The organism is Bradyrhizobium sp. Rc3b (assembly GCF_900114915.1).
GTDB lineage: Bacteria > Pseudomonadota > Alphaproteobacteria > Rhizobiales > Xanthobacteraceae > Bradyrhizobium.
In genome coordinates this window covers 1-57,671 of the sequence record NZ_FOUS01000003.1, presented here as the reverse complement: position 1 = coordinate 57,671, position 57,671 = coordinate 1, and the positions used below count along the sequence as shown (strand labels likewise).

Below are 57,671 nucleotides of genomic sequence, written 5' to 3'. Positions count from 1 at the left end.
AACTGCGACACCTTGCTCTTTGACGACGTCCTATGGGTCGACAACGCCAAGCGCGATCATTTCGATTTCGTGCAGAAGATGCGCGACCGCGGAATCGAAGTCGTCGAGATGCACAATCTCCTCGCCGACACGGTCGCGATTCCGGAGGCGAGGACGTGGATCCTCGACAACCAGGTGATCCCCAATCAGGTTGGCCTCGGCCTGATCGACGAGCTGCGCGGCTATCTGGAAAGCCTCAAGCCGCGCGAGTTGGCGGAGACGCTGATCGGCGGATTGTCGACCCAGGACTTTCCAGAAGCCCGCGGCGGCGAGACGCTCAGGCTCATCCGGGAAGCGGCCGGCATGACCGAGTATCTTCTGCCGCCCCTTCCCAACACCCTGTACACGCGCGATACGACCTGCTGGATCTACGGGGGCGTTACGCTGAATTCGCTGTTCTGGCCGGCGCGCCACGAAGAGCCTATCCTCGCCGCCGCGATCTATAAGTTCCATCCGGATTTCGCCGGCAAGGTCAATGTCTGGTGGGGTGATCCGACACAGGATCACGGCCTTGCGACGCTTGAGGGCGGCGACGTGATGCCGATCGGAAAAGGCAACGTGCTGATCGGATTGAGCGAGCGTACTTCGCGGCAGGCCATCAGCCAGCTCGCTGCCGCCCTGTTCAGGAAGAAGGCGGCCGAGCGCGTGATCGTGGCTGCCATGCCCAAGCTTCGAGCGGCGATGCATCTGGATACGGTCTTCACATTCGCCGATCGCGATTGCGTGCTGCTTTATCCGGACATCGTCAACAATATCGCGGCATTTTCCTACCGTCCGGCCGACAACTCCGCAGGCATCGAGCTGCGCAAGGACGAAAAGCCCTTCGTCGAGGTCGTCGCAGAGGCGCTTGGGCTGAAGAAGCTGCGCGTGGTGGAGACGGGTGGAAATGCCTATATGCGCGAGCGGACCCAGTGGGATAGCGGCGCCAATCTCGTCTGCGCATCCCCTGGCGTCGTGTTCGCCTATGACCGCAACACCTACACCAACACGCTGCTGCGCAAGGAAGGCATCGAGGTCGTCACCATCGTTGGTGCGGAACTCGGACGTGGTCGCGGCGGTGGTCATTGCATGAGTTGTCCGATCACCAGGGACGCGGTCGACTATTAGGCCCGCATCAGCGGTCACTGCGGCCTGTTACGAAACGATGATCGATTTTATCAACCCGTGATTTAGTCAGAGAACATTAACACGCCACAATCGTGTCACAGCCTGACGCGAATCCCGATGCACGCGACAGCCATCGAGGGACACCATGCGAAGATCCAGAATTCTTCTGCCGATCTTTGGTCTGCTCGGCGCGAGCACGGCAGGTGCAGCCGACCTTGATGTCACCGAGCTCAAGACGATCGCGGCTCCTGTGCCGTACACCTCAGTACCATCCTGGAGCGTCGTCGGTTCCATCGCGCCCACCTTCACCGACAACGCCCTGTTTACCCGCGACAACCGCAAGTCGGACGTTTACTACGTGCCCGACGTGAGCGTCCGGCTGGACGGGAACCTCAGCAATGACCTGTCGTACCGCCTCTATGCACGCGCGCAATATGAAGCGTTTTCGCGGGAGAAGGACGGCAACTTTGCCGTCGCGCGGATGGGCGGGCGCCTGACCCAGAATTGGGACGGCTGGCGCTTCTCCGCCATTTACGAGCATCGCTACGATTTTGACGGAATCTACCGCGACCTCGCCTTCACCTCGAACGATGTGATGGGCTCGGTTGCGCGCGACTTCCGCTTCAACAACGCGACGTTTTCGCCGTTGCTGCTCCTGACCTATCGATTTTCCGACCTGGCGGAGGCGCGCCGCTGGCGCTTTGACGCCGTGCTCGGTATCGAGGTCAAGCTCGATTCCAAATGGTCGATTGTGAGCACGCCGTTGTTCGAAGCTTACTGGTTCACCGATGGACTCAATAGCGGGCGGCGCGATCAGCTCTATTCGGCGGACGTCGGTCTGAAGTATAATTTTGCCAGCAATCTGTCGCTCACGACGACCGTGCTGTACGAGGCGCGAACGTCGAACGTGCCGCTACGGCGATATAGGGACGTTCGCATCGGCCCTCGTCTGGACTTCGCATTCTGAGAGGTATCCGATCGATGCACGCAAGAGGCTTGTCGCTGTTGATCGGCATTGTTGTGGGCATCGCGGCGGCATCCGTTGCCGCCGCCGATCCGCGTGACGCCGTCGATCGAAGCCAGCGTCTTGATACCGATGCGCTTCGGGACGATGCCGCGACAAACCGTCTGACGCCGCCATCGCATCCCCTGCAGATTGCACCGCCTCCAGCGGCTCCGAAAGCAAGGACGGAACGCAGGAGGAAGTCCGGCGCAAATGGTGGCGGCAGCCGCTAGCGTCATCGGTACGCTGGTAGGCATGGCCGCCTATCGGCGCGGGAGTTCGTTGTCTCGGAACTCCGCTGTCTCCGAACTCCGCTGCCTCGGAACTCCGCATTTTTAATCTCTGTTGCGGCAAATTCGAACGCGCAGAACCGCTTTCGTCGCGCAGCGCAGACGGCGTGTCGCGGATTCAAGATTTTAATCCCATGGAAATGCTACCTCTTGTTGTAGGACGATTCCGGGGTGTATAGTCGGATCGGCTCCAAGGCGCGTCCGCGAGCCGGCGAGGGGAGATGTCCCCGAACAGGCGAACGGACACAAGCGATGCTGTTGTCAGCGTCGCGATGTCGCCGGAGAAGAGTGAGTGCGTATCGTGAAGGTACATGTCTCCCCCGCCAGCGAGTCGCATCGAACCGGCCTCGGAAACTGGCTGCGGACAGGTTCGGAACAATCGATCGAAGCGCTCTATTGGACGTTTTCGGCTGATCTCCTCTTCGTCGTGCGTCCGTCTCCTGAAGGGCGCTTCGTCTATGAGGCGATCAATCCGGAGTTTGGGTCCCGGCTCGGTCTCTCGCCGGAAGACGTCTACGACATGGATGTGTTCGATTGCATGAACGCGGACGACGCTAGAATCGTCTGCCAGGCGCTGGGGGCGTGCGTTGCGGAAGGAGCGGAAATCAGGATCCGGCAGCGTCTCGCGTTCGGTGGCTCGCCCCGGAACGTCGAAACGGTAGTAACTCCGGTCGTTCAATCTTCGTGTGGTGGTGCGGTTCGCTTGATCGGCAGCCACCGCGCCCTGCGCAGCCGCGCGTTCGAGAGCGGGGTCGGACAGGGCAACGGGCTCGACGTGAATCTCGGCCTGGTATCGATCCAGGAAGGCATCCAGCAGCGGATAGCCTCCGATCTCCATGATTCGACCTGCCAGCACCTGATTGCCGCGAGTCTCGGTCTCATGCGGATCCGGAGCAGCATCGGCGAACCGGACTTGGCCGAGCGGCTCTGCGACGAAATCGATGCATCGATCGATGAAGCCCTCCGGGAAATCCGCGCCTTTGCCTATCTGCTGCATCCCCGGAACCTCGCCGGTGAGGGCCTGAAGGCTGCGATCGAGCGGTACGCGGAGGGATTTGCGGCGCGCACGTCGTTGCGCGCGAGTGTCGACATCGTGCCGGATGTGGATCGGTTGCCTTACGAGACGAAACGAACGTTGCTGCGGGTCGTCCAGGAAGCGCTGACGAACGTCTTCCGTCATGCGAACGCGACCGAGGTGGCCATCGTCATCGATACCGCGGACGGCCGGTTTCACCTGACGCTCAGCGACAATGGAATTGGGCTCCCGCCGGGTTTCGGCAGGAGCGCGGTCTCTGTTGGTGTCGGAATTCCGGCGATGCAAGCGCGGCTGCACGAGATCGGAGGTACGCTCGACATCCAATCCAGTCGCGCGCCGCGGCATGCCGGCACGGTGCTGTGTGCAGTATTTCCCTATGCTCCCCCGGCGAACAGGGCCAATCGCCGCGGGGCCACGACAAATGCAAGGGCCCGCGCAGGCGCACAATCAGCGAAAAAACACTAACCGCGGGGCGGCGGGCCGGAGTCACGGCCCATCGCCGATGCGGATTCGGAGTGCTCTGCCATGAAGCGAATTCTCATCGCGGATGATCATGAGGCGGTACGGTCGGGCTTGCGTGCGGTGCTCGAGCAACGGGTGGATTGGGAGGTGGTCGCCGAGGTGAATGACGGCGGCATGGCGGTAGCAGCCGCGATCGAAAGCCGGCCCCATGTCGCCATCGTCGACTTCTCGATGCCGCGCATGACCGGTGTCGAGGTGGCGCGGCGGATCAGAGAGTATCCGCTGCAGACGGAGGTGCTGATCTTCACGGTGCACAATTCGGGCTTGCTTGCCCAGCAAGCATTCGAGGCGGGGGCGCGTGCATTCCTGGTGAAGTCCGACGCCAACAAGCTGCTTGTCGCAGCTGTCGAAGCCTTATTGCTGCACCGGCCATTCTGGCCCCGGAAGACCGAACTCGACCATGCGCCGCGGACCAACGGCGAGCGGCATCACGAACTCACGGCCCGCGAGCAACTGGTCGTCAAGCTGGTCGCGGAAGGATACAGCAACAAGGGCATCAGTGCGATCCTCGACCTCAGCGTCAAGACCACCGAGGCCCATCGGGCAGCAGCGATGCGCAAGCTGGAAGTGAACTCGACGGCGGGGCTGGTCCGGTACGCCGTTCGGACCGGGCTGGTCGAGGCTTGAAACGGCGATATCGGCGAGCAATACGGGCGTCGGTACCTTCGCCCGGAGATATCAGGGTTTTGTGGGATAACGATTCCAGCCACGCTCCCTATGATCGTTCGACTGTGCTGCCGGTTTGCTGCCGGTATCGGCCCGGAAGCGCAAGGGTCGGCCAACGGGAACGACACGGTGAAACGCATCTTGATTGCGGATGATCATGAAGTTGTGCGTTCCGGGCTGCGTGCAATCATCGAAGCGCATTCCAGCTGGATCGTGAGCGGCGTGGCGACCGATGGCGAGCAGGCGGTCGCGCTGGCGCTCGAGACCAGGCCGGACATCGTGATCGTCGATTATTCCATGCCGGTCATGAACGGGTTGGAGGTCAGTCGCCGCCTCAAGGCACTCCACCTTGGCGCGCAGGTTCTGATCCTGACGATGCACGAGAGCGAAGAGCTTCTGACTGAAGCCATTCTGGCCGGGGTACGCGGGTTTCTGTTCAAGTCAGACGCACGCAAGCACCTCATTTCCGCCATCGAGGCCCTGCTGGACGGCAGGCCTTACTTCACCAGCATCCTGCTGGAGAGGCTGCTGCACGACTACCAGGGCAACAAGGAGAATCGGACCGACATGCTGCTGACTTCGCGCGAGCAGAGCGTGGTCCAGCTGATCGCGGAGGGGCATACCAACAGGTCGATCAGCTCCATCCTGAAATTGAGTGTGAAGACCGTCGAGACCCATCGCGCCTCGGCCATGCGCAAGCTCAGGATGTCGTCCACCGCTGAGCTCGTCCGCTATGCGATCCGCAAGAAGTTGGTCTTGCCCTGAACAGATGCTGATGTCGGCAGTCGCCAAAGGCGCCGGAGTTTGCGCCTCGACAAAGTGGTCGTGACTGCAACTGCTTACCTTTTCGGGTGCCGACACGGGTTTCGTGTCGCACGCGGGAAGCAAGCCGTGATTGGAACCAGCCTCTGTAGATGGGCCATCAGTTACTTCGCGGTCGCAATCGTATGGCTGCTGCTTGCGGAAGTGCTTGTTGTCGCCGGGTTCGGTTTTCCGAACCACGACATCGGCGGCCCGGACACGCTCGTCATCGTGCACATGGTCAGCATCGGCTGGTTGAGCACGGTCTTGTGTGGCGCGCTGTTCCAGTTCGTGCCGGTGCTGGTCGCAAGGCCGCTCTATGCGGAGCGCTGGATACTGCCGGCTCTGGCGCTGCTGACGCTTGGGCTAACCATCCTGCTCGCGGGCTTCCTGACGCTTGGCGGGCACTTCACCGGGCCGCCCTGGCTGCTTCCGGTCGGCGCGAGCCTGCTGATTGCCGGTTTCGCGTTGGTCGTTGCCAATCTCGGCATGACACTCTGGTCGGCCCGCCCGCTGCCGGGGCCTGCGCGGTTCGTCGCAGCCGGGCTTGCCTGCATCTGTGTCACGGCGGCATTCGGCGGCATGTTCTCTCTGGTGCTGTCCGGAACGGCTATCGGCGCGCAATGGCCGGACCTTCTGGTGTCCGGCGTTCCGATCCATGCGATTGCCGGGCTTGGCGGATGGCTGACATTCACGGCCATGGGCGTCAGTTATCGCCTGCTGGCGATGTTCATGCTCGCGCCCGACGGCGATGCGCGGCTGGGCCGGCTGGCCTGGCTTGCCGGCGTTGCCGCGCTGGCCGTCGGAGCTGTCGGCGGCGTGCTCGCACTCAGGCGCGCGACCGGGGTGAATTTGGCGCTTCTGCTGGCAGGAGTTGCGGCGCTGCTGTCGCTAATCGCCTACGGCCGCGACATGCTCGGCCTGTACAGAGCCCGCAAGCGCCGCGCGCTCGAGCTCAATACACGCATGAGCCTCGTTGCGCTGGCGAGCCTGGTTGCGGTCGCAATCCTCGGCGCCGCGTTTGTTGCGACCGGTTCTCTCCCGTCGCATGTCGGGGCGCTCGCCTTTCTCGGCGCGTTCGGCTGGCTCACTGGCCTCGTGCTCGCCAATCTCTACAAGATCGTCCCGTTCCTGACCTGGCTCGAGACCTACGGTCCGGTGATGGGCAGAGTGCCGACGCCCCGCGTGCAAGATCTCGTTGACGAGCGCCGCGCGTTGAAATGGTTCGTGCTGTTCTTTGCCGGAAGCTGGGCGGCAACCCTGATGCTCCTGGTCGACGCGGCACTCGGCTTCCGCATCGCCGTCGCCGCCGTGACGCTCGCGACGCTCGGCCTGGGCGAGGAGTTTATCAGGGCAAGGCGGCTTGCGGACGTGGCGGAGCCGCTGCGTCTGCCGACCGGAGCAGTCGTGCCCCAACTGTTGGTCTCGCGAAATTGAAAGGAGACTGCAATGACCGAGTTCATCGACGTCGATGTCCGGCCGATCCTGCGTGCAGGCGGCGAGCCGTTCTCGATTATCATGGCCGCGCTCGCGCGGCTCGCGCCCGGGGAGGGGCTGCGGCTCTATGCCCCCTTCAAGCCGGTGCCCCTGTTCGACGTCATGGCGAGCAAGGGCTTTGCGCATCGGGAGGCCGAGCTCGAAGGCGGCGAATGGGAGATCCGGTTTCTGCCGGGCGACGGCTCGCCCGATGCGGCCGAACCGGCGCGCGCGGCGTTGAGCGATGGCGATTGGCCGGAGCCTGTGGTTCATCTCGACAACCGCGACCTCGATCCGCCGGAGCCGATGGTCCGGATTCTGGCTGCAGTGGAGCGGCTTGCACCCGGGCAGACGCTCGGAGCCTTGCTCAGTCGTGAGCCGGTCTTCCTGTTTCGGGAGCTGACCAAGCGCGGCCATCAGTGGCGCGGCGGCTTCACGCCGCAGAAGGATTCCTATCAACTGACCGTGAGGGTGCGCGCATGAATTTCAACGATGATGATCTCGTGGAGCAGATCAGGCAGGCGCTGAAGGTTGTGATCGACCCCGAGCTCGGCCACAACATCGTCGATCTCGGCTTCATCTATGATGTGTCGGTCGAGGACGGTGCCGCGCACATCACCATGACGGCGACGACACGCGGCTGCCCCGCCGCGTCCTTTCTCAAGGAGGGCGTCGCCAACAGCGCGTGCCTGGTTCCTGGCGTGGAATCGGTCGACGTCACCATGACGTTCGAGCCGCCTTGGCAACCCTGGATGATCGCGCCGGGCGTCAAGGCGTCGCTCGGATTTGCCGAGGTGAACTGATCCGCCGAGGCGGCCGGCTAGACGCCTTCGGCGCCCGGGCCGGACCAGATCCTTGCCGGTATTCGAAGCTTTGCAAGGTCGAGCAGGTTGATCGCCCGGGCGGCGATCTGGTCGATCACCTCATCCAGCGATTGTGGTTTCAGATAGAAGGCCGGCATCGGCGGGGCGATGATCGCGCCGATCTCGGTCGCCTGCAGCATCGCTCTGAGATGGCCGAGATGCAGCGGGCTCTCGCGGACCAGCAACACCAGCCGGCGCCGTTCCTTGAGCTGCACGTCGGCCGCGCGCGTCAGGAGGTTGTCGAGCTGCCCCCAGGCGATGGCCGAGAGCGTACGGATCGAGCACGGCGCCACGATCATGCCCGCGACCGGATACGAGCCGCTGGCGATCGCGGCGCCGATATCGGAATGAAGATGATGGCGGAAGGCGAGGGCGCGCAGCCGCGCGAGCGCATCGCGTCCCACTTCCTCGCTCAGCGTACGCTCTGCCGCGGGCGAAACCACGAGATGGACTGCGTAGTGCGGATTGTCCGCCAGCAGCTCGACGATGCGCATGCCGATCGCAGCACCCGAGGCGCCGCTGATGCCGACGATGATGCCTTGCCGCCCGCTCATGCGAGGACCGGAGCGCGCGCCGGCATGCCCGATAGGCCGAGGCTCGACCACATCGCATCGACACGCGCGACCACGGCGGGATCCATGGCCAGCGGAACGCCCCATTCGCGATCCGTCTCCGGCAGAATCTTCGTGGTGGCGTCGATGCCGAGCTTGCCGCCGAGACCGGATTTCGGCGAGGCGAAGTCGAGATAGTCGATCGGCGTGTCGGTAAGCGTCACGAGATCGCGCGAGGAATCGCTGCGCGTCGAGACGGCCCACATCACCGCGCGCCAGTCGCGGATGTCGATGTCGTCGTCGACCACGATCAGCAGCTTCGTGTAGCTGAACTGCGGCAGCATCGACCACAGGCCAAGCATCAGTCGCCGCGCCTGGCCGGGATAGCGTTTTTTGATCGCCGCGATCGCGACGCGGTAGGAGCAGGCCTCCGGCGGCAGCCAGCAGTCGGTCACCTCGGGGAACTGCTGCCGGATCAGCGGCACGAACAGCTGGTTGAGCGCCTCGCCGATCCGCGACGGCTCGTCCGGCGGCCGGCCCGTGAAGGTCGATAGGTACACAGGCTGACGCCGGCTGGTGATCGCCGTCACGCGCATCACCGGGAATTCCTCGACGGAATTATAGTACCCGGTGTGATCGCCATACGGCCCCTCGGGCGCGGTTTCGGTCGCGGAGACGAAGCCCTCGATGACGATTTCGGCCTCGGCCGGGATCGCGAGCGGGACGGTGAGGCATGGTGCGAGGTCAGGCCGCTCGCCGCGCAGGATGCCGGAGAAGCGCAGCTCGGAGAGCGTCTCGGGCAGCGGCAGCACGGCGGCAAGGATCGTGGCGGGATCGGCGCCGATGACGATCGCGACCGGCATGTCGCGCCCGAGCGCCTTCCATTGCTGGTGATGCCTTGCGCCGCCGCGATGCGCCAGCCAGCGGATGATGGCGCGGTCGCGGCCGAGCACCTGCATGCGGTAGACGCCGACATTCTCCTCCTGGTCCGCCGTCGCGGAGTCCGGAGGCACGGTGATCACGAGTGGCCAGGTGATCAGCGGCGCCGGCTCGCCGGGCCAGCAGATCTGGACCGGCAATCTCGCAAGATCAATGTCGGGCTCCATCGCGACGCAGTCCTGGACCGGCGCCGCCGCGCGCGTGCGCGGGCGCGTCGCCAGCGCGGCGCGCGCGAGCGGGAGCTTATCGAGGACATCCCTGATGCCGTGCGGTGGTCGCGGTGCGCGGAGCTCGGCCATCAACTCGCCGAGCTCTCCAAGACGGTCGGGCGCGATGCCCATGCCCCATGCGATCCGCTCGACCGTTCCAAACAGATTGGTGAGGAGCGGCATCTCCGAGGGGCGGCCGTCGGCCTTGACGGGCTGCTCGAACAATAGTGCCGGTCCGTGTGCCTCGAGCACACGCCGGTGAATTTCCGTGATCTCGTGGACGACGGAGACCTTCTCGCGAATGCGTCGCAACTGTCCCCGGCTTTCGATGAAGCGCAGGAAGTCGGACAAGTCGCGAAAGCGCGGCACATCACGTTGCAACTGGACAAGCTCCCAAAAAATGAGAGCTAGCCGGGTTGTTTTCGGTCTTCATTGTTCCCGGTCAAATACATCGGCGTGCAATCCGTCCAGATGTGTGGCCATGAATGATCCGTCCGCCGCATCGCCCGGCCCGTTGCCGACGATTCCGCCGCTTGTCGCATTGGCCATGCGTCCCCTGCCTCTGCTGCCGTTGCAACTCGCTCTCGGCGGTGTCCTGCAGCGGATCTACCGGCGCAACCCCGCAATATTCGACCGGCTCGGCGATCACGCGCGCGCGCGGTTCGGTATCAAGCCGATTGATCTGCCCTTCGCCTTCGTGGTCGAGGCCAGGCCGCGCCTGTCGGTGGTGCGTGACTTGCCGCGTGGTCTGGATGCGCGGATCTCGGCTTCGCTCGCCAATCTGCTGGCTCTGCTCGAAGGCAGGGTCGATGGCGATGCCCTGATGTTCTCGCGTGAGCTCGTGGTCGAGGGCGATGTGGAGGCGGTGCTGGCGCTGCGCAATGCGATCGACGACGCCCAGCTCGATCTGGCCGAAGAGCTGTCCTCGCTGTTCGGTCCGCTGGGCGCGCCGGCGAGGCGGGCCTTCGAGGCTACCCGTGGCCGCGTGATCGCCTCATCCGGCCATGGCGAGCAATCGAGATGATGGAGCTGATCTGTCCTGCCGGCACCCCGGCGGCGCTGAAGAGTGCCATCGATGCCGGCGCCGATGCGATCTATTGCGGCTTCAACGACGAGACCAACGCGCGCAATTTTCCGGGGCTGAATTTCAGCCGCGACGAGCTGCGCAAGGGGATCGCGCTGGCGCATGGCCGCGGCGCGAAGATCCTGGTGGCCATCAACACCTTCCCGCGCGCCTCCGCGGTCGACATCTGGCATCGCGCGGTGGACGATGCGGCGAGTGCGGGGGCCGATGCGCTGATCCTCGCCGATATCGGATTGATGGACTACGCCGCGCGGCGCCATCCTAACCAGCGCTTGCACGTCTCGGTTCAGGCCGCGGCCGCAAATCCCGATGCTATCGCCTTCTACGCCGAGAATTTCGGGGCGCGGCGCGTAGTGCTGCCCCGCGTCCTGAGTGTGCCGGAGATCGCCGAGATCACCCGGGAATCGGCCTGCGAGACCGAAGTCTTCGTGTTCGGCGGCCTCTGCGTGATGGCCGAGGGGCGCTGTTCGCTGTCGTCCTATGCAACCGGCAAGTCACCGAACATGCAGGGCGTCTGCTCGCCGCCGAGCCATGTGACCTACGAACAGACCGCGGAGGGGACGAAGTCCAGTTTGGGTGGCTTCACCATCAACCGGTTCGGGTCGAGTGAGCCTGCGGGCTATCCGACGCTGTGCAAGGGGCGCTTCTCGACCGCGCAGGGCGCCGGCTATATTTTCGAGGACCCCGTCAGCCTGGATGCCACGACGCTGCTCAAAGGCTTGCGCGATGCCGGCGTGACCGCGCTCAAGATCGAGGGCCGCCAGCGCGGCCGTGCCTATGTCGAGAGCGTGGTGCGACATTTCCGCCATGCGCTCGCCGCGCTCGAGAGCGGCAGTGAGGCAGAGATCGCAAGCCTGAAGCCGTTCACCGAAGGGCAGGCCTCCACGGTCGGCGCCTATCGCAAGACCTGGCGCTAATCTTTTCGAATAGGTGAGGTCCGGAAGATGCAACTCAGCCTCGGTCCCGTTCTGTACAATTGGGCGCCGGAACGCTGGCGCGACTTCTATTTCCGGATCGCCGACGAAGCGCCGCTCGACGTCGTATCCGTCGGCGAGGTCGTCTGCTCGAAGCGCTCGCCGTTCTTCGCAGACTTGATTCCGGGCGTGGTCGAACGGCTGCAGAGCGCGGGCAAGCAGGTGTTGCTGGGTTCGCTGATCCTGGTTTCGCTGCGGCGTGAGCGCCGCCAGACCGAGGAGCTTGCGGCGGCCGAAGGCGTGATGGTCGAGGTCAATGACCTGACCTGTCTCAGGGCGCTCGCAGGCCGGCCGCACGCGATCGGGCCGTTCGTCAACATCTACAACGAGGCGAGCGCGGCCTTTCACGCCGCGCGCGGGGCGAGGCGCATCTGCCTGCCGCCGGAGCTGCCGCTGGCCTCGGTGGCGACCATCGCAAGGGCTGTTCCCGATACCACGATCGAAGTGTTCGCGTTCGGCAGGGTGCCGCTGGCCATCTCGGCCCGTTGCTATCATGCGCGCCTGCACAAGCTCGCCAAGGACAATTGCCGCTTCGTCTGTGAGAAGGACCCGGATGGTCTCCTTCTGAACACGCTGGAGCAGCAGGATTTTCTGACCATCAACGGGGTGCAGACCCTGTCGCACACCTGCGCCAATCTGCTGGGCGAGGCCGGCATCTTGCGTGAGAGCAACGTCGGCTCACTTCGCCTGTCGCCGCAGGATTGCGACATGGTCGTCGTCGCCAGGACCTTTCGCGACGTGCTGAACGGCCGTGACGATGTCGAGGGCGGCAACCGCCGGCTTGCGGCGGCCTATCCTGGTGTGCCGTTCTCGAATGGGTTTCTGTGGGCAGAGCCAGGGCACGTCTATCGTCAGGCCCGATCAGGCGACGCGCAAGGCTCGGCGCAAATCGGGCTTCTCTGAACGGGTTCGGCGTTGGCGGGCGCTCAGAAATTCGCCGCCATTGCGGCCAGACGTCGATGCGCCCTTTCCCGCGCAGCCTTAATCGGCTGCTGCGGTCCCGTGGTTGGCCCGATCGGCACGAAGCGGACATTGTCGATACCGATGAAGCGCAGGATATCTCGCAGGTAAGGCGTTGCCATGTCGATGCGGCCGCGGTTCATGCCGGTGGCAAAGTCACTGCCGCTGGCGAGAATCACCAGCGTCGGCCGGTCCTTGAGCAGTGGCAGATAGCCCTGTGACGGGTCGAACCGGAACGTCAGCCCGGGCTGAACGATGATGTCGAGCCACTGCTTGAGCTTGTAGGGAATGCTGAAGTTCCACATCGGCGTCGAGATCAGCACGCGATCGGCCAACGAAAACCGCAGCGCCATGCGCTCGGCCTCCGCAAAGCTGTCGCGTTGCGTGTCGTTGAAGGCTTGCCCGTTCATCCGTGCATATTTGGCCTCGGCGATGGGGCCCGAGAATTCCGGCATCCGCTCCCGCCAGAGGTCCACGACATCGAGGTCCCAGTCCGGCCGGGCCTGGCGAAAGCCGTCAAGAAAGACGCGCGCGCCGGCACTTGACTCGGAGTCAGGGCGTGGCGAGCAGGAGAGGTGCAAAATCTTTGCCACCGCTCATCCCAACGCCCTGATGACGGCATCTGCCCTCGTGACGATCGCGACGTTCTGCATGGCGAAATTGATCGACGCGTGGTGCCAGTCGGCGTTCATGGTCGAGCAGCAATCTTCGGGGACGATCATGAAGTAGCCCTTGTCCGCCCCGGTGCGGGCGGTGTGCTCGACCGACATGTTGGTCCAGGCGCCGGTGTTGATGATCATGTCGCGCCCGGTCGCCTTGAGGATCGTCTCCAGCCGAGTGCCCTCCCACGCGCTCATCCGCATCTTCTCGACGACGAAATCGCCAGGCCGGGGTTCGAGGCCGGAGACGGGCGCCGCGCCCCAGCTTCCGCGCACCATCGCCTTGCTGTCGACGAGGCCTTCGAACAGCGGTGCGTTCAGCGTGACGCCGGGCGCGCCCGGCTCGACGACGAACCAGACATGAATGATCGCAACGCCCCGTGCCCGCGCGGTCTCCGCGAGACGGCGGACATTCTCGACGACGTGCTGCTGCTTCGCATGCCCGGGAGCGCCCGACTCGGCGAAGGCGCCGCCATCCATGATGACGTCGTTCTGCAAATCCTGGATGATCATGGCACAGCGCTGCGGATCAAGCCGCATGTCGCCGTCCGCGAGGATAGGTGCCGCCGGCGAGGTGCTTGCCGCCGCGCCGCCGCTACTTCGCCGGCCGCTCATATAAGGCTCGTGCCGCGGGCCGACCTTGGTCGGAATGCCGTAGACCGAATGCGTCGAGGTCAAATACAGCGTGCGGAAATCCGGCCCGCCCCAGGCGAGGTTGGCGACCATCTCGGGCACCCGGACCTTGCCGAGCAGCTCGCCGCGCGGCGAATAGACCCAGACCCCGCCGGGCGCGGTGACCCAGACATTGCCGTGCTGGTCGCACTTCATGCCGTCGGGCAGGCCGGCCTCGAGCTCGGAGCGGATGCCGCTTGCGAACACCCGCGCATTCGACAGCGAGCCGTCGGCATTGACGTCGAAGACGCGGACCAGCGCCTGCACGGTGTCGTTGACATAGAGCAGCTTCTCGTCCGGCGAGAAGCACAGCCCGTTCGGCTGGTCGAACAGATTGCGCTCGACCACGAGCTTCGGCTCACCGCCGGGCACGAGGCGATAGACGCCCTGGAAGCCGAGCTGACGCGGCCGCTCGACGCCATAGACCGGCATGCGGCCGTACCAGGGGTCAGAGAAATAGATCGCGCCGGAGGAGTGCACGCAGACGTCGTTCGGGCTGTTCAGCTCCTGGCCCTGGAAGTGCGAAGCCAGCACCTCGCGCCGCCCATCCGGCCGCTCGCGGATCAGCGACGAGGTCGCGTGCTCGCAGACGATCAGATTGAGCTCGGCATCATAGGTCATGCCGTTGCACTTGTTCGAGGGACGCTTGACCTCGACCACGCCGCGCCGCGCATCCCAGCGCCGGCGCACGTCACCCGGCATGTCCGAGAACAGCAGATAGTGATCGACCGGATGCCAGATCGGCCCCTCCGTGAAGTCAAAGCCGGTGCCGACCTGCGCGACCGGCGCATAGGGGTCGATCAGGGTTTCGAATTCGCTTCGCAAGGTGACGTGCGTCATCGGTCGATCCCCAAGATCATCTCAAGCCGGGAACCAGTTGCGTGCGGGCAGGGACTGCACGATCGGTCCGGGGACCTGATCGTGCAGGCGCCCGACGACGTTGCCGCCTTCGATCTTGGCGGGACGGTCGTGCACCGGCAGCAGATAGCGCGAATTGCTCAGCAGCTTCTTGATCGAGGCCTTCTCGGCGCGCTTGCTGGTGCCGTGGTTGCCCGTCGTGCGCGGCTCCCAATCGTGGATCTCGTTGAAGGGCGTCACGATCTGGTCGTTGAAATCGTAGATCACGTCGCCGCAGATGGTCGCAATCCCGTCGGCCGTCTCGACGATGACGTTCATCGAGCCCTCGGTATGCGCATTGGCGGCGTCGCAATAGACGCCGGGCATCAGCTCGATCGGACCGGTGATCTCGAGGTCGAGGAAGCGCAGCGCGCTCTTGGTGTGCAGCCGGTCGATCAGGTGCTTGATGTCGGGCGCCGGATACTGCGGATGCATCAGGCCGGAGACGGAATATTCGAGCTCCTTGCGGTTGAGCACGACGGTCGTGTTCATCGGAAACAGATCGTCCTTGCCGGCATGGTCGATGTGCAGATGGGTGTGGCAGACGAAGCGGACGTCGCCCATGCGCACGCCGTGGCGCGCGAGCTGGTTCTCGATCATGTTCTCGTGGTACTGCAGGCCGCGCATGCCCAGCGTCTCCATGATCTGGTTGGAGCGGTAGCCGGTGTCGACCACGACCGGATATTTCCCCCCGAGGATCAGGAAGCCGAGGGTGAGGACGCGGCGGGTGCGACCGCAGTCGCGGCCGAGAACCAGAAAGCTCGATTCCAGCTCGATATCGCCATAGTCCAGGATCTTGATCTCCAGCGCCATTCGTTGCCCTCCCTCATCTGATTCTTGTCGGTCAAAGCCGGTAGACGCGCGTCGCCGTCGTCCTGAAGATGGCGTCCTGCTGCTCCGCGCTGAACGGCGCCGCGGCCGTGCGAAAGGCGCCGACGAGCTCGCGATAGCTGGTCCACAATTTCTCGATCGGGAAATTGGAGCCGAACAGGCAGCGCTCGGCGCCGAAGATCGCGACGGTATCCGCGAGTACGGCAGCGATGTGTGCGGGATCGTTGCGATGGATGAAAGTGCCAAGCCCGGAGAGCTTTGAGACCACGTTCGGGCAGGCCGCGAGCCGGGCCATGCCGCCGCGCCAGGCGGCGCGGCCTGCCGGCGAGAGATCCTCCAGCATGCCGGCATGCTGAAGGATGAAGGTCACGTCGGGGCAGGCCTCGGCCAGCGCTGCGGCGTCCGGCATCTGCGGGGTGAACACCTGCAAATCGAAGCTCCAGCCATAATCGGCGAGACGCGCGACGTTGCGGCGGATCATCGGATCGGCGCAGAGATCCACCCGGGCCGCAAAGCGGTACAGCGGGTTCTCGTGCCAGTGCAGCTGCATGCGCACGCCGCGCACCAGCTTGTAACGCTTCAGGCGGTCGAGCTGCGGACGCACGTCGTCCACGGCGAAATTGGCATAGGCGACGATCGCGTGCGGCCAGGCGTGTTCGTCCGCAGTCTGCTGCACCCAGGCGGCCTCGTCCTCGAAGCGGTCGTTGGCCCAGTTGGTCTGCACATAGACCGAGCGCGTGACGCCGGTACCCTTGAGGTCGTCGAGATATTCCTGGATCGGGTAGTCGCGCCGGATCGGCTCGTAAGGTCCGAAGATGCGCGGCTGCATGGGGCCGATCAGCCAGGGCAGGTCGGCCTGCCGCCAGATGTGATGATGGCCGTCGACAATATCGGTCACGCCGCTCTCCTTCGTCCCAACGCCAGAATATGCGCGACGATCGACGCGCTCGAACCGCCATCCACGAGGTCATCGACGAAGCGCTCGATGGCGACGAGCGCTTCGGTCTGCGGGCGGAAGCCGGGGCTTGTCGCCAGCGGCGTCAGCCAGCTCAAGCGCCAGGCCCGCCGCGACAATTTCGCGACGGCGTCGCGAAGTGCATCGGTCTCCCCACGCTCGAGTCCATCGGAAACGATCACCACCGCGGCGCCGCGCGCATAGCCGCCGAAGCGGGGCACGGCGAGGAAGGCCTGGAGCGCGTCGCCGATGCGGGTGCCGCCGTCCCAGTCGCTGACCAGGTGCGCGGCGGCGTTCATGGCCTGCTCGCGGCGCTTCAGCCGCAACGGGCGGGTGATGCGGGTCAGCCGCGTGCCGAAGGTGAAGACCTCGACACCAGGCGCGGCCTGCACCAGTGCATGCGCGAGCTTCATGTTCTCCTCGGTGCGGCTCTTCATCGAGCCGGAGACGTCGATCAGCAGCAGCATCTTGCGCGGACGCTGGCGCCGCTTCATGTGACGGAGCCGCAGGATCTCGCCGTCGCTGCGGACAGAGTCGCGTAAAGTGCGGCGGAGATCGGCAAACGATCCGCGACGTGCGCGCATGCGGCGATGGCCGCGCCGTCGCGGCAGGCGGCGCGGTGCCTCGCGCGCCAGGCGGCGTAGGGCGTCGGCGGTTGAGGTCATCCGAAAGTGGCGCTCGACCAGCGCCTCGCTTCGGCTCGCGGCGAGGCCTGACTCGTTGGTCTCGTCGGAGAGCAGGGGCGCCTCGTCGCCGCGGCCCTCCTCCTGGAGGCGGACTGTCTCGTCATCCTCGCCCTCGTCGTCTCGTGCGATGGCCTCGCTGCCGCGGAAGTGGAGATCGAACAGCCGGTCGAAGGTCGCGCGGCGTTCGGGCGGCGGAGCCAGCGTCGCCAGGGCGGCCTGCCTGACGTGCTCGATGTCGCGCGGGCCGAGCAGCTCGATCGCGGCGAGGAACGTCGTGGTCTGCTCCGGCGCCACCGCAAAGCCGTTCGCGCGCAGCAGCGGGACGAACGCGACGAAGATGCGCGCGGCGCGCGGAAGCTGCGGCTTGGGGTTCATGCGGTCGCCTCCGCGAGCATGGCATCGAGCCGCGGCGAGATGAAATGCAGATCCTCTTCGTCCTTCAGCGCCACGCCGATCGAGCGCTTGAACGCGTCCGGCCAGCGCGCGCCGCCCTTGTGCAGGAGCGTCGCGGCCTCGGCCCAATCGACGGCCTCGGCAATGCCGGGCGCCTTGCTCAGGGGCTCGCGCCGCAACTTCTCCACGGCTGCGACGACGGCGCGGGCGGTGGCCTCGGCGACGCTGGAGGCGCGCATCATGATGATCCGCGCCTCGCGCTCGGCGGTCGGATAGTCGATCCAGTGGTAGACGCAGCGCCGGCGCAGAGCCTCATGCAGATCGCGCGTCCGGTTCGAGGTCAGCACGACCACAGGGCGTTCGGCCGCGCGCACCGTGCCGCGCTCGGGAATCGAGATCTGGAAGTCGGAGAGGAATTCGAGCAGGAAGGCCTCGAACTCCTGGTCGGCGCGGTCGATCTCGTCGATCAGCAGCACGGTGGAATCGGGCGCGCGGAGCGCGGCAAGCATTGGCCGCTCGATCAGGAAGGTCTCGCCATAGATGTCGATGCTCTCGTCGCCGGCCTGGCGGATCGCCAGCATCTGGCGCGGATAATTCCACTCATAGAGTGCGGCGGAGGCGTCGATGCCCTCGTAGCATTGCAGGCGGATCAGGCGCCGGCCGAGCACGGCGGCGATCGCCTTGGCGGCTTCCGTCTTGCCGACGCCCGGCGCGCCTTCGAGCAGCAGCGGCTTGCCGAGCGCGAGGCCGAGATAGGCTGATGTCGCAAGGCCTTCGTCGGCAAGGTAATAGGCCGCCCGAAGCGCTCTCTCCAGCGCCTCCGGACTGTCGATGCCGACGATGTTGCTGCGAACCGCCACGACCGATCCTCTAGCGCCGCGCCTGCGGCCGCGCGCCGCCCTGGGCCTTGATTGCGCGCAACACCTTTTCGGGCGTGATCGGCAGGTCGTCGATGCGTACGCCGACGGCGTTGAAGATCGCATTCGCGACGGCCGGCAGCACCGGATTGGCGCACATCTCGCCGGGGCCCTTGGCGCCGAACGGACCGTCGGGAGCGGGCCGTTCCAGCACGGCGATATCGTGCGGGCAGATGTCGCCGGGGCCGGGCATCAGGTATTCGACGAAGTCGCGCGGGCCGTGAACGGGATCGGGATAATAGGGCTCCGGGGTTTCGTAGAGCGCGTGGCTGACGCCCATCCAGGCGCCGCCGACCAGCTGCTGCTCGACCAGACGGGGGTTCAGCGCGCGACCGAGCTCATAGGCGGAATCCATGCGCACCATCGCGACATCGCCGGTCTCGTCGTCGACCTCGACTTCCGCGACGAGACAGGCATGGGCGTAGCATGTGGCCGGCGACATCTCGCCGGTCTCCGGATCGACGTTGGAGAGCGGGACGAGAAAGATGCCGCGGCCCGAAATGGTCTTGCCCTGCTTGAACTGCGCGGCAATCGCGACATCCTTGGTCGAGATCGAGCGATGCGGCGCGCCCTTGACGTGGATATTGCCGCGGCCGTCGGTTTCGAGATCGGCGGCATTGACCTCGAGCTCCTCGGCTGCCGCCTCCATCATCACCCCGCGGGCCTCTCGCGCCGCGGCCATCACGGCGTTGCCGACCCGGTGGGTGCCGCGCGAGGCGAACGAGCCCATGCAATGCGGGCCGGTGTCGGAATCCGCCGTGTCGACATAGACGTCCTCGACCGGCACGCCCAGCGTCTCGGCGCAGATCTGCCGCGTCACCGACTTCATGCCCTGGCCGAGGTCGATCGACGACAGCGCCACCGTGAACTTGCCGCTGGGATTGGAGTGAACCAGGGCCTGGCTTGGATCGCCGCCAAGGTTCATGCCGATGGGATAGTTGATCGACGCCATGCCGCGTCCGCGATGCCTGGTCATGTCAGCGTCTCCTGGTGCCGAACACGGATGAGAACCGTGTTGCGCCATGCGATGGCGCGGCCGGGCGCGGTGGGGGAGGCGGCGGTGCCGGCGGGGGCGGATCGCGCGGCGGCTCCCGTGTCGCGGTCACCGGCGCGCGGTCATAGCTCGTGCGCTGCTGTGCAGGCGCAGCCGGACGCACACGCGACTCCGTTGGCGTCGGCGGGATCGCGGCGCGGCCGCCGCCGCCGTCCTTGCGCGAGGAGGCACGCTTGAACTCGTCGCGGATCGGCCATTTGGCCTTTTCGGCAGCGACCTGAACGCATTCGATCAGCGCGGTGTTCTTGGCCTCGCGCCGGTGCGCCTTCATGTCGCCGTCGCGATAGGCGTTGAGGATGCGAAACTCCATCGGGTCCATGCCGACGAGGTTCGCGAGCTTGTCCATCTGGCATTCGATCGCAAAGTCCATCGCGGTGACGCCGAAGCCGCGCATCGCGGTCGCGGGCGTGCGATTGGTGAAGACGCAATAGACGTCGCCATAGACGTTCGGGATGGTGTAGGGGCCCGGCAGATGCGCGGCGCATTTCACGGCGGCGTAGCTCGACAGCCGCGTATAGGCGCCGCTGTCGAAAAACGCGCGGATCTTGCGCGCGACGATGCGGCCGTCGCGCATGACGCCGTCCTTGATGTAAATGCGTTCAGCCCCGCGCGGCGGGCCGTACTGCATCTCCTCCTCGCGCCCGAACACGTAGCGGACGGGCCGTCCCGTCAGCATGGCGCCGAGGATGGCGAGCGGCTCGGTCAAGGTGTCGACCTTGCCGCCGAAGCCGCCGCCGACGGTGCCGCCGATGAAGTGGAACGTGTTGGAGGGCACGTCCAAAATCTTGGCGCAGGTATCGACCGAGAAGAACAACGCCTGGGTCGAGGTGTAGACGACGTAACGGCCGTTGGTGTCGGGCGCCGCAATGGCGCCGTTGGTCTCGGTGGGCGCGTGCTCGATCGGCGACATCTGGTAGCGCTGCTCCAGCACGTGGTCGGCGCTCGCGAGCGCCGCGTCGGCATCGCCGAAGCGCAGGCGCTGGTGGTCGTAGACGTCGTGATAGATGAAGGCGTTCTTCGGATAGGTCTCGTTGACCACGGGCGCGCCAGGCTTCAGAGCGTCCTCGACGTCGAACACAGCCGGGAGTGGCTCGTAATCGACCTTGACCTTTGCGATGGCCTCGAACGCCTCGCGCTCGCTGTCGGCGACGATGGCGAGGATCGGCTCGCCCTTGTAGCGGACCTTGTCGACCGCCAGCGACGGCTCGTCATCCCTGCCGAAATTGATCAGGCTGAGAAGCGTGTTGAGATTGACCGGCACATCGGTGCCGCGAATGATCCGGCGTACACCGGCCGAACGTTCGGCCTCGGTGGTATCGATGCGGCGGATCCTTGCATGGGCCTGCGTCGAGCGTACGACCTTCAGGTGCAGCATGCCTTGCAGCTTGTGATCGTTGAAGTAGCTCGACGTGCCCGTGACATGGCCGAGCATGTCCTGACGCTGGGTGCCCTTGCCGATTTCTTTTAAGTTATCGTCGCGCTCGTCGGCGAAGATGTCCTTGCGCAGTTCCAGCATGATCTACCTCAGGCGCTGACCCGGCCGCTCGCGGCGGCAAGGATGGCATTGATGATCGGCTCATAGCCGGTGCAGCGGCAGATGTTGCCGGAGATGGCCTCAATGACCTCGTCGCGGCTCGGCGAGGGATTGCGGTCGAGCAGCGCCTTGGCGGCCATCAGCATCCCCGGCGTACAATAGCCGCACTGGGCCGCGAAATGGTCGGCGAAGGCGCGCTGCAGCGGGTGCAGGTTCGGGCCCTGCTTCATGCCGTCGAGCGTCTCGATCGAGCGGCCGGCCACCGTCTCTGCCAGCGTCAGACAGGAGAGATGAAGCTCGCCGTCGATCAACACACTGCAAGTGCCGCAGCCGCCCTGGCCGCAGCCGAATTTCGGCGTCATGTCGCCGATCAGCTCACGCAGCGCCACCAGGAGATTGGTGCCGCCGTCGACGAAGATCGCGACATCGCGGCCGTTGTGACGAAACTGCAGGGGGATTTTTGACATGGCGATCTATTCCTGGCCTGACAGCAGGCGCCGCAGATGCACGCCGACGATCTCGCGGCGATACCAGGCGCTGCCGAGCGCGTTGTCGGATGGCGATGTTCCCTCGGTCGCCGCGGATGCGGCGGCCGCGATGGTCGCGGCATCGAGCGAGCGGCCCTCCAGCGCGCGCTCGGCGGCACGGGCGCGGATCTGGGTCGGCGCCATCGATCCCAGCGCGATCCGGGCGCCCGCAATCCGTCCGCCGCTGATCGGCAGATGCGCCGCGAGTGTGACGACCGAGCCGCCCTTCGGCTTGATGCGCGCGATCTTGCGGTAGCGGAACGCGTCGCTGCTCGCCGGCCGGGTGCAGGAGACCGACAGCACCAATGTTCCGGCCTGCCGTTCGCGCGCCTGCAGGAACTCTTCGATCGGGATGTCGCGCGCGCCAAAGCCGCCCGCGACGGCGACGGTCGCGTCGAGCGCCAGCAGCGCCACGGTGAAATCGCCGTAAGGACTCGGCGCGAAAAGATTGCCGCCGACCGTGCCCATGTTGCGCACGGCGGGACCGCCGATCGAACGGGCGGGCGCGTGCAGGAAGGCAAGGTCTCGTTCGGCAAGGATGCGCGCGAAGGTGACGCCGGCGCCGAGCGTGATGCGCGGCCCCGACGCGTCGATCCGGGTCAGCGCCTGGTCCTGGGCGCGGACCACGGTCGAGATCGCGACATCGCCTTCGTTCAGCGCGCGCATCACCAGCGTGCCGCCGCCGAGATACCGCGCGGTGCGGTCCGAGGACAGCGCCCCCGCCGCCTCGCTGGCGCTTGCAAACGTCTTCACTGTCACGGCCATGACTATGCGGCCTCCCTCAGATGCCGGCGGATTGCCTCGAACCCGGCCTGGTAAATGTCTTCCGCGACCATGTGGGTGATGCGGTCGCGATCTTCCGGCTTGGTGGTGAAGCGGGATTCCCAGTGCCAGAAGGTGCGGTCGCCGTCGGTGACCGGCAGCAGCCGGACATGGGCGACGTAGTTGAACATCGGCACCGGCGTATCGAGCAGGCAATAGCTGAAGGACTGTTCCAGGTCCGACAGCGCCAGCAATTGCTCGCGCAGCTCGGAACCGTCGTTGAGCTTGAACCGCCTGATGCAACCGATCTTGTCGGAAGACTGCGCGCGCTCGATCGAGGACGTCGCGACAACCGGATGCCAGCGATCATGGCCGTTGAAATCGCGCAGCACGGTCCACACCGCATCGGTCGGTGCGTCCAGGATCGTGCTCTTGACGACATGCGGCACGGTCAGCCTCCGAACACGCGCTTGAGCGCATCAAATCCGCCCTGGAACACGCCGCCGCCGATATTGCTGACGAGCTCGGTCTCACGCTCCGGCGCGCAATCGAATTCGGCGGTCCATTCCATGAAGGTCTGGTCGCCGTCGGTGACGGGGGTCAGCCGCAGGGTTGCGACATAGTTCTCGACACCCATCGGAGATTCCAGGATCGAATAGGTGCAGAACATGTCGTAGTCGGAGAGGCCGAGCAGCTTCTCGCGGATGCGGTCGCCGTTGCGCAGGCGGAAATCCCTGACGCAACCGATCTTGTCGGCGGGCTCGCCGCCCTCGATGCGGCTTTCGGCGATGGCCGGATGCCAGTTCGGCAGGCCGTTGAAATCGCGCACCCGCGCCCAGACGCGGTCGTTGCGGGCATTGACGACAGTGGAGACGTAGACGCGGGCCATGGCGCGACCTCAGCTCTTCTTCCGCGGCCCGCGCTCGGCCGGCGGCTCGCCGCCCTCGGCCGCGGGCGGGGCGGCCGCCGGCTTGTCGCCGCCACCTCCGCCACCACCGCTCTTGCGGGCGGAGTCCTTGATGCCCTGCATGTCGCGGGCTTCGCGGATCAGGCCCGGCATCTTGGCGAGGCTGCCGCCTTCGACGCCGATGTCGGAAAGGATGGAATCGATCAGCGGTGCCTGGACGCGGTAGCGCAGGGCGGAATCGATCACCTCGTCGGTGGCGCTGCGGCCGCCATTGCCACCATGGCCGTTGCCGTTGAGGCCGTCTACCTGGAGGATGCGGATGCCCTCGATCTTCTCCATCGGCTTGACGCTCTCGCGGACGATGCCCTCGATCCGGTCGAGCAGCTTGCGGCGGAACAGCGAGTAGCGCGCCTGATCGGTCAGCACGTTCTCGGCCTCATTCAGCATCCGCTGCGCTTCCGCCTCGACGGCCGCGCGCACGCGCTCAGCTTCCGCGGCGATCCGGGTCTCCTCGGCCTGCTTCTCTGCGAGCAGCACCTCGACCGTCTTGCGCCGTTTGGCGATCTCGCTCTCGCGCGCGGTGATGACGCGCTCAGTGGCTTCGGTCGCGCGCATCCGCGCTTCCTCGGCGGCGGCGCGAGCCGCGGACTCTTCCAGCGATTTCTGATGGATGGCGATGGCCTTTTCCATCAGCACCGTCTCGACATCCTTTTCGCGGTTGACCTCGAGCTTGCGCAGCTCGCGCTCACGGCCGACGCGGGCTTCGTCGAGGCCGCGATCGGATGCAATGCGCGCGCGCTCGACCTCCTCGCGGGAGGCGATCTCGGCCTCCTGCAGCGACTGGACGCGGGCGACCTCGAGCTGCTCGATGGCGCGGCGGCGCTCGATGCGGGCGGCCTCCAGCGCTTGCTCGCGCGAGACGTCGGTGGTCTCGACCTCCTTGCGCGCGACGATCTCGGCCTGCCGGACCTGGCGGTCGGCATCGATCCGCTCGGACTTCTTGGTCGACAGCGCGATGACGCGGTCCTCGTCGGCGATCTCGATCGCCTTCTTCTGCTCGATGTTGAGCACTTCGCGCTTCTTGGAGGAGTTGATGCGCTCGGCCTCGAGCGCCAGGTCGACCGTGATGCGCTGGCGCTCGATGGCGTCGCGCCGCTTGAGCTCGGCCGCCTCCAGCACGCCGGTGCGCTCGATTTCGAGCGAACGGGTGTCGCGCTCGGCCTGGATCCGCTCGGCCGCGACCGCCTTCTCCTGGGCGATGCGGGCCGCCTCGATCGCCTCGCGCGAGGCGATGTCGGCCTCCTCGACGGCGCGGTTGCGGGCGATCTCCAGTGAGCGCACGCGCTCCTCCTGGGCGATCCGGCTGGCCTCCGTGGTCTCGCGCGCCGCAATGCCGGCGACGTCGAGCGCCTGGTTGCGCTCGATCTCCAGCTGCCGCGTGTTCTGCTCGGCGGCAATGCGCTCGGCGGCGAGCGTCCGCTCGCGGGCGATGCGGGCGGCCTCGACCGCGCGCTGGGCCTCGATCTCGGCCTCCTGGATGGTGCGCACCTGCTGGATCTCCAGCGCGCGGGTGCGCTCGTCGGAAGAGATGCGCTCGACATTGACGATCAGCGTCTGGGCGATGCGGGCCTTCTCGGTCGCCTCACGGGCGGCGATCTCGGCCTCGTCGACGGCACGCGTGCGCTCGATCTCGCGGCGCCTGGTTTCCTCCTCGTTGGCGATGCGGGCGTCGGTGACGACGCGGTCCTGCTGGATCCGCGCCTTCTCGATGGCTTCACGGGCCGCGATCTCTGCTTCCTCGACCGTGCGCATCCGCTCGATCTCGCGCTGGCGCACGTCGCGCTCGGATGCGATGCGGGTGGTGTCGATCGAGCGCTGGTTGGCGATCCTGGTCTTCTCGATCTCCTCGCGCGCCAGCAGCTCCTTCTCCTCGATGGTGCGGGTCCGCTCGATCTCCTTCTGGCGGGTTTCGCGCTCCGAGGCGATGCGGGCTTCCGCGATCGCCTGGTCGTTGGCGATGCGGGCGCGCTCGATGGCCTCGCGCGCGGAGATCTGCGCCTGCTCGGCCTCGGTTTCGCGCAGCGCCCGTTCGCGGGCCACTTCCGTGCGCTGAAGCGCACGTCGCATCTCGATGTCGCGTTCCTGCTCCAGGCGTGCTGTCTCGCTCTCGCGCTCGATCTCCAGCGCCTGCCGCTCGGCCTCCAGATTGCGCGCCCGGATCTTGATCATCGAATCCTGCTCGATGTCGTTGCGCAGCTTCCGCTTGGCCTCGATGTCCTGCATCAGCTGGGTCAGGCCTTCGGCGTCGAACCGGTTCGACGGGTTGAAGAATTCGAGATCGGTCTGGTCGAGATCGGTGATGGCGACCGATTCGAGCTCGAGGCCGTTCTGGGCGAGGGCTTCGGCCGCGTTGGTCTTGACCCGCACGACATAGTCGCCGCGCCGCTCGTGCATCTCCTCCATGGTCATCTCGGAGGCGACCGAACGGATCGCGGAGATGAACTTGCCGGCCAGCAGCGCATGGAGCTGCCCGGGCTCCATGGTGCGGCGGCCGAGCGTGGCAGCCGCGATCGAGACGGCCTCGCGGGTCGGCTGCACCCGGACATAGAAATCGGCTTCGATGTCGACGCGCATGCGGTCGCGGGTGATCACGGCGTCCTGCCTGGAGCGGACGATGCCCATCGGCAGCACGTTCATGTTGACGGGCGTGTAATCGTGGATGAACGGCAGCACGAACGCGCCGCCATTGATCACCACGCGTTCGCCGAGGAAGCCGGTCCGGACGAACGAGGTCTCCTTGGAGGAGCGATGGTAGAGCCAGTTCACAATATAGACGCCGACCACGATCACGACGACCGCGACGATCAGCCAGAGGATCAATTCACCGACCAACATCCCCGACATCTTTTCCTCCCTCGAACCTTCAGGCGTTACCGCGCGCCGATCGCCTTGAATTGACGTACCTGCTCCGTCAGCGCCCGCTCCACGGGAAGCCGCTCCATCGAGGAGGCCCCGTAGAAGCCGTGGCAATGGCGGGTGTTCTTCATGATGAAATCGGCATCGGCGGGATCAGCGATCGGGCCGCCATGCGCCAGCACCAGGATATCAGGGTTGACGCTGAGCGCGGCGGAGGCCCAGGTGTCGATCTGCGCCGGACAGTCCTTCAGCCTCAATGCGGTCTGCGCGCCGATCGTGCCGCCGGTCGTCAGCCCCATGTGGCAGACGACGATGTCGGCGCCGGCGATCGCCATCGCGGCCGCTTCCTTCTCGCTGAACACATAGGGCGTCGTCAGCATGTCCTTGTCGTGGGCCTTGGCGATCATGTCGATCTCGAGCGCGTAGGACATCCCGGTCTCTTCGAGATTGGCGCGGAAGGTGCCGTCGATCAGGCCGACGGTCGGAAAGTTCTGCACGCCGGCGAAGCCAAGCGCCTTCAGCTGGTCGAGAAACGCGTCCATGTCGCGGAAGGGATCGGTGCCGTTGACGCCCGCGAGCACCGGCGTCTTCGTGACTACGGGCAGCACCTCGCCGGCCATGTCCAGCACGATGGCGTTGGCGTCGCCGTAAGCCATCAGGCCCGCGAGCGAGCCGCGACCGGCCATGCGGTAGCGTCCGGAATTGTAGATCACGATAAGATCGACGCCGCCGGCCTCCTCGCATTTGGCTGACAGCCCGGTGCCGGCGCCGCCGCCGACGATCGGCTCGCCGCGCTTCGCCATCTCGCGGAACCGCCTCAGGAGTGCTGCGCGTTCAAACCTTGGCATCGCTTACCTCGCTAGTCTCCGCCGCGCGCCGGTGCGACCGAACAGGGTTCGGAACGCACCGACGATGGCGGCGGCGAAGTCGGGATCGTTGATGTTCTTGGGCGTGCGGATGAGCTGCCGATTGCCGGTCTGCCGCACGGTGCGCTCCAGCGTGCGGAACAGCGCGGCATCGGCGTCCGGATCCCAGAACGGCTGGCCCCGCGCATCGAGTGCGGAGACGCCGCCCTCGGGCAGGAAGAACCGCACCGGGCCGTCCATCTGGTTGAGGCGCTCGCCGATCCACCGGCCGATGCGCTCGTTCTCTTCCACGCTCGTCCGCATCAACGTCACCTGCGGATTGTGGACGTGGAATTTGCGGCCGCGGTAGCGCTCGGGAATGGTGTCGGGCGCGCCGAAATTGACCATGTCGAGCGCGCCGACCGAGCCGACATAGGGGACGCGCGTGCGGATGATCGCACCGAAGCGATCCTCGGTTGCAGGAAACACGCCGCCCATCAGGAGATCGCAGACCTCCGTCGTGGTGAGGTCGATGACGCCGGCGAGCTGGCCGGATTCGACGAGTTTCTCCATGGAGCGGCCGCCGACGCCGGTGGCATGGAAGACCAGGCACTCGAAATCGTCGCGCAGCTCGGCAGCGATCTTCTGCACCGCCGGCGTCGTCACGCCGAACATGGTGATGCCGACCGACGGCAGGCCGCCGGCCTCCCGTGCCGTCGCGGCCCGCACATCCAGCCGCGCCTTGACCATGCCGGCGAGCGCATTGGCACCGTTGGCGAGCACCGCGCGCGAGATCGAGTTCAGCCCCTGCACGTCGGTGACCGAGTGCATCATCGTGATGTCGGCCGAACCGACATAGGGCCCGACCTCGCCGGAGGCGACGGAGGAGATGATCAGCTTCGGCACGCCGACGGGAAGCGCGCGCATGCCCGGGGCAACCAGCGACGCCGCGCCCGAGCCGCCGGCCGAGATCACGCCGGCGACATTGCCCTGGCGCCGCAGCCAGCTGGCGAACGCGTCGGCCATCGCGGTCACGGCAGCGCCGCGGTCGGGGCCGAACACCGCGGCACCGCCGCGGCCGTGGTTGAGCGCGATCTCCTGCGCGGAGACATCGCAGCTGGAATGCTTGCCACTGGTCGAGACGTCGACCAGCCGCGTGCGCAGGCCGGTTTCGGCGATGATGTCGCGGATGAAGCGCAGCTCGAGGCCCTTGGTGTCGAGCGTGCCGACGACCAGCACGACGGGCGGGCCGGCGGTCTGCGCCGCCATCGGCTCGCGCTTGCGCCGCGCGGTCTCGTCGAGCCGCGCGACCTGGGTCGAGAGTGTGCGCGCCGCCGCCTCGATGCGGGCGATCGGCACCGGCTGCGACCATCGCGTCGGCAGCGTTGGGTTGGAGACGTAAATGCGGATCGGCCCGTCGCGGCGCGGCGCCGGCGCCGGTTTAGCGTCCGGGCCGGATGCGGGGATCTCGATATCCGGCTCGAGCTCGGCGTGAAGCCCGACGCCGAGCAGGCGTTGCTGGAGCTCGCGGTCGGCGGCGAGCCGCGCGGAGTCGATGATGCGATTGATGCGGCCATTGACCATGATCGCGACGTTGCGCGAGACAGCGGTGGCGACGCCGATGTTCTGCTCGATCACCAGCACGGACATGTCGCCGTCCTCACCGAGCCGCAGCAGCATCTCCTCGACCTGCGCCACGATGACAGGCGCAAGTCCCTCGGTCGGCTCGTCCATGATCAACAAATGCGGATTGGTGAGCAGCGCGCGCGAGATCGCCAGCATCTGCTGCTCGCCGCCCGAGAGCTGGCCACCGCCGTGATCTTTGCGCTCGGCGAGGCGCGGGAAGGTGTCGTAGATGCGCTCGACCGTCCATGCGCCGGAACGCATGCCGCCGGCCAGCCGCAAATGCTCGTCGACGCTGAGCGAACGCCACAGGCGGCGTCCCTGCGGCACGTAGCCGACGCCGAGCCGGGCGATCTGGGCGGAGGGCCGCCGCGTGATGTCCTCGCCGCGGACACGGATCGACCCGCCGCTGACGCCGACCAGCCCCATGATCGCCTTGCACAGCGTGGTCTTGCCCATGCCGTTGCGGCCGACGACGGAGAACACGCCGCTCTCCAGCGTCAGGTCGACGCCCTGCAGGGCGTGCGAGTGGCCGTAATAGACGTCGAGCCCGCGGACCTCGAGCGCGGCGGCGGAGCGGCGGGCCTCATTCATGGCCGCCTCCGAGATAAAGCTCCTGCACCTCGGGGTCGGACTGGATCTCTTCCGGCAGGCCTTCCTTGAAGATGCGGCCGTTGTGCATCATCGTGACGCTCTCGACGACGCGCAAGGCGACGTCCATGTCGTGCTCGATGATGATGTAGCCGATATGCGCCGGCAGCGAGGTCAGGATCTCGATCAGCTCGGCCCGCTCGGTGGGGGACAGGCCCGCGGCCGGCTCGTCGAACAGGACGAAGCGCGGGGCGCCGGCGAGCGCGAGCGCGATCTCGAGCTGGCGCTGCTGACCGTGCGCGAGCTCGGCCACGCGCTGGTCCTTTACGGCGGCCAGATGCACGGCCTGGACGAGGTTGTCGGCCGCATGCATCAGGGCATCGTTTTGTCCCGGCCGCAGAAACGAGAACCGTCCGCGCGAGACGCCGCGGCAGGCGAGATAGACATTGTCCTGCACGGTGAGGCCGGGGAACAACGCTGAGATCTGGTAGGTCCGGCGCAGCCCGCGGCGGATGCGTTCATAGGGCGGGAAGTGGGTGACGTCCTCGCCGAAGAAGCGGATGGTGCCGGAGGAGGGCGCGAAGTCGCCGGTGATGCAGTTGAACAGCGTGGTCTTGCCGGCGCCGTTGGAGCCGAGCACGGCGCGGCGTTCGCCGGGGCGCACGGTGATGGTGACGTCGGTCAGCGCCGCGAGCGCGCCAAACAGCCTTGTCACGCCGCGCAGCTCCAGCGCGGCACCGGCACCGACGGCCGAGAGGCGCTGCGCGACGCTATCCATGACCGCGTCCTCCGTTTTGGCGGTCGGTGCGGGGGCGTTGGCTCTGGCGCCAGCGCTGCCATAGGCCGATGACGCCGTCCGAGGACCAGAACACGATGGCGAGGAACCCGAGCCCGATCAGTAGCCGGAAGCGGTTGCCGTCGAGGCCGAGCCTGACCAGGAAGTCGAGCGCGAAGGTGCGCAGCAGCACGAAGATCAGCGCGCCGATGAAGGGGCCGATCGGACGCGTGATGCCGCCGACGACGGCGATGATCAGCACGTCGATGCAGGCCCCGACACTGACCGAGCCCGGCGAGATCTGGCGGTAGTTCCAGACCTGGAGCACGCCGGCAAGTGCGGCCACGAAGGAGGCGAAGGCATAGGCGGCGACACGGTGCGCATTGACGTTGAAGCCGAGCGCCGCCATGCGGCGCGGATTATCGCGTACGCCCTGCAGCGCAAGGCCGAAGGGGGCACGCGAGATATATTCGACGGCGAAGTAGCAGAGCGCGGCAACCGCGAGCACGACATAATAGAAGGGAATGTCGGCGCGCCAGTTCACGCCCCAGAAGTGCGGCGTGGCCACGGTGTTGATGCCGGTATGGCCGTTGAAGATCGCCCAGTTCTGGTTGGTGAAATAATAGAAGGCAGCTCCAATCGCGAGCGTGATCATGATGGTGTAGATGCCTTCAGTGCGCACCGCGAGCGCACCGCCGAGCGTGCCGAACGCGGTCGCCAGCGCCAGCGCCATGGGCACCGCGAGCCACCACGGCCAGCCCAGGCTGATATTGGCGTTGCCGCTGACGCCGAACACGGCGACCATGTAGGCCGAGAAACCCGCGATCGTGAGCTGCATCAGGCTGACCATGCCGCCATAGCCGGCGAGGAACATCAGGCTGAGCGCCATGATGCCGAGGATCAGCGTGGTCGCGAAGATCTCGATCAGGAAGAAGCCGCTCGCGATCAGCGGCATGATCAGGAGAATGATCGCGACGATCCAGGCGGCGGGATTGTTGATCTCCGGCCATGTCCGCGCCGGGCGCTGCGCGACATCGGCGGGGCGAACGGCAACGCGGGCATCGTGGGTGAGCGACATGTCAGCGCCTCGCCAACAGGCCTTGCGGCCGGATCGCCAGCACCAGCACCATGATCAGGAAGGTCACGACGATGGCATAGGTCGGGATGTAGACCGAGCCGAGCTGCTCGGCGAGGCCGATGATCAGCGCGCCCAGCGCCGCGCCGGGGATCGAGCCCATGCCGCCCACGATCACGACGACGAGGGAGGCGAGCAGGAAGCGGATGTCCTCGCCCGGGGATAATGATTGGAAGGTGCCGCCGACGACGCCGGCAATGCCCGCAAGTCCCGCACCGAACGCGAACACCGCGACGAAGACGAGCTGGATGCGCACCCCGGTCGCGGCGAGGATATCGCGGTCGTCGACGCCAGCGCGGATGATCATGCCGGCGCGGGTGCGATTGAGCGCGAGCCACATCGCCACGCCGATCACGACGGAGGCGGCGAAGATCACCAGCCGCACCAGGGGATACCGGAGATAGACCGGCTCGCCCGATGATTTGATCGCCGTGACCAGCGGCAGCTCGATGGGGCCGATCAGCCAGTTCGGCGTCTGGATCTGGTAAAAGTCGCCGCCACAGGCCCACAGCATGAGATCGGCGAACACGATCGAGAGCCCGATCGTCACCATGGTCTGCCTGAGGTCCTGGCCCTCCATCCGGCGGAATACGATCAACTGGAGCAGGACACCGACCAGGGCGGTGAGGATGAAGGCGACGATGAAGCTGAGCAGCCAGGAGCCGGTCGCCGTGCTGATGGCGTAGCCGACATAGCCGCCGAACAGATAGAGCGAGCCGTGCGCGAGGTTGACGTTGCGCATCAGGCCGAAGATCAGCGTGAAGCCGCTGGCGACGAGGAAGTAGAGTCCGCCGAGCGTGATGCCGTTGAAGACCGCGTTGAGGAAGACGCGCTTGCGGCCGATGGCTTCTTCGAGGCCGGGCGGCCAGACCGCGAAGACCAGCCAGAGCGCGATGGCAATGGCAATGATCGAGATCAGCGCCCAGGCCGGGTGGCGTTCGACAAAGCGGCTCATGTGCGCCACCCGCTTGGCCAGGGCGCATCCCGAAGGTCCACCAAATACAGGTCAGGCAGCCTTGCGCCGGCCGCTAGCCTCGCCATGAACGTGCGCTCCCGTCGGTCGCGACCCTCTTTCGGGATCGCGTTGCCCGCATCCTAGCGGGGCTGCGAGGACGACGTTTGATTGTGAGTATCTTTTCGTGGCCCGCTCAGGCGCGCAAAATCTTGGCCGCGCGACGATAATCGGTCGGGGCCATTCCCACATTGGCGGCGAAGAAGCGGGTGAAGCCGCTCTGCGACGAGAAGCCGAGATCGAAGCCGATATCGGCGATCGGCGTCTCGCTCGCCACCAGCGCTTCGAGCGCATGTTCCATGATCAGCGTGTTGAGATAGAGGTTCGGCGTCACGCCGGTCTGGACGCGGAACAGCCGGTAGAAATGCGGTCGCGACAGTCCTGATTCCCGCGCGATCGTATCGAGCTCGATCTCGGCGCCGGGGCTCTCCGACATCATCTTGATGCATTTGCGCACGCGGAAATCGGTGACGGAGCCGTTTGCGCGTGGATCGCGCGCGATCTCGGCCTGCTGCCAGCTTTCGTCGTAGCAGATGTCGATCAGCCGCCGCAGCTCGGAATCCAGGCTGGAGAGCGATGGTGCGCCGCACACGAGCGCGGCCGTCCGCCTGATGTGCTTGTCCAGCGCCGGCGTGCGCCGGAACTGGGTGCGGCCGAAACGCATCCGGTGGGTGCCGGAGGCATCGGGTGCAAACCATTCGGCGTTGACATAGAGCACGAAGAAGATCGCGCCGCCGTCGAGATCGGCGGGCAGGAAATTGTGCGGCTCCCAGGGATTGACCGCGACGACGGACGTCTCGTTGAGATCGTGGTGTCCGTCGGAGACGTCGATGCATGCGGGCATGCCGCCAACATGGAAGATCAGATGACCTTCACGATGGGCGTGAATATTGAAAGGGCGGTTCAACTGATAAACCGTCGCCCGGCCGAACCGGCCGTGGAAGACGGCGAGCGCACGGCTCATGCCTTCCCCTCCCGAATGTTCTTGTCTTTTCGCTCAGCGTTCAACAACGCCGACGAGATTGCAAGAGCGGAGAGCGACCGCGTCAGCAAGTCGCTCCCCGCGTTGCGCATCGCAGGGGTGATGCGTCAGTATTTCTTACATTCCGGCACGGTGCGGCTCGGCAGCCCGATCTTGGAGAATACGGCCGGGTCGTAGCCGAGGGTCTGGTTCACGTTCGGGATCACCTTCACGACCTTGCTGAACAGCGCGCCCTTGCCGTCATCGACAACCTCGGTGACGAAGTTGGTGCCGATCGCCTGGCGGTTGGAGTCGAGCTTGATCTTGCCGTTCGGCGCGTCGATCTCGATCTTGGCGAGGGCTTCCTTGTACTTGGCCTGGTTGTTGGAGAGATCGCCATTGACCTGACGCAGCGCCAGGATCAGCGCCATGGTCGAGTCATAATAGTTGGTGGCGAGCAGCGACGGGCTCGGGAAGCGTTTGTTGGGCGGGAAAGCGTCCTGATAGGCCTTCACGAATTTCTGCCAGCCCGGATCCTCCCAGGTATCGGCCTGGCCGCTCGCCGCGATGGTGCCGACCAGGGCGTTCTTGGCGTTGCCCTTCGACGACAGGATGGTCTGGTCGATCATGATGGAACCGCCCATCAGATGCGCCTTGCCGCCGGCCTGCTGGTACTGGTTGAGGAAGTTGACGGCATCGGCGCCGCCAAGCCCGAGATAGATCGCGTCGACATCGTCGGGCAGTGCGGCGATCACCGAGGCGAAATCCTTGGTGCCGAGTGGCACCCATTGCCGGTTGGTGACCTGTCCACCGGCGCCGCAGAACTCGAGCACGAGGCCGAATACCTGCGTGTAGATGAACGAATAGTCCTCGCCCACGGTTGCGATCTTGCGATACTTCTTTTCCTCATAGGCATATTTGCCGAGGCCGACCTGCCACTGCGCGCCGTCCATGTTGTAGCGGAAGAAGTTCGGGGCGGGATCGACATAGGTCGTCTCCTGCGCGCCGGAGGCCGCGTTGATGAAGGTCAGCTCGGGATGGGTTTTCGCAAAGTTCTTCACCGCGATGCCCTCGTCGCCGGAGAGCGGCGAGAGCAGGATCTGCACTTTGTCCTGCTCGATCAGCTTGCGCACGGCGCGTACCGCGCTGTCCGGCGTCGCGTCGGTCGAGGCGACGATGAATTCGAGTTCCTTGTCGCCGACCTTCTTGCCCAGGACGTTGAGGGCCGTCTGGTGGCCGCGCATGCCGTCCTCGCCGAGCACCGTGTACGTGCCTTCGAGGGTTGCGGTTACGCCCACCTTGATCTTTTCCTGGGCGATCGCTGCGCTTGAAAGAAACAAGCTGCTCAGCGCGAGCAGTCCCACACTGCATTTCGACATTGTGCTCCTCCCTGTGTGTTCGTCTTTTGTCGCCGCGTGGCTCTCGGCCCGCGGCTTTGATGGGAAAGCTAACCGAAGTCGGATGCGGTGCATGCGTTGGCGCCCCCTTTGGTTTGACGGGCAGTCTCATTTTTGAATGGTGCGGCGCAAATGGTTTCGCGGTGCAACAGGCGGTCACAGGAACGCTTCCGGCGGGGGTCCGTTAGCGGAGCAAATCGCTGGAGTTGTCCATGATCGAATACCCCAAGCCGCCTTATCCTTCGCAACAGCAGCCGATGCCCGGTTCGACGCGTGCGATGAATCCACGTCCCGATCATGGCGAGGAGAGTTACAAGGGCGCCGGACGCCTGGCCGGGAAAAAGGCGCTGATCACCGGAGGCGACAGCGGCATCGGCCGTGCGGTCGCGATCGCCTATGCCCGAGAGGGCGCCGACATCGTCATCTCCTATTTGAACGAGGACGAGGATGCAGCCGAGGTCAAGGCGCTGGTGGAGCAGGCCGGACGCAAGGTCGTCCTGATTCCCGGCGACATCAGCAATCCCGAGCACTGCCGCGGCATCGTGCGTCGCACCGTCGACGAGCTCGGCGGCATCGATATCCTCGTCAACAATGCGGCCCATCAGGCCACGTTCAAGGACATCGCCGACATCAGCGACGAGGAGTGGCAGCGCACGTTCGCGACCAACATCCACGCCATGTTCTATCTGACCAAGGCTGCGGTCCCTCATATGAAGCCGGGAGCTGCGATCATCAACACGGCGTCGGTGAACTCGGATATGCCCAACCCGACCTTGCTGGCCTATGCCACGACCAAGGGCGCCATCCAGAATTTCACGGGTGGGCTGGCCCAGATGCTCGCCGAGAAGGGCATTCGGGTCAACGCCGTCGCTCCAGGTCCGATCTGGACGCCGCTGATCCCCTCGACGATGTCGGAGGAAAGGGTCAAGAATTTCGGCAAGCAGGTCCCGATGCAGCGCGCCGGCCAGCCGGCCGAGCTCGCAACCGCCTACGTCATGCTGGCCGATCCGCTCTCGAGCTACACCTCGGGGGCCACGTTGGCCGTCACCGGCGGGAAGCCGTTCATCTGATTGGACGCGCCTCGTCAGCGTCGGCGACGTTGAGAGTGCAGCGCAAGAATCGTGGCGGCGCCGGGGGCCGGGCCGCCACGTCCTGGTCAGCAGATCGATCAGGCGGCGTTGGACGCCTTGGCGTTGACTCCCTTGCGGAGCGCCACCGTGTTCAGCTTGGTGTTGGCCGCCTTCTCTTCGTTCAAATTGGTCGTGAGGAAGCGCACGATGTCGTCGTGGCCGAGCTCTTCCGCCCAGGCGATCAACGTGCCGTAGCGGCAAATCTCGTAGTGCTCCACGGCCTGCGCGTTGGCTACGATCGCGGCATCGAGCACGGACTTGTCCTCGATCTCGCCGGCGGTCGCGTCGGCTTCCTCGATCAGGCCGTCGATGGCCGAACACTGCGTGCCGCTGGGCTCCTTGCCGAGCTTGGCGAACACCTTGTCGAGCCGTTCGACCTGCTTGTTGGTCTCGTCCAGATGAGCCTTCAGGCCGGCGGCGAGATCCCTGTTGGTCGCCTTGTCGATCATCTTCGGCAGCGCCTTCAGGATCTGCTGCTCCGCGTAATAGATGTCCTGCAGCCCGTGCAGCAGCAGGTCTTCCATCGATTTGATGTCCTTGGTGAAGAATCCCATAAAAGACGTCTCCTTTTCACAATGATGACACTGGAACGCTGCGCGGCCGCAGCTGTTCCATTCCGGTGTGCAGATCGGGAGAGCCGAATGAGCGATGGAATTGATCATCTTGCTGGCTTGCTCGGACGCGCGGCGATGGACGTGTGGGGCGACATGCCTCGCGACATCCAGGAAGCGCTGTTCGAGTCCGCCATGAAGGGACGCGAGAGCGAGCGCGAGGAGCTTGCACGGCTACTGCACGAGCGCCATCCGCGCACGCTTCATCCGGCCCGGCCGGGATGATGCAGCGGGTGGAACGATCGTACGCGCCGCTGATTGGTAAACTGAGCGACGCGTCGCCGAATGGCTCGCATGGGGCCGCGGGAGGCGCGTCGCTCGGCCGTTGGAAAATTTGTGAGTCGATCGCCGTGACTGAGGTAAACATCGGAAAATGGTACGACCCGATCTCGGAACGGTGGATCGTGCCGCGTGAAGCGCGCGCCATCGCCGGCTATGGTCAGTCCGGCGCCGAGAAGGTGCCGGAGAGCCACGAGAGACGCGAGGCGCAGCGGATCTGGGAGCTGTTGGTGGATTGCTGCGCAGGGGAGTGATGCCGAGCCTCAGGCGGATTTGGGCCGAAGCCAAACTGTCGTGGTCCCCCCTTTAAGCGCCCGTCGAATAGTTGTGGTCAGATAGATCCCGGGCGCTCCGCGGCACCTTTGAAACCGCTTTCGTTCCTCGCGGTGCGGCCGACAGCTCCGGGCTTGGGCGAACGCCTCCTGAAACGACTTCTGGCATCGCGGGGCAGCCCAGCGTTTCCGTCAACGCTGATCTCGACGACCTCACGATCGGATCGGTATATTACCACCCCGATTAGCAGGCCGGACGCCGGAACAAGGATCACGCGATGGACGATACGATTGGCTTCCCCGATCCCGGTCTCGACCTGTCGGATGGCTTCAAGCCGCACACCTCGCATTGGGGCGTGTTTTCCGCGCGTCAGGGCGCGGCCGGGCTGGAGGTCAGGGCCTATGCGGGCGACCCCGATCCGAACGGCATCATCGACAATTTCCCTGGTGCGCTCCGCCATCAGGCGCGCATATCCCAGCCGGCGGTCCGCCGCGGCTGGCTCGAGCGCGGGCCGGGTCCCGACGATCGCCGCGGCCGCGACGAATTTGTCTCCGTGAGCTGGGAGAAGGCGCTTGACCTGCTCGGCGACGAGCTGTCGCGCATCCGCGATACAAGCGGGCCTGGCGCCGTGTTCGGCGGTTCCTATGGCTGGTCGAGCGCCGGCCGCTTTCATCACGCCCAGAGCCAGGTGCATCGCTTCCTCAACATCGCGATGGGCGGCTATGTGCGCTCGGTCAACTCCTATTCCTCCGGCGCGTCCTCGGTGCTGCTGCCGCAAATCCTCGCCGGCTATGAGGACATCACCAAGCGCAACGTCACCTGGGAGCAGATCGCCGATCACACCGACATCGTGCTGGCCTTCGGCGGCATGGCGCTGAAGAACTCCATGGTGGCCGGCGGCTCGATCAGCAAGCATGTCGAGCGCGGCGCCATGGCGGCGGCCCGCAAGCGCGGCTGCGAGTTCATCCTGGTCAGCCCGCTTCGCGAAGACCTGCCCGTCGAGGCCGGTGCGGAGTGGATGACCTGCGTGCCGAGCACCGACACCGCCTTGATGCTCGGCCTCGTCCACACGCTGGTCAGCGAAGGCCTGCACGATCAGGCCTTCCTCGATCGCTACACCGAGGGATGGCCGGTCTTCCTGCGCTACCTCACCGGCGAGAGCGACGGGCAGGCAAAGCATGCCGAATGGGCTGCCGCGATCTCAGGCGTCGAGGCGGAGACGATCCGCAAGCTGGCGCGCCGGCTCGCCGGAAAGCGCGCACTGATCACCGTCTCTCATTCGCTGCAGCGCGCCGAGCATGGCGAGCAGCCGGTGTGGATGGGTATGGTTCTGGCGGCGGCGCTCGGCCAGATCGGCCTTCCCGGCGGCGGCTATGCCTATTCGCTCGGGGCGATCGGCTATTACGGCCGCCGCGTCAACGACGTGCCGGGGCCGACGCTGGGGCAGGGCCGCAACGGCGTCGCCGATTTCATTCCGGTGGCGCGCATCGCCGACATGCTGCTCAAGCCGGGCAGCACCTATCGCTACAATGGCGAGACGCGGACCTATCCGGACATCCGAATGGTTTACTGGGCCGGCGGCAATCCCTTCCATCATCACCAGGATATCAACCGCCTGCGCAAGGCTTTTGCGAAACTCGACACGTTCGTCGTGCATGAGCTCGCCTGGACTGCCACCGCCCGTCATGCCGACATCGTGCTGCCGTCGACGATGACGCTCGAGCGCGAGGACATCGGCTATTCCAGCAACGACCCCCTCATGGTGGCCATGCACCAGATCGCCGAGCCGTTCGGACTTTCGCGCGACGACTACGATATCTTTGCCGATCTCGCCGACCGTTTGGGGGCCCGCGAACCCTTCACCGAGGGCCGTACCTCGCGGCAATGGCTCGAGCATCTCTACGAGCCGACCCGCGCCTCGCTCGCCAAGCGCGGCCTGGAAGCCCCTCGCTTCGACGAGTTCTGGGCGCGCGGCAGCCTGGTCGTGCCGCAGCAGCCCGATGATGGCGGCCGGTTGCGCCGCTTCCGTGAGGATCCTGTCAATCACGCGCTGCCGACGCCGAGCGGGCGCATCGAGATATTCTCGCAGAAGATCGCCGGCCATGGTGATGCGGATTGTCCGGGACATCCGGTCTGGCTCGACAAGACCGACATGCCCAAGCCCGGGGCGCCGTGCTTCCTGGTCGCCAACCAGCCGGTGACGCGCCTGCACAGCCAGCTCGATTTCGGCGGGCACTCGATTGCGGCCAAACATCGCGGCCGCGAGGTCGCGCGGATGAACCCGCGCGATGCTGATGCACGCGGCATCAAGGACGGCGACATCATCCGCCTGTTCAACGATCGCGGTGCGTGCCTTGCCGCGGTCCACGTCACCGACGGCATCGCGCCCGGCGTGGTGCAGCTTCCGACCGGCGCCTGGTACGATCCGATGGATCCGGAAGACGAGGCGCCGCTCTGCGTTCACGGCAATCCGAACGTGCTCACCCGCGACATCGGGACCTCGTCGTTCGCGCAAGGCTGCACCGGGCAGCTGACGGTGGTCGAGGTGGAGAAGTTCACCGGTAATCTGCCGCCGATCCGCGCGTTCGATCCGGTGTAGGGTGTCGTAGCTCCGATGGAGCGCAGCGTTGCGCCAAGAAAATGGGGCCGTCCTGTGTGGGAGCAGGGACGGCCCCGAGAGGCTCGCCGGCCCCGGGAGGAAGAGGGCGCGAGCCGCCGGATGCCTAGGCCGCGGCGCTGGCGGTCCAACCAATCTGCGGGGAAGGACGACGCCGTAGCGGCGCTTCGACCTCGAGCCGCTCACCCCTGCTGGCGAGGCGCCAGCGTGCCGGTGATTGACCGCTGATGCGTTTGAACACGGTCGAGAAATGCGCCTGCGTGCTGAAGCCCACGGCAAGCGCGATCTCCGCCAATGGCCGCTCGGTGCTTGCAAGCAGCGTCTTCGCCTGCTCGGTGCGGTGATTGAGCAGATATTCGCGGGGACGGTAACCGGTCGCGGCGCGGAATTGTGCCGCAAAGTGCATCCGGGACAGGCCGGCGACATTGGCAAGCTCGGACAGGCTGATGCCGCGGTGGAAATGATCGGCGATATATTGCTCGACACGCCGCAGCCGCCATTTCGGCAAGGCATTGACCCTTGCGCGCGGCAACTCGATCCGGGTGAGATGCATCGCCAGGGTCTGGCCGATGCACTGTGTGAAATGCCGGTCTGCGGCATCACTTTGCTCGATCAGCGCCTTGGCAAGCTCGGCGGCGAGCGGATCGCGCAGCAGCACGAGGTCATTGAGCCCGTCGGCCGCAACGACATGGGCCGGAAGATGATCCGTGGAGATGTGGACGTGCAGGAAGGCGCATGGCGACTGGAATTGCACGCCGAGAGATTTCGAGGGAGCGGTGACATAGAGCGTCCCCGCAGGCATGGTGCCGTCGAAAATGATCTGGCGGTCCCGTGTCAGCTTCGCGCGCGTGGTCTTCAGGGCGATGCCGATGAAATAGCGATCATCCGGCGTCGTCGTTTCGTGCGACGAGCTGCTCCGCGAGTCCTCCCATCGCGAGATCGTGATGTCCTGGATCGCGCCGTCCACAGTGCGATCGATCTGACGCCATTGGCTCTCCCGGGCGATCACCTGCGTCGGGCGAAGAACCTCGTGATCCCGCGAGCCGGCCGGAAAATCGATCCAGGCATGGGCCGCGTGCAAATTGTTCGACATCGCTCGTCCTCTCCTGGCTTTGCCGCGGTTTGCAACGACCGGCAAACGCGCAAAGCCAATGCTGTCCATGCTCGGAGGATAGGCGTGAGCTGGCCAGGACGCCCGTTAGTGGTGATTAGGATCTGTTAGATTTTGTGCGCGTGCATCAGGTGCGACAGCCCGCCGCAGACGTTTGATTAAGTCCAATTTGTCAGAGATTTGCCCGGCTGCCCCTGTTTGAGGGGACCTCAAGGAGCATCGCGTGGCGATCGACGTGCCGGTGTGAGATCCGCGCAGGGCCTTCGCTGGACCTCGCATCGGTGCCGGGTATAGTCCCCGCGCGTTTCGAGGAAGCAGTCGTCAAGATGAGCAAGATGTGACCGACCTCTCGGCAGGACATGGCCCCCGCAGCGGCGGCGCCGGAACGATCCTTGATCTCGATGCCGTCTCGTTCGGGCCGTTCTCGCTGCGCTCGCGGCTGCTGGAGAAGGACGGCGTGCCAGTCAAGCTCGGCAGCCGCGCGATGGATATTTTGCGCCTTCTCGTCAGCCGTGCCGGCGAGGTGGTGCCAAAGAACGAGATTCTCGGCTACGCGTGGTCCGGCCTCTCCGTCGAGGAGATCAGCCTGCGGGTTCATGTCGCCGAGCTGCGCAAGGTGCTCGGCGACGGCAAGGACGGCGTCCGCTACATCACCAACATTCCGAGCCGGGGTTATTGCTTCGTCGCGCCGGTGCAGCGTGGTCCACGCGCGGAGCCGCCGTCGCTCACGTCGCGGCCAGCCGAAAAGGTGACGTCGTCACCGTCTCTGCCGCATCGTTTGGACCGGATGGTCGGGCGGGACGAAATCGTGGCCGAGCTGGCGCCGCGCTTGCTCCGCGATCGTTTCGTCACGCTGCGAGGGCCAGGCGGCATCGGCAAGACCACCATTGCGGTCGCGCTCGCGCATGCCCTGTGCGACAGATTCGAGGGCAACGTCCACTTCCTCGAATTCGGTCCGCTCAAGGACGCCGCGTTGGTGGCGAGCACGGTTGCCGCCGCGCTGGGCCTCGTCGTGCACCACAACGATCCGAGTGACAGCATCGTCAATTTCCTGCGCGGGCGCCGGCTGCTTCTCGTTCTCGACAGCTGTGAGCACGTCATCGACGCGGTCGCACGTCTCGCGGAAGACATTCACCGCGAGGCGCCCGGCGTCGCCATCCTCGCCACCAGCCGCGAGTCGCTGCTGGTGGCTGGCGAGCAGATTTTCGAACTTGCTCCGCTGCGCGGCCCGCCGCAAGGCACGCGCCTCAGCGCCGGCGAGGTGCTGAATTATCCGGCGGCGCGCCTGTTCGTCGACCGCGCCAATGCGGCGGGGCATCGCGACGATCTCACCGACGAGGATGCGGAAGTCCTGGTGCAGATCTGCGGCAAGCTCGATGGCATCGCGCTCGCGATCGAACTTGCTGCCGCGCGCGTCGGCCTCTACGGGCTGCGCGAGATGGCGGCGCTGCTCGACAGCCGCCTGCAGCTCGAGTGGCGCGGGCGACGAACGGCGCCGCCGCGGCAGCAGACGCTCGGTGCCACGCTTGACTGGAGTTTCGGCCTGATCGGCGAGAACGAGCGCATCGTGTTCCTGCGGCTCGCCGTCTTCGCAGGTCACTTCACCCTGAAGGGCGCCATAGCGGTGGTGGCCGAGGAGGAAACGCCGGAGGAACGCGTCATCGACGCGCTGGAGCAGCTCGTGGCCAAGTCGCTGGTGTCCTCGCAGCCGGACGGCGCATCGCGGCGCTATCGCCTGCTGGACGCAACGCGTGCCTATGCCATGCAGAAGTTGGCGGATGGCGGTGAGGCAAGCGTCATCGCGCGCCGTCACGCTTGTTATGTTCAACGCACGCTCGAAGCCGGCCTGACGGCGCAGGGTGGCAGCGGCCAGATGTCCCGCTCGCAGGAGCGTGCGGGCCTGCTCGCCGATGCCCGCGCGGCGTTGGCATGGAGCTACGCCAATGATGACGGCGCCGACTTGCGCGTGCCGCTTGCCGGCAGTTGCACGGGCCTGTTCGTCGAGCTGAATTTGCTGAACGAGGCGCGCATCTGGTCCGATCGCGCGCTCGCGATGCTCGACGACGCCGATCGTGGCGGCCGATGGGAGCTCGAGCTTCAGTCAACGCTCGGTCACGCCTTCATGTTCACCGAGCGCAACAGCGAGCAGGCGGAAGCGGCGCTCCGGCGCGGGCTGGAGATCGCGCAGACGATCGGCGACCACGCCAACACATTCAGGTTGTTATCGCGACTGAACATGTTCTATCGCCGGACCGGCGGCTACCGGCATCTGGTGCCGACTGCGCGTCACGCCGAACGGATTGCGCGCCTGATCGGCGATACCGCGGGCATTGCCGGCAGCAAAGCGCTTCTCGGCGTGTCCTATCACCTCGCCGGCGACCAGGCCGAGGCGCAAGCTCATCTCGACGAGGGCATGCGCGACGACGCCGCACTGCGGGGCACGCAACCCGGACATTTCGCCTATTCGCGTACGCCGCAAATTCCGCTGGCGCGCGTGTTGTGGCTGCGCGGCTATCCCGATCGCGCGCTCGAATGCGTCCTCCCCCTCGTCGGCGCGTCAGCGCCGCGCGACGTGGTGATGCATTGTATCGCGCTGTGCTGGTCCGCCTCGGTGTTCGGTTGGGTCGGCGACTGGTCCGCCGTCGAGACCATGAGCACTCGGCTGGCGACGCATGCGGGGATGCACGGGCTCGTCCCCTATGAGGCCGTTGCGACCGGCTTTCGGGCGCAGACCATGATCGCCCATGGCGAGGCCCTTGGCGGCATCGACCTGTTGCGAAGCGCACTTCCGCGTCTGCACGCGGATCGCTACGAGCTCTATATGTCGGCATTCGCCGCGGATCTGTCTTCCGGGCTGGTCTCATTGGGGCGCTTGGCGGAAGGCGCTCAGGTCCTGCACGAGACCATCGACCGCGTCGAGCAGGAAGGCGGTGCCTTCGACATGCCGGAACTGCTGCGTCTGTGCGGAGAGCTCGAGGCGCAGAGTGGAAACCTCGACGCGGCCGAGGCAAGCCTTGTCGCATCGGCGGAGCTCGCCGAGCAACAGGGCGCGCTGTCCTGGCGGCTGCGCACCGAGATGTCGCTGGCGCGGCTGCGCGAGCGACAGGGTGTGCGAGATCCGCGCCAACAGCTCGCCAAGACTTATGCGCGGTTCACAGAGGGGTTCGAGACCGCCGATCTCAGGGACGCTCGGCTCATGCTGACTCCGCCTTCCGCCTGATCAGGCCGAACAGCGGCGGCGCCTCCGCAGCGATCCGCCACGCGGTTGCTGTCAGCCCCTGTGTCCGTCCAGTCGCGCAAGGAAGCCGCGAACGAGCGCAGCGATTTCGCTGTTGGCTCGTTATGTATTGTTAGGCGTTGAGAGCGGCCATGTCAGCCGTACCGCCGCTATTCGAAGACGGCGTCGAAGATCTCGACGTCCATCAGCACCGGCTTGGCAATCACGGTTCCATCGGGCCGCAATGTCTGCGCGCGCCGAAGTGTCGGCACCACGATGCCGCCGAAGCTGTCATGTGCCCAGGAGGAGTGTGCGACCTTCATCCCGAAGAGATCGTGATCTGCCCGCCGCTGCAGGGCACTCTCGTCGAAATAGAAGATCTGCTCGGACGCGAGCGTCATCAGGTGGGCCGGGAATCGTGCCCGCAGCCGCCGCCAGGTTTCGGCATTCTCCTGCCAGGGCGACAGCTCCTCGATCACGACATCGGGGTGGGCAAGCAGGAATGGAATCGTCAGATAACTCCAGATCGCGACGCCGCAGAAGAAGACGAGATGCAGCTCATCCGCGAGCGCCGGTGGATCGACCTCGGAAAATGCAAGGCCGGGATTAGGCCAGGACCGCAGGACCTCACCATCCAGGCTCTCGATCGTGATCGCGTCCGGTTGAAAGGAGCCGGAGTGCTCACCCCCGGTGATGCCGGTGAAGCGCACCGATTGCGTCCGGGTCGAGCCTTCCGCGGTCACATCCTTGAATTCCCGGGCATGGCCGGCGCTGGAGAACAGCGTCCCGCCAACGGAAAGGTGGAGCGTGAACCGGTTCAAGCTGTTCCAGCGGGCCATTCCGCCGCTGGCATCGATTACGTCGTCAAGAAGCGCCATGTCCCGCCACATCCACCGTCCAGTGTCTCCACCATGGCGGGGCGCATGCGGCTTGGCGTGTTAGAAGTTGTTAGGAGTTGCGAGCGAGTAGCATGGCAGTATCTCGTTGAAGATACTCTCAATTCAGGGTGCCCAGCAGCTCTCTGGCAGCGATCAGATCGCGGGTCTGCAGGCCCTCCTGGTAGCGCGCAACGAGGGGGTTGAGCAAAGCGCTAGCGTCAGCGGCCTTGCCGGCCTGCTCCCAGATGCGGCCGAGGCTGATCGCCCCGCGAAGCTCCCAGCCGACCGCGGATTGACGCCGGGACAGATCGAGCGATTTGCGCAAGGTGCTCTCCGCCTCTACAGCGTTGCCAGACCCGGCGAGGATGTCACCCTTGATCCTGAGCATCTCCGGCATGTCGAAGGATTCGCCGTGATCGGGAATCTGGGCGATCGCCTCGTTGATCGTCTGCAAGGCCTCGTCGGGCTGGTTCTGGGAGGCGAGACCCTCGGCCAGCGCCGTCGCAAACACCGTCGTCATGATGCGGTGCCGTGTCGCGTACAACGTCGCCTGACTGCGCCGGAGGTGCTCGATCCCTGCCGCGACGTCGCCCCGGCGCAGCAGCAGCTCGCCCTTCTGGCCGATGCCGACCGCGTGATAGGGGCCGAGAAAGTGCCGTGCGGAATGATCGATCAGCCGCTCGATCAGGATTTCGGCACTGGCCCAGTCGCCGACCCAGAGGAACACGTAGATCGTCCAGATCAGGGAGATGCCGAGGGTAAGCGGCTGCTCGAGCAGCTCGGCCTCGCGCACCGTGTATCTGGCCACCTCGATCGCTCGCTCGGGCCGGCCCGTGAGCCAGAGCCCGCGCGCCAGCGCAACCAGCGCCACGATGCGGTCGTCATAGCCGAGATGCCCGATATTCAGCCGTTGCGAGCCGGGATTGTGCACCATCGCGCTTTCGCAGAACCGAACCGCCTTGTCCTGGTTGCCGATCAAATGGTGCGCGACGCCGCGCATCCAATCCACGTTCAGCGTGGCGGCGGAATCATTCAGTTTGCGCGCAACGCCCTCGGCCTGTTCGCTGGTCTCGAGTGCGCCGTGAAAATCTCCGACCCTGGTCAGGTAGATGTGCAATCCGCGCAACAGCCAGAGCTGCCAATGCAGGTCCTCGAGCTGGCGGGCAAGCTCGAGACTGCGCGTGAAGGCCGACCGGACCGCTTCCGTATTACCTTGCGTGAACATCACGGAGACGCCGAGCGCGGCCTGCAGGGTCATCTCCTGTCGGCTGTCCACGGCGCGCGTGTCGAGGGACGCCAGCGCCTGCTGGGTCCATCGGTAGCATTCCGTCAGCAATGTCAGCTCGAGGAAGAACTGCGCCGCCGAGGCCGCCAGATCCACGCCGATCGTCCGGTCGCCGCCGTCCGAAAAGCTGAAGGCTAGCGCAGCCCTGACATTGGGCAAATGGTCGGCATAGGGAAGGAAGCCGCCCGCGCTCTGCATGCCCGTGGATTTGAGGGCAATGTCGCGCAGGAAATCGCGGAAATATTCGGCGTGGGCGCGCGCGACGCGGTCCGCTTCGCCGTTCTCGACGAGCTTGTCCGCCATGAAGGCGCGGGTGGTGTCGAGCAGGCGATAGCGCAGCCGCCGCTCAGCCGGCGAGGTCGCGATCAGGGATTTGGAGAGCAGGTTCGAAATGGCTTCCACACCTTCGCCCTCGCTGATGCCCTGGCAGGATGCGATCGCAAGCGCGGCTTCCAGCGTGAACGGCCCGACGAACACCGACAATCCGCGCAGGGTCGCGCTCTCGGTCGGCGGCAGCAAATCGTAGCTCCAGGCGAGCGCCGCGCTCAGGGTCTGGTGCCGCGGAATCGCGGTGCGCCGTCCCCGCCACAGCAGCGAGAAGCGGCTGTCCAGCAGTGATGCGGTCCCGGCAATGCCATAAGCGTTGACACGTCCGGCCGCGAGCTCGATCGCCAGGGCGATGCCGTCCAGCCGTCGGCAGATCTCGGCGACGAGCGGCGCATCCTCCTCGGTGAGCTCGAATTCGCTCAGGCTCTCGGCAATGCGTTCCACGAAGAGCTGGCTTGCGGGATAGGCAAGGATGTCGGCAATGCCGAGGCCTTCGCGCTGCGGCGGGCAATCCAGCGGAAACAGCCGGTGGACGCGCTCACCTTCGGTGCGAAAGGATTCGCGGCTGGTGGCCAGAATATGCAGCTTCGGCGCCTCGCGGACCATGCGTTCGGCCAGAGGGGCGAGCTCGTCGAGGATATGCTCGCAACTGTCGAACACCAGCAGCATGCGCCGGCTGCGCAGGACCGTCAGCAGGCTCGGCACGGGATCGTCGGCATTGACGGTCAGGCCCAGCGCGGCCGCAATCGTGCCGGGAACGAGCCGGACATCCGTCAGCGCGCCGAAATCGACGAAACATACCTGGTCATCGAAGCCGGCGAGCTCGCGATGCGCGACGGCAAGCGCGACCGACGTCTTGCCGATCCCGCCCGGGCCGACGATTGTGACGAAGCGATGCTGGGCAAGCTCGGCCGAGATCTTCTCGACCGCATCGTTCCGCCCGATCATCTTGGCGAGCGGCGCGGGCAGCGAGCGGGGCGAAGCGTCGGGCAGGCTGGTCCGGCTCTCAGAAGGCGCAGCCCGGAGCAGCGGGGCCGCGAAGCAATAGCCGCGTCCGGGGACGTTGATCACGTAGCGGGAGCCTTCGCCGGCATCGCTTAAGGCCCTATCGTTCAAAGCCTTATCGTTCAAAGCCTTGCGCAACGTCGTGATGTGGAAACGCAGGCTGCCTTCGTCGACGTTCACATCGGCCCAGATGCGCTTGATCAGCTCCCGCTTGTCCACGACCTCGCCGGCACGCTCGGCGAGAAAAATGAGGATGTCGAGCGCGCGGCCGCCGAGGTGAAGCGGGACGCCGTCCTTCTCAAGCAGCCGCGACTTCGTGAACAAGCGAAATGGCCCGAAGGCAATGACCGAATCTTGCTCGTTAGTGTCCGGCACGGGCCAACAATTCCAGTGAAAAGGCTGAAGTCTGCAGTTTTGGTCTAACAGAACGAGACGTCCAGTAAACTGGCCGAAAGTGGCGAAATCGCGTGGCGATCATCGCGATCGGCCGATCACGCGAGGAGCGTCGCAAATCTAACTTAAACGCGAGTGGTCCAGCGAGCGATCGGGACAATCCGGCAATGCGCTGGACCGCGATGGCGGATCTGGATCTCGGTCGTCGCGACGGTGATCATAACAGAATCTTGCAACGTCTAACGAGCAAAGCACGCGAACAGCATCCAGTATGGCATTCGCGTTAGATGCAAGTTTCAACGGGAGGCTATGATGTCCGCGATCGGCGCTCGGCCGAACGACCATGTCGTTCGCTCTCAATTTTTACCTGGCCTCGATGATCAGTCGCGTGACTGGGAGCTCGTGCTGCGGGAATTCCACCATCGCATGAAGAACACGCTGACGCTGCTGGGTGCGTCAGTCCGTCGCGATTTCACGCGCGCGGGCACGGGCGATATGTCGTTGGCGGTGGACCGGTTCGAGCGGCGCATCGTCGCCTTCGGCAGGCTCTATCAACTTCTGTCTGATCATGACGATCTGCGGTTCGTTTCCGCAGCGGCCTTCTTCGAAAGCCTGTGCGAAGCGATCTCCGAGGCTGTGCTGGAACCGGCAGGCATCCGCTGCGAGGCTGCGATCGAAAGCGGCACATTGCCGGCGGCGCAGTGTCATCGGCTCGCGCTGATGCTGACGGAGCTGGTGACGAACGCGGCAAAGCATGCTTTCCCGAGCAAGAAGGGTGCGCTGATCCGCATCGGCCTGGCCCGGCGCGGCGGAGCCTGGCTCTGCACGGTGGCCGACAACGGCATCGGTGCGACCGGTCCGCTCCAGGGCACCGGCAGCCGGATCCTCGAAGGGCTCGCACGCAGCATCCAGGCGCGGCTGCAGGGCGAGGCGGGCGAGGGCGGCACCCGGGTCACCATCGTGATGCCGATCGCTGCGGCGTGAGCCCTCCCTCACAACGGCTAGCGGACTCTAACACCCCATAACGGGTAAAAATCTCTCGTTTGCGCGACAGTCCTGACGTTCGGAGCGGGTGTCGATCCCGGACCCGCGGCTTGAAACAAGGAGTTGGACATGGCTGTGATCGAGCTGAATCGCCAAGCTGAAACCAAGCCCTCGAAATCTCATGGAGTTGATTTGAAGCTCGAGGTCCTCGTGATCCCGGTGTCCGATGTCGACCGCGCCAAGGCGTTCTACACGCGCCTCGGCTGGCGACTGGATGCTGATTTCACGTCAGGCGACGACTGGCGCGTGATCCAGTTCACGCCGCCGGGCTCGGCCTGTTCGGTGATCTTCGGCACGAACGTCACGGCGGCCGCGCCGGGCTCGGCGCGAGGCCTGTATCTGGTCGTCTCCGATCTCGAGGCGGCACGTCAGGATCTGCTCGCCCGCGGCGTCGAGGTCAGCGAGCCGTTCCACGGTGCCGGCGACGTTCATGCCGGGCCTGACGAGCCATATCTGTTCGGCAGCGTTCGAGTCAGTGGTGCTGACCCGAAGCGCGGCAGCTATGCTTCATTCGCCGCGTTCAGCGATCCCGACGGCAATGGCTGGCTGTTCCAGGAAGTCACGACACGATTGCCCGGACGCATCGCAGGCGACGGCACGGCATTCGCCTCAGCGACCGATCTGGCCGCAGCGCTGCGTCGCGCGGCGCTGGCGCATGGCGAACATGAGGCGCGGACTGGCGGACACGACGAGAACTGGCCGGACTGGTACGCCGAATACATCGTCCGCGAGCAGGCCGGCCAGCCGCTGCCGACTTGAGCTGCAGCGAAAGGCATCTTCCGATCCTGGCCGACACGGCGCGCGATGACTGGTCGTCGCGCGCCGTGTCGTATTGCGCGCATGTCATCGCACTCTTGCGCGGACTCGCAACGGCTAACGCAGGCTAACAATGCATAACGAGCAAACTGCCGGGGCCTGCGCCAATCTCCCTGCACGCCAACCGATGCGTTGATTTCGAACTCGGTCAGCGTCACCGACCAAAGCAAGGGAGATCCAACATGACCGCGCAAGCCCGAACTGAGAGCCTCAATCCCGACCGCCGTCAATTGCTGAGCCAGGCCGCGATGACCGCGGTTGCCGCCAGCGTGTCGAGCCTGTTGCCGCTGCATCCTGCCAAGGCTACCGCAGGCGGCGCCATCCGGCCATTCCAGATCAGTGTGCCCGAGCAGGATCTGCTCGACCTGCGCCGGCGCCTGGCTGCCACACGCTGGCCGGATCGCGAGATCGTCACCGATCAGTCGCAGGGCGTGCAGCTAATGACGATGCAACAGCTCGTGCGCTACTGGCAGAGCGACTACGACTGGCGCAAGGTGGAGGCCCGGTTGAACGCCTTGCCGCAATTCGTCACCGAAATCGACGGCGTCGACATTCACTTCATTCACGTCCGCTCGCGGCACGAGAATGCACTGCCGATGATCGTCACGCATGGTTGGCCCGGCTCGATCATCGAGCAGATGAAGATCGTCGGTCCGCTCACCGATCCGACCGCGCACGGCGCCAAGGCCGCGGACGCGTTCGACCTTGTGATTCCCTCGCTCCCTGGCCACGGCTTCTCGGGCAAGCCGACGGTGCTCGGCTGGGACCCCCAGCGCATCGCGCGGGCCTGGATCGTGCTGATGAAGCGGCTCGGCTACAGCCGCTATGTCGCCCAAGGCGGCGATTGGGGCAATGCCGTGACGGAGCAGATGGCGCTGATCGCGCCGCCGGAATTGCTCGGCATTCACACCAACATGCCCGCGACCGTCCCCGACGACATCGCCAGGGCGCTTCAACCCGGCGGAACGCGCCCGGCGAACCTCTCGACTGAGGAGCGCCTTGCCTACGACCAGCTCGATGATTTCTACAAGCATGGCCTCGGCTACGCGATCGAGATGTCGAACCGGCCGCAGACGCTCAATGGCCTCGTGGATTCGCCCGCGGGCCTCGCGTCCTGGATGCTCGATCATGATGCGCGCAGCGCCGCGATGATCGCACGCGTGTTCGATGGCAGGACGGAAGGGCTGTCGCGCGATGATGTGGTCGACAACATCACGCTCTATTGGCTCACCAACACCGCGGTCTCCTCGGCGCGGCTGTACTGGGAGAACAAGCTGGTGTTCTTCGCGCCCAAGCAGGTCAAGATTCCCGTCGCCGTCAGCGTCTTCCCGGACGAGATCTACGCCGCGCCGCGGAGCTGGGCAGAGAAGGCCTACCCCAAGCTGATCCACTACAACCGCCTCGACAAGGGCGGACACTTCGCGGCCTGGGAGCAGCCGGCGCTGTTCTCTGCGGAAGTGCGGACCGCGTTCCGTCCGCTGCGGCAATCGATCTGAGATGCGAACCCATACATCAGGAGTGCAAGCAATGAACCGTCCCGAACGCACCTTCACGACCCAAGACATCCACCTCGAGCGCCGCCTGCCGTCCTACTGGCGTGTCACCTTCGACATGCCGCCGGTGAATATTTTCGGCCCGAAGCAGCTGCCGGTGCTGGGCGACATCGTCAGCAGGATCGAGACCGATCCGGACGTGAAGGTCGTGGTGTTCGACAGTGCCGTCGAAGGCTTCTTCATCACCCATTACGATTTCCTGGCGCCGCTGGAAGATTCGCTTCGTATTCCGCGCGGGCCGACCGGCCTCGAGGCGTTGCCCGACATGCTGGTACGCCTCAGCCGCGCGCCGGTCGTCTCCATCGCCGCGATCCGTGGCCGCGCAACGGGTGTCGGCAGCGAGCTCGCGCTCGCGAGCGACATGCGCTTTGCCAGCCGCGAGAAGGCGATCCTGTCGCAATGGGAGGTCGGCGCGGGCCTCGTGCCCGGTGGCGGGCCGATGGCGCGGCTGCCGCGCCTGATGGGCCGCGGCCGTGCGCTCGAAGTGCTGCTCGGCGCCGACGACATCCATGGCGATCTCGCCGAACGCTACGGTTACGTCAACCGGTCGTTGCCGGATGCCGAGCTCGACGGTTTCGTCGAGGCACTCGCGATGCGCATCGCCTCGTTCGACAAGGAGGCGATCGCCGAGACCAAGCGTCTTGTCGATGTCGCAAGCCTGCCGCCGGACGCCGAAATCAAGCCGGAGTGGGACGCGTTCCTGGCCTCGCTCAGCCGCCCCGCGAGCCAGACCAGGATCAAGGCGCTGATGGCGCGGGGCTTCCACCGCGCCGGGGACGTCGAGAACCGGCTCGGCTTCCACGTCGGACAGATCGGCAGCTAGCGGAACCGTTGCGACACGCGGCCGGTTGGAGCGGCGGCAGGCGGTCACGCCGATGCCGCCTTCCACCGGTACAGAGCGCCGGTGCGCAAAAACAAACGAGGAGAATTGAGATGATCCGCAAAGCGAAAGCAGTATGGAAGGGCACCGGCCGCGACGGCACCGGCCATCTGACGAGCGAGTCCGGCGTGCTGGCCGAGACGCCCTATTCGTTCAAGACCCGCTTCGAGAACGAGAAGGGCACCAATCCCGAGGAATTGATCGCTGCGGCCCATGCCGGCTGTTTTACGATGGCGCTGGCCTTCGGTCTTCAGATGGCAGGTTTCACGCCGGACGAGCTCTCGACCGAAGCCGCGGTGACCCTGGAGCCCGAAGGCAAGGGCTTCAAGATCAGCAAGTCCGCGCTGACCTTGCGTGCCAAGGTGCCGAACCTCGACGAGGCAGGTTTTGCCAAGTTCGCCGGCGAGGCCGAGAAGAACTGCCCGGTGTCGAAGGTGCTCAACGCGGCGATCACGCTCGACGCCAAGCTGGGCTAGCGGCGAGGGACAGTTCGTGCCATCCGGGTCGACGACCCGGATGGTCGTACAGGGTATGCCCGGCTTTCGGCAGGGCTGCGGAAGGCATAGGATGTGGCAGATGCAGGACCGACAGAGCGGTCAATTGGGAGCGGACAAATGACAATGGAGCGCGCAGTTTTGGCCGGAGGCTGCTTCTGGGGCATGCAGGATCTGATCCGCAAGCAACCAGGCGTGATTTCCACACGCGTCGGCTACACCGGCGGCAAGGTGAAGAACGCAACCTACCGCAACCACGAAGGCCACGCCGAGGCGATCGAGATCATGTTCGATCCCGCCAGGACCAGCTACCGGACCATGCTGGAGTTCTTCTTCCAGATCCACGACCCCACCACGCTCGATCGCCAGGGCAATGACCGAGGCACCAGCTATCGCTCCGCGATCTTCTATGCGAGCGACGAGCAGAAGAAGATCGCCGAAGACACCATCGCCGACGTCGAGGCGTCCGGCCTGTGGCCCGGCAAGGTGGTGACCGAGGTCGCGCCCGCAGGCGAGTTCTGGGAGGCCGAACCCGAGCATCAGGACTATCTCGAACGCTATCCTGACGGCTACACCTGCCACTTCATCCGGCCCGGCTGGAAGCTGCCGCGCCGCGCTGCTGCGGTGGGAGGCTAGATCAAGACGCCACGCGCCGTCAGGCCCGCGATCGCGCGATCAGGTCGCGGGCCATGCGCATGTCGGCGATGCCGGAGCCTTCGGCAAACGTCCCGCAGACATTGTCGAGAGCCACCCGGGCTTCCGCGCTCCGGCCGGCTCCGATCATGGCCCGCGCGAGACTGGTCGCGCAGCGGAGCTCCCAGAAGCGCGCGCCCTGCTCGACGGCGATGTCGATGCCCTCGCGAAAGTGCGCCTCGGCGTGCTCAGTATGCCGTGCGCTTCTGAGCATCAATTCCCCCTTGATGCGGAGCAGCTCCGGCAGATACCAGCGCTCCTGCCGGTCGTTGCAGCGGGTCAGGACCTCCTCGATCGTGTCGAGGCCGCGGTCGACCTGGTCGGCTTCGAGGAAGCACGCGGCGAACTCGCCGAGCAGCGGCAGAAAGCGCGGCAGGAAGCGCGCATCGCCGGCGCGGTTGAGCTCTTCGCGCAGGAGCGGCAGGCCGGTGGCGATGTCGCCGCGCCTGGCCACGACCGCGGCGTTGAAGGCGCGTGCCCATAGGCCCCACAGCCGGATTCCGTGGCGCTCGGTGTGTTCGAGCAGCTCGGCGCCGTGGCGCTCGGCGGCCTCGAAATCGCCGGACCAGAACGCGATCGGGCAGGCGGCCTGTCCCAGCACGCTGCAGAAGGTCAGCGCATGGCCGTTGGCGCGGCCTTCCTCGATGTTCTCAGCGGCGAGCGCCTGGGCCTGATCGGCGAGGCCCTGAAGCCAGAGGATGCGGGCCCGGAAATATTGCGTCGATATCCTGAGATCGAGCGGGAAGATTTTCGGCTTCGCCACCAGCACATGCAGCGAGGCGTTCACCCGGTCGATGCGCTGCCGCGCGTCGTTCTGGTCCCCGAGATAATGCAGCGCGACGGCCATCAGGCGGTCGCCCAGCATGAGATCGGTGCTGTCGGGCGAATTCGCTGCCACCTTCGCAAAGCGCTCGGCGAGCGCGCGGGCCTTGCCGAACTGCCCGTTGTTGAACTGGTCGATGCACAGGCCCCAGAGTGCGCGCAGCCGGAAGTCCTTGTCGTCGAGGTTCTCAGCGAGCTCGAGCGTCGTCTCGAGGAGCGGGCGCGCCTCGCGCGCGCGGCCCTCGCCATACATCAGCGACCAGCCGAGTGCCGACAGGAGCTGCATGCGGATGCGGTCGTTGTCGCCGTCGTCTCCGAGCGCCGCCAGCGCCGTTCTGCTGCGCTCGCGGCATTCGGCGAACAGCGACAGACGCACCCACAGGGTGACGGCGGCGGCCGTCAGCGCAATGCCGAGCCTGGTGTCGCCGTCGGGCGCGAAGGCCCAGTCCAGCGCCGCGCGCACATTGTCGAGCTCGCCGCCATAGGTGCTGAGCCATTCGGGCAGCGGCGTCGACGTGTCGGCCCCCGCGCGCTCGAAGAAATCGCGAAAATGCTCCGCATGACGCCGCGCGAACTGCCTGGTTTCACCGAGCTCGTTCAGTTTCCCGAGCGCGTAGGTGCGCGTGGTGTCGAGCAGGCGATAGCGCAGCGCCCGCGAGCCGGATGGCGAGATCAGCGATTTGGTGACCAGGCTGTCGATCGCCTCCAGCGTCTCCGAGGTGCTGAGGCCGTCGCCCGACGCGACCGCGGCGGCCGCCTCCGGCGCGAACGGCCCTGCGAACACCGACAATCGTCGCAAGGTGGCGCTTTCCGCCGGAGACAGGAGGTCGTAGCTCCAGTCGAGGGCGGCGGCGAGCGTCTGGTGCCGGGGGACGGCCGTGCGCCGTCCGCGCCATTGCAGCGAGAAACGGCTGTCGAGCAGGGAGGCGGTGCCGGCGATGCCATACGCATTGACACGGCCCGCCGCGAGCTCGATCGCCAGCGCAATGCCGTCGAGCCGCCGGCAGATGCTGGCGACAAGCGGCGCCTCTTCCGCGCTGAGCTGGAACGGCCCGGAGCTCTGCGCGATGCGCTCGACGAAGAGCTGGGCGGCGGGATAGGCAAGAACTTCTGCGACGTCGAGGCCCTCGCGCTCGGGCGGACAATCCAGCGGAAACAGCCGGAATATCCGCTCGCCTTCGCTCCGGAACGACTCGCGGCTGGTGGCGAGAACACGAAGCTGAGGCGCTTCGCGAACGATGCGCTCAACGAGAGGCGCCAGCGTATCAAGCACATGCTCGCAGCTGTCGAAGATCAGCAGGGCCGGCCCGGTCTTCAAAAATGTCAGCACGGCCGGCGTCGGATCCTCCGCGCTGACGGTCAGTCCGAGGACGGAGGCGATGGTGGTCGGGACATGGCTCGCATCCCGCAGCGGACCGAAATCGACGAAGAAGACGCGGCCGTCGAAATCCGCCGAGCGCCGATGCCCGACCGTGACGGCGACCGCCGTTTTGCCGATGCCGCCCGGGCCGACCAGGGTCATGAAGCGATAGAGCGTCAGGCCGTTTGAAATCTTCTCGATGACCTCCTCGCGTCCGACCATCTTCGCAAGCTGAGTGGGCAGCGAGCGAGGAATGATCTCGGCGGCGGCTGGCGCGACCTGCGAGGCGATTTGGGCGAACGGGGCGACAAAGCAATAGCCGCGGCCGGGCACATTGAGGACATAACGGGCCGATTTACCGGTATCGCCGAGCACCTTGCGCAACGCTGCGACATGGAAGCGCAGGCTGCCCTCGTCGACATTCACGTCGGCCCAGATGCGCTTGACCAGCTCTCTCTTGTCGATGACTTCTCCGGGGCGCTCGGCAAGCAGGATGAGAATATCGAGCGCGCGGCCGCCGACATGAAGCGGCTCCCCTTCCTTCTCCAGGAGCCGGGACTTGGGAAACAGCCGAAATGGCCCGAATGAAATGGCCGAGTCTTGGTTGTTATTGTGAGCTGGCACGTGCCATTGCCCCCCGCAACGGGAGTCAAAAGGTATTGTTGTGGTCTAGCAGAACGAGGCGTCCAGTAAACTGGCCGAAAGCAGCATGGCTGGCAGACCTGCGCAGATGGCGTGGGTCGGCTTCGGCCCCGCCTGAATCATGCCGGAAATGGAAGGGGTTAGGTCGCCGTGGTCTTACCCGGGTCCTTCGTGACGATGTGCGCCGATAGCGTGACCAGACCCATCAGCGCAGCCAGCAGCCAGAACGCCAAGGGCAACCCGGCAAAACGTGCGACGAAGCCGACGCCGGCGGGCCCGATGAGAATCCCTGCGTAGCCCGCGGTCGTGATCGCCGCGACCGCAAGGCCGGTGGGCATCACCGTTTGCCGCGCCGCCCGGCGGAACAGCACCGGCACCAGATTCGACGCGCCGAGCCCGATCAGCAGGAATCCGCCGATGGCGACCGCCGCAATGGGCGCCGTCAACAGGACCACGAAACCGGCGATCGCGATGAGGCTGCCCCAGAGCAATGTCGCGCGATCGCCGATGCGCGCAACGACGGCGTCGCCGCCGAGCCGGCCCGCAGTCATCGCGATCGAGAACACGATGTAGCCGGCGCCGCCTTGCGCCTCGGTGACCAGACCTGCGCCGATGACGAGCAGCGCGCCCCAATCCAGCATCGCACCTTCGACCAGGAAGGTGATGGCGCCGAGCAGCGCGAGCAGCAGCACCGATCCGTGCGGCAGCACGAACAGCGGGCCCTCCTGCACCTGCACGGAGCGAAGCAGGCGCGGCGAGGTCGCGACCATCGCGATCAGCATCAGGACGGAGCAGATCAGCGTGCAGGCGAGCGTTCCGAATTGCAGCGAGAGCAACGCCGTCATCAGTGCGGATCCGGCAAAGCCCCCGATGCTGAACAGGGCGTGGAAGCCGGACATCAGCGGGCGGTGCGCGGCGCGCTCCACCTCCACGGCGTGGATGTTCATGGCGACGTCGATCGAGCCGAGCGCGGCGCCGAATGCGAAAAGCGCCAGCGCCAGCGTTGCGGGCGTAGCCGCAATCGCGAGCAGGGGCAGAACCAGCGCCAGACCGAACCCGCCCGCGATGATGATCGGCCTGCTGCCGTAGCGCGCGCTCACGATCCCAGTCACCAGCATCGCGATGACCGAGCCGATGCCGAGGCTGAGCAGTAGCAGTCCGAGGACGCCATCATCGACGCCGAGCCGCGTCTTCGCGAACGGCACCAGCGGCGCCCAGCACGAGATGCCGAAACCCGCGACAAGGAAGGCAAGCCGGGTCGCAAGGCGGGTCGAAGGCCGGTCGGCGGAAGACATGGAAACTCCGGGAAAGCGGGGGCAGGGCGATCGACAAGCCCGACGATTGTCGCGACTTTATGTCTGTGGTGCGCATGAGGTGCCGCGGCCGCAGGGGCGCTTCGGTCGTCGCGTTCGATCGTTGGAACCGGTGCAGACTGTCTGCGTGTAGCCCGGATGGAGCGAAGCGCAATCCGGGGCCGCTCGCCCGCATTTCGAACCGTCCCGGATTACGCTGGCGCTCCATCCGGGCTACGGGACGGTACCTGTGTCGCCCTCTGTCAATCCGCTTCGCTAAAAATATTCCACTTTACCGAAATTCGGTTTCGGCGTATGTGTCGCCCATCCCGGCTCACCCAAGAGGGGCGACTATGTGGTCGTCACTGTCGCGAGCCGGG

Annotated in this window: 51 protein-coding genes (1 of these 51 running past the window's edge); 23 read left to right on the top strand and 28 right to left on the bottom strand. The window is 65.7% G+C overall.

Annotation, left to right across the window (positions count from 1 at the left end; genetic code table 11):
- The 9 genes from arcA to BM190_RS07060 form a co-directional block, all read left to right on the top strand.
- Positions 1–1,146: the 3' portion of an arginine deiminase gene (gene arcA / locus BM190_RS07095; protein WP_092253167.1), read on the top strand. Its footprint begins 117 nt before the window's first position; the window shows 1,146 of its 1,263 coding nt (coding positions 118–1,263); the start codon falls outside the window, past its left edge; it ends in the stop codon at positions 1,144–1,146.
- Between the two features lie 145 nt (positions 1,147–1,291).
- The gene (locus BM190_RS07090; protein ID WP_092253165.1) at positions 1,292–2,113 is read left to right on the top strand and encodes an outer membrane beta-barrel protein; all 822 of its coding nucleotides are present in this window, start codon (positions 1,292–1,294) and stop codon (positions 2,111–2,113) included.
- A gap of 29 nt (positions 2,114–2,142) precedes the next feature.
- A complete protein-coding gene (locus BM190_RS39450) occupies positions 2,143–2,382 on the top strand; it encodes a hypothetical protein (protein ID WP_143109024.1) in 240 nt (79 codons plus the stop codon).
- 349 nt (positions 2,383–2,731) lie between these two features.
- Entirely contained in the window at positions 2,732–3,940 is a 1,209-nt protein-coding gene (locus tag BM190_RS07085; RefSeq protein WP_092253162.1) for a sensor histidine kinase, read from the top strand.
- A 60-nt stretch (positions 3,941–4,000) separates the two neighbouring features.
- Positions 4,001–4,624: a response regulator gene (locus BM190_RS07080; protein ID WP_018318087.1), complete on the top strand. Its 624-nt coding sequence runs from the start codon at positions 4,001–4,003 to the stop codon at positions 4,622–4,624.
- Positions 4,625–4,792: 168 nt separating this feature from the next.
- Positions 4,793–5,428 (top strand): response regulator, encoded by a 636-nt coding sequence (locus BM190_RS07075; protein ID WP_026201965.1) that lies wholly within the window; start codon positions 4,793–4,795, stop codon positions 5,426–5,428.
- A 126-nt stretch (positions 5,429–5,554) separates the two neighbouring features.
- Complete coding sequence (locus BM190_RS07070; RefSeq protein WP_177236948.1) at positions 5,555–6,901, top strand: hypothetical protein; 1,347 nt, start codon at positions 5,555–5,557, stop codon at positions 6,899–6,901.
- 12 nt (positions 6,902–6,913) lie between these two features.
- Complete coding sequence (locus BM190_RS07065) at positions 6,914–7,423, top strand: DUF2249 domain-containing protein (protein WP_092253160.1); 510 nt, start codon at positions 6,914–6,916, stop codon at positions 7,421–7,423.
- Complete coding sequence (locus tag BM190_RS07060) at positions 7,420–7,743, top strand: metal-sulfur cluster assembly factor (protein WP_092253157.1); 324 nt, start codon at positions 7,420–7,422, stop codon at positions 7,741–7,743. The genes BM190_RS07065 and BM190_RS07060 overlap by 4 nt, the downstream gene beginning before the upstream one ends.
- A 17-nt stretch (positions 7,744–7,760) precedes the next feature.
- Here the strand turns inward: BM190_RS07060 and BM190_RS07055 are convergent, their stop codons facing one another.
- On the bottom strand, positions 7,761–8,357 hold the full coding sequence (locus BM190_RS07055) for a UbiX family flavin prenyltransferase (protein ID WP_092253155.1): 597 nt from the start codon (positions 8,355–8,357) through the stop codon (positions 7,761–7,763).
- Positions 8,354–9,883: a UbiD family decarboxylase gene (locus BM190_RS07050; protein ID WP_092253153.1), complete on the bottom strand. Its 1,530-nt coding sequence runs from the start codon at positions 9,881–9,883 to the stop codon at positions 8,354–8,356. The genes BM190_RS07055 and BM190_RS07050 overlap by 4 nt, the downstream gene beginning before the upstream one ends.
- Positions 9,884–9,983: 100 nt before the next feature.
- Between BM190_RS07050 and ubiT the strand changes: the two genes are divergently transcribed.
- The 3 genes from ubiT to ubiV are packed head-to-tail and all read left to right on the top strand — an operon-like array spanning position 9,984 to position 12,463.
- Positions 9,984–10,526, top strand: a complete 543-nt coding sequence (ubiT, locus tag BM190_RS07045; RefSeq protein WP_092253151.1) for a ubiquinone anaerobic biosynthesis accessory factor UbiT — start codon at positions 9,984–9,986, stop codon at positions 10,524–10,526.
- Complete coding sequence (gene ubiU, locus BM190_RS07040; RefSeq protein WP_177236998.1) at positions 10,526–11,503, top strand: ubiquinone anaerobic biosynthesis protein UbiU; 978 nt, start codon at positions 10,526–10,528, stop codon at positions 11,501–11,503. Before ubiT ends, ubiU begins: the two co-directional genes overlap by 1 nt.
- A 27-nt stretch (positions 11,504–11,530) precedes the next feature.
- On the top strand, positions 11,531–12,463 hold the full coding sequence (gene ubiV / locus BM190_RS07035; RefSeq protein WP_092253147.1) for a ubiquinone anaerobic biosynthesis protein UbiV: 933 nt from the start codon (positions 11,531–11,533) through the stop codon (positions 12,461–12,463).
- Between the two features lie 23 nt (positions 12,464–12,486).
- Here the strand turns inward: ubiV and BM190_RS07030 are convergent, their stop codons facing one another.
- The 20 genes from BM190_RS07030 to BM190_RS06935 all read right to left on the bottom strand — a co-directional run bounded on the left by BM190_RS07030 (position 12,487) and on the right by BM190_RS06935 (position 34,551).
- Entirely contained in the window at positions 12,487–13,113 is a 627-nt protein-coding gene (locus tag BM190_RS07030; RefSeq protein ID WP_092253146.1) for an FMN-dependent NADH-azoreductase, read from the bottom strand.
- Positions 13,114–13,116: 3 nt separating this feature from the next.
- Positions 13,117–14,691, bottom strand: a complete 1,575-nt coding sequence (locus tag BM190_RS07025; RefSeq protein WP_092253144.1) for an isochorismatase family protein — start codon at positions 14,689–14,691, stop codon at positions 13,117–13,119.
- Positions 14,692–14,712: 21 nt separating this feature from the next.
- The gene (locus tag BM190_RS07020) at positions 14,713–15,561 is read right to left on the bottom strand and encodes an N-acyl homoserine lactonase family protein (RefSeq protein ID WP_018318076.1); all 849 of its coding nucleotides are present in this window, start codon (positions 15,559–15,561) and stop codon (positions 14,713–14,715) included.
- A 31-nt stretch (positions 15,562–15,592) separates the two neighbouring features.
- Positions 15,593–16,477 (bottom strand): amidohydrolase family protein, encoded by an 885-nt coding sequence (locus BM190_RS07015; RefSeq protein ID WP_092253142.1) that lies wholly within the window; start codon positions 16,475–16,477, stop codon positions 15,593–15,595.
- On the bottom strand, positions 16,474–17,595 hold the full coding sequence (locus tag BM190_RS07010; RefSeq protein ID WP_092253140.1) for a vWA domain-containing protein: 1,122 nt from the start codon (positions 17,593–17,595) through the stop codon (positions 16,474–16,476). Before BM190_RS07010 ends, BM190_RS07015 begins: the two co-directional genes overlap by 4 nt.
- Complete coding sequence (locus BM190_RS07005; RefSeq protein WP_018318073.1) at positions 17,592–18,473, bottom strand: AAA family ATPase; 882 nt, start codon at positions 18,471–18,473, stop codon at positions 17,592–17,594. The genes BM190_RS07010 and BM190_RS07005 overlap by 4 nt, the downstream gene beginning before the upstream one ends.
- Positions 18,474–18,483: 10 nt before the next feature.
- The gene (locus BM190_RS07000; protein ID WP_018318072.1) at positions 18,484–19,506 is read right to left on the bottom strand and encodes a xanthine dehydrogenase family protein molybdopterin-binding subunit; all 1,023 of its coding nucleotides are present in this window, start codon (positions 19,504–19,506) and stop codon (positions 18,484–18,486) included.
- Position 19,507: 1 nt separating this feature from the next.
- Positions 19,508–21,100, bottom strand: a complete 1,593-nt coding sequence (locus BM190_RS06995) for a xanthine dehydrogenase family protein molybdopterin-binding subunit (RefSeq protein WP_092253138.1) — start codon at positions 21,098–21,100, stop codon at positions 19,508–19,510.
- An 8-nt stretch (positions 21,101–21,108) separates the two neighbouring features.
- The gene (locus BM190_RS06990) at positions 21,109–21,585 is read right to left on the bottom strand and encodes a (2Fe-2S)-binding protein (protein WP_028143768.1); all 477 of its coding nucleotides are present in this window, start codon (positions 21,583–21,585) and stop codon (positions 21,109–21,111) included.
- Positions 21,586–21,591: 6 nt separating this feature from the next.
- On the bottom strand, positions 21,592–22,410 hold the full coding sequence (locus tag BM190_RS06985; RefSeq protein WP_092253136.1) for an FAD binding domain-containing protein: 819 nt from the start codon (positions 22,408–22,410) through the stop codon (positions 21,592–21,594).
- Between the two features lie 2 nt (positions 22,411–22,412).
- The gene (locus tag BM190_RS06980; RefSeq protein WP_092253134.1) at positions 22,413–22,856 is read right to left on the bottom strand and encodes an SRPBCC family protein; all 444 of its coding nucleotides are present in this window, start codon (positions 22,854–22,856) and stop codon (positions 22,413–22,415) included.
- A gap of 2 nt (positions 22,857–22,858) precedes the next feature.
- Positions 22,859–23,296, bottom strand: a complete 438-nt coding sequence (locus BM190_RS06975) for an SRPBCC family protein (RefSeq protein WP_018318067.1) — start codon at positions 23,294–23,296, stop codon at positions 22,859–22,861.
- Positions 23,297–23,305: 9 nt separating this feature from the next.
- Positions 23,306–26,218, bottom strand: coding sequence for a flotillin family protein (locus BM190_RS06970; protein ID WP_018318066.1), 2,913 nt, complete (start codon positions 26,216–26,218; stop codon positions 23,306–23,308).
- A gap of 26 nt (positions 26,219–26,244) precedes the next feature.
- Positions 26,245–27,078, bottom strand: coding sequence for a phosphoenolpyruvate hydrolase family protein (locus tag BM190_RS06965; RefSeq protein ID WP_092253132.1), 834 nt, complete (start codon positions 27,076–27,078; stop codon positions 26,245–26,247).
- A gap of 3 nt (positions 27,079–27,081) precedes the next feature.
- Positions 27,082–29,292, bottom strand: coding sequence for an ABC transporter permease (locus BM190_RS06960; RefSeq protein WP_092253130.1), 2,211 nt, complete (start codon positions 29,290–29,292; stop codon positions 27,082–27,084).
- Positions 29,285–30,067 carry an ABC transporter ATP-binding protein gene (locus BM190_RS06955; RefSeq protein WP_018318063.1) on the bottom strand — a complete coding sequence of 261 codons (783 nt, stop codon included), beginning with the start codon at positions 30,065–30,067 and terminating at the stop codon, positions 29,285–29,287. The genes BM190_RS06960 and BM190_RS06955 overlap by 8 nt, the downstream gene beginning before the upstream one ends.
- Positions 30,060–31,142, bottom strand: a complete 1,083-nt coding sequence (locus tag BM190_RS06950; RefSeq protein WP_092253128.1) for a branched-chain amino acid ABC transporter permease — start codon at positions 31,140–31,142, stop codon at positions 30,060–30,062. Before BM190_RS06950 ends, BM190_RS06955 begins: the two co-directional genes overlap by 8 nt.
- A 1-nt stretch (position 31,143) precedes the next feature.
- Positions 31,144–32,154 (bottom strand): branched-chain amino acid ABC transporter permease, encoded by a 1,011-nt coding sequence (locus tag BM190_RS06945; RefSeq protein WP_092253950.1) that lies wholly within the window; start codon positions 32,152–32,154, stop codon positions 31,144–31,146.
- 193 nt (positions 32,155–32,347) lie between these two features.
- A complete protein-coding gene (locus BM190_RS06940; protein ID WP_018318060.1) occupies positions 32,348–33,175 on the bottom strand; it encodes a helix-turn-helix transcriptional regulator in 828 nt (275 codons plus the stop codon).
- Between the two features lie 125 nt (positions 33,176–33,300).
- On the bottom strand, positions 33,301–34,551 hold the full coding sequence (locus tag BM190_RS06935; RefSeq protein WP_018318059.1) for an ABC transporter substrate-binding protein: 1,251 nt from the start codon (positions 34,549–34,551) through the stop codon (positions 33,301–33,303).
- 230 nt (positions 34,552–34,781) lie between these two features.
- On the opposite strand from BM190_RS06935, the gene BM190_RS06930 reads away from it, so the two are divergent.
- Positions 34,782–35,639 (top strand): SDR family oxidoreductase, encoded by an 858-nt coding sequence (locus tag BM190_RS06930; protein WP_092253126.1) that lies wholly within the window; start codon positions 34,782–34,784, stop codon positions 35,637–35,639.
- Between the two features lie 98 nt (positions 35,640–35,737).
- On the opposite strand, the gene BM190_RS06925 is transcribed toward BM190_RS06930, so the two are convergent.
- On the bottom strand, positions 35,738–36,253 hold the full coding sequence (locus tag BM190_RS06925) for a YciE/YciF ferroxidase family protein (protein WP_092253124.1): 516 nt from the start codon (positions 36,251–36,253) through the stop codon (positions 35,738–35,740).
- An 87-nt stretch (positions 36,254–36,340) separates the two neighbouring features.
- Here BM190_RS06925 and BM190_RS06920 point away from each other — a divergent pair, with 87 nt between their 5' ends.
- From BM190_RS06920 to BM190_RS06910, 3 genes are all read left to right on the top strand, one after another.
- The gene (locus BM190_RS06920) at positions 36,341–36,535 is read left to right on the top strand and encodes a hypothetical protein (protein ID WP_018318056.1); all 195 of its coding nucleotides are present in this window, start codon (positions 36,341–36,343) and stop codon (positions 36,533–36,535) included.
- Between the two features lie 125 nt (positions 36,536–36,660).
- Entirely contained in the window at positions 36,661–36,843 is a 183-nt protein-coding gene (locus BM190_RS06915) for a hypothetical protein (protein ID WP_092253948.1), read from the top strand.
- Positions 36,844–37,139: 296 nt separating this feature from the next.
- A complete protein-coding gene (locus BM190_RS06910) occupies positions 37,140–39,461 on the top strand; it encodes a molybdopterin guanine dinucleotide-containing S/N-oxide reductase (protein ID WP_092253122.1) in 2,322 nt (773 codons plus the stop codon).
- Positions 39,462–39,585: 124 nt separating this feature from the next.
- Here the strand turns inward: BM190_RS06910 and BM190_RS06905 are convergent, their stop codons facing one another.
- Positions 39,586–40,572 (bottom strand): helix-turn-helix domain-containing protein, encoded by a 987-nt coding sequence (locus BM190_RS06905; protein ID WP_092253120.1) that lies wholly within the window; start codon positions 40,570–40,572, stop codon positions 39,586–39,588.
- A gap of 355 nt (positions 40,573–40,927) precedes the next feature.
- Between BM190_RS06905 and BM190_RS06900 the strand changes: the two genes are divergently transcribed.
- Positions 40,928–43,810 (top strand): ATP-binding protein, encoded by a 2,883-nt coding sequence (locus BM190_RS06900; protein ID WP_092253118.1) that lies wholly within the window; start codon positions 40,928–40,930, stop codon positions 43,808–43,810.
- 167 nt (positions 43,811–43,977) lie between these two features.
- Here the strand turns inward: BM190_RS06900 and BM190_RS06895 are convergent, their stop codons facing one another.
- A complete protein-coding gene (locus BM190_RS06895) occupies positions 43,978–44,685 on the bottom strand; it encodes a hypothetical protein (protein ID WP_092253946.1) in 708 nt (235 codons plus the stop codon).
- Between the two features lie 118 nt (positions 44,686–44,803).
- Positions 44,804–47,677: an ATP-binding protein gene (locus BM190_RS06890; RefSeq protein WP_092253116.1), complete on the bottom strand. Its 2,874-nt coding sequence runs from the start codon at positions 47,675–47,677 to the stop codon at positions 44,804–44,806.
- A gap of 330 nt (positions 47,678–48,007) precedes the next feature.
- On the opposite strand from BM190_RS06890, the gene BM190_RS06885 reads away from it, so the two are divergent.
- The 6 genes from BM190_RS06885 to msrA all read left to right on the top strand — a co-directional run bounded on the left by BM190_RS06885 (position 48,008) and on the right by msrA (position 53,118).
- On the top strand, positions 48,008–48,679 hold the full coding sequence (locus BM190_RS06885; protein ID WP_092253944.1) for a sensor histidine kinase: 672 nt from the start codon (positions 48,008–48,010) through the stop codon (positions 48,677–48,679).
- A 129-nt stretch (positions 48,680–48,808) separates the two neighbouring features.
- A complete protein-coding gene (locus tag BM190_RS06880; RefSeq protein WP_092253115.1) occupies positions 48,809–49,498 on the top strand; it encodes a VOC family protein in 690 nt (229 codons plus the stop codon).
- Between the two features lie 239 nt (positions 49,499–49,737).
- Positions 49,738–51,051, top strand: a complete 1,314-nt coding sequence (locus BM190_RS06875) for an epoxide hydrolase family protein (protein WP_092253113.1) — start codon at positions 49,738–49,740, stop codon at positions 51,049–51,051.
- A 31-nt stretch (positions 51,052–51,082) separates the two neighbouring features.
- Positions 51,083–51,931 (top strand): enoyl-CoA hydratase/isomerase family protein, encoded by an 849-nt coding sequence (locus BM190_RS06870; protein ID WP_177236947.1) that lies wholly within the window; start codon positions 51,083–51,085, stop codon positions 51,929–51,931.
- 110 nt (positions 51,932–52,041) lie between these two features.
- The gene (locus BM190_RS06865) at positions 52,042–52,464 is read left to right on the top strand and encodes an OsmC family protein (protein ID WP_092253109.1); all 423 of its coding nucleotides are present in this window, start codon (positions 52,042–52,044) and stop codon (positions 52,462–52,464) included.
- A gap of 138 nt (positions 52,465–52,602) precedes the next feature.
- The gene (gene msrA, locus BM190_RS06860; protein WP_092253107.1) at positions 52,603–53,118 is read left to right on the top strand and encodes a peptide-methionine (S)-S-oxide reductase MsrA; all 516 of its coding nucleotides are present in this window, start codon (positions 52,603–52,605) and stop codon (positions 53,116–53,118) included.
- Positions 53,119–53,137: 19 nt separating this feature from the next.
- Here msrA and BM190_RS06855 read toward each other — a convergent pair whose 3' ends face one another.
- The gene (locus BM190_RS06855) at positions 53,138–55,981 is read right to left on the bottom strand and encodes an ATP-binding protein (protein WP_092253105.1); all 2,844 of its coding nucleotides are present in this window, start codon (positions 55,979–55,981) and stop codon (positions 53,138–53,140) included.
- A 158-nt stretch (positions 55,982–56,139) separates the two neighbouring features.
- The gene (locus BM190_RS06850; RefSeq protein WP_092253103.1) at positions 56,140–57,294 is read right to left on the bottom strand and encodes an MFS transporter; all 1,155 of its coding nucleotides are present in this window, start codon (positions 57,292–57,294) and stop codon (positions 56,140–56,142) included.
- Positions 57,295–57,671: the final 377 nt, after the last annotated feature.

What these genes read in the sequence shown, in the direction of transcription:
- ubiU (WP_177236998.1), top strand. Translation starts at nt 10,526, where the DNA reads ATGGAGCTGATCTGTCCTGCCGGCACCCCGGCGGCGCTGAAGAGTGCC.
- BM190_RS06905 (WP_092253120.1), bottom strand. Translation starts at nt 40,572, where the DNA reads ATGTCGAACAATTTGCACGCGGCCCATGCCTGGATCGATTTTCCGGCC.
- BM190_RS06920 (WP_018318056.1), top strand. Translation starts at nt 36,341, where the DNA reads ATGAGCGATGGAATTGATCATCTTGCTGGCTTGCTCGGACGCGCGGCG.
- BM190_RS07080 (WP_018318087.1), top strand. Translation starts at nt 4,001, where the DNA reads ATGAAGCGAATTCTCATCGCGGATGATCATGAGGCGGTACGGTCGGGC.
- BM190_RS06875 (WP_092253113.1), top strand. Translation starts at nt 49,738, where the DNA reads ATGACCGCGCAAGCCCGAACTGAGAGCCTCAATCCCGACCGCCGTCAA.
- BM190_RS06975 (WP_018318067.1), bottom strand. Translation starts at nt 23,296, where the DNA reads ATGGCCCGCGTCTACGTCTCCACTGTCGTCAATGCCCGCAACGACCGC.
- BM190_RS06990 (WP_028143768.1), bottom strand. Translation starts at nt 21,585, where the DNA reads ATGTCAAAAATCCCCCTGCAGTTTCGTCACAACGGCCGCGATGTCGCG.
- BM190_RS06870 (WP_177236947.1), top strand. Translation starts at nt 51,083, where the DNA reads ATGAACCGTCCCGAACGCACCTTCACGACCCAAGACATCCACCTCGAG.
- BM190_RS07065 (WP_092253160.1), top strand. Translation starts at nt 6,914, where the DNA reads ATGACCGAGTTCATCGACGTCGATGTCCGGCCGATCCTGCGTGCAGGC.
- BM190_RS07060 (WP_092253157.1), top strand. Translation starts at nt 7,420, where the DNA reads ATGAATTTCAACGATGATGATCTCGTGGAGCAGATCAGGCAGGCGCTG.
- msrA (WP_092253107.1), top strand. Translation starts at nt 52,603, where the DNA reads ATGACAATGGAGCGCGCAGTTTTGGCCGGAGGCTGCTTCTGGGGCATG.
- BM190_RS06970 (WP_018318066.1), bottom strand. Translation starts at nt 26,218, where the DNA reads ATGTCGGGGATGTTGGTCGGTGAATTGATCCTCTGGCTGATCGTCGCG.
- BM190_RS07010 (WP_092253140.1), bottom strand. Translation starts at nt 17,595, where the DNA reads ATGAACCCCAAGCCGCAGCTTCCGCGCGCCGCGCGCATCTTCGTCGCG.
- BM190_RS06940 (WP_018318060.1), bottom strand. Translation starts at nt 33,175, where the DNA reads ATGAGCCGTGCGCTCGCCGTCTTCCACGGCCGGTTCGGCCGGGCGACG.
- BM190_RS06995 (WP_092253138.1), bottom strand. Translation starts at nt 21,100, where the DNA reads ATGCTGGAACTGCGCAAGGACATCTTCGCCGACGAGCGCGACGATAAC.
- BM190_RS06985 (WP_092253136.1), bottom strand. Translation starts at nt 22,410, where the DNA reads ATGGCCGTGACAGTGAAGACGTTTGCAAGCGCCAGCGAGGCGGCGGGG.
- ubiT (WP_092253151.1), top strand. Translation starts at nt 9,984, where the DNA reads ATGAATGATCCGTCCGCCGCATCGCCCGGCCCGTTGCCGACGATTCCG.
- BM190_RS06910 (WP_092253122.1), top strand. Translation starts at nt 37,140, where the DNA reads ATGGACGATACGATTGGCTTCCCCGATCCCGGTCTCGACCTGTCGGAT.
- ubiV (WP_092253147.1), top strand. Translation starts at nt 11,531, where the DNA reads ATGCAACTCAGCCTCGGTCCCGTTCTGTACAATTGGGCGCCGGAACGC.
- BM190_RS06965 (WP_092253132.1), bottom strand. Translation starts at nt 27,078, where the DNA reads ATGCCAAGGTTTGAACGCGCAGCACTCCTGAGGCGGTTCCGCGAGATG.
- BM190_RS06945 (WP_092253950.1), bottom strand. Translation starts at nt 32,154, where the DNA reads ATGAGCCGCTTTGTCGAACGCCACCCGGCCTGGGCGCTGATCTCGATC.
- BM190_RS06930 (WP_092253126.1), top strand. Translation starts at nt 34,782, where the DNA reads ATGATCGAATACCCCAAGCCGCCTTATCCTTCGCAACAGCAGCCGATG.
- BM190_RS06935 (WP_018318059.1), bottom strand. Translation starts at nt 34,551, where the DNA reads ATGTCGAAATGCAGTGTGGGACTGCTCGCGCTGAGCAGCTTGTTTCTT.
- BM190_RS06885 (WP_092253944.1), top strand. Translation starts at nt 48,008, where the DNA reads ATGTCCGCGATCGGCGCTCGGCCGAACGACCATGTCGTTCGCTCTCAA.
- BM190_RS06950 (WP_092253128.1), bottom strand. Translation starts at nt 31,142, where the DNA reads ATGTCGCTCACCCACGATGCCCGCGTTGCCGTTCGCCCCGCCGATGTC.
- BM190_RS06865 (WP_092253109.1), top strand. Translation starts at nt 52,042, where the DNA reads ATGATCCGCAAAGCGAAAGCAGTATGGAAGGGCACCGGCCGCGACGGC.
- BM190_RS06880 (WP_092253115.1), top strand. Translation starts at nt 48,809, where the DNA reads ATGGCTGTGATCGAGCTGAATCGCCAAGCTGAAACCAAGCCCTCGAAA.
- BM190_RS06925 (WP_092253124.1), bottom strand. Translation starts at nt 36,253, where the DNA reads ATGGGATTCTTCACCAAGGACATCAAATCGATGGAAGACCTGCTGCTG.
- BM190_RS06960 (WP_092253130.1), bottom strand. Translation starts at nt 29,292, where the DNA reads ATGAATGAGGCCCGCCGCTCCGCCGCCGCGCTCGAGGTCCGCGGGCTC.
- BM190_RS06955 (WP_018318063.1), bottom strand. Translation starts at nt 30,067, where the DNA reads ATGGATAGCGTCGCGCAGCGCCTCTCGGCCGTCGGTGCCGGTGCCGCG.
- BM190_RS07090 (WP_092253165.1), top strand. Translation starts at nt 1,292, where the DNA reads ATGCGAAGATCCAGAATTCTTCTGCCGATCTTTGGTCTGCTCGGCGCG.
- BM190_RS07055 (WP_092253155.1), bottom strand. Translation starts at nt 8,357, where the DNA reads ATGAGCGGGCGGCAAGGCATCATCGTCGGCATCAGCGGCGCCTCGGGT.
- BM190_RS07025 (WP_092253144.1), bottom strand. Translation starts at nt 14,691, where the DNA reads ATGACGCACGTCACCTTGCGAAGCGAATTCGAAACCCTGATCGACCCC.
- BM190_RS07020 (WP_018318076.1), bottom strand. Translation starts at nt 15,561, where the DNA reads ATGGCGCTGGAGATCAAGATCCTGGACTATGGCGATATCGAGCTGGAA.
- BM190_RS06895 (WP_092253946.1), bottom strand. Translation starts at nt 44,685, where the DNA reads ATGGCGCTTCTTGACGACGTAATCGATGCCAGCGGCGGAATGGCCCGC.
- BM190_RS06850 (WP_092253103.1), bottom strand. Translation starts at nt 57,294, where the DNA reads ATGTCTTCCGCCGACCGGCCTTCGACCCGCCTTGCGACCCGGCTTGCC.
- BM190_RS07000 (WP_018318072.1), bottom strand. Translation starts at nt 19,506, where the DNA reads ATGACCAGGCATCGCGGACGCGGCATGGCGTCGATCAACTATCCCATC.